This is a genomic window from Dactylosporangium sp. NPDC051541, from assembly GCF_044454505.1.
Lineage (GTDB): Bacteria > Actinomycetota > Actinomycetes > Mycobacteriales > Micromonosporaceae > Dactylosporangium.
The window spans coordinates 816554-874224 of record NZ_JBITDU010000003.1; the positions used below are offsets into that span (position 1 = coordinate 816554).

The window sequence follows — 57671 nt, forward strand, 5'->3', positions numbered from 1 at the left end:
GGTCTGGGGGGAGCCGCTGCACGCCGGCAACTTCCACCGCAAGGTGCTGTCGGTGCCCGGCTTCGTCGAGGGTACCGGCGCGACCACGGAGCGGGGCGGGGCTCGAGGGGGGCCCCGCGCCAAGCTCTACCGCGCCGGCGACGCGCAGCTGCTGCACCCCGCACTGCTGATGCCGAGCCGGGAGGAGACGGTGCGGTGAACGTCGACGACGCGATCGCGCTCGTGGAAAGGGCCTCCGCGGAGGAGCTGTTCGGCGGGGGCGATCCGCACCAGCGGTACCGGAACCTGGCCAAGCTCGTGCACCCGGACGCCGCCGGGCCGAAGGGTACGAAAGCGTTCGCCCGGCTGTCGGATCTCTGGCGCAACCGGGGCGTCATCCGCACGGCCCGCGGCAGCTACTCGACGGCGACCCTCGAACACCGCGGCGACCTGGCCAACCTGTACAAGGTGCCGGAGGGGCACCTGAAGCTGGCCCGCGACCCGTCCTGCAACGACCTTCTGGCCCGGGAGGCCGTGGCGCTGCGGCAGATCGCGGAGCAGGGGGACCCGCGATACCTGCCGTACGTGCCCCGGCTCGTCGACTCGTTCCGGCACAAGTCGGAGACGGGGCCGACGCGGCGGGCGAACGTCATCGGGGTGTCGGCGGCGCGGCTGCACTCCCTTGAGGAAGTACACGCGAAACGTCCCCATGGCCTCGATCCGCGGGACGCCGCCTGGATGTGGCGGCGGCTCCTGGTGGCCCTCGGCCTGGCGCACCGGGCCGGCGTCGTGCACGGTGCGGTCGTCGCCCGGCACGTGCTCATCGAGCCCGACGAGCACGGCGTGGTGCTCGTCGACTGGTGCTACAGCGCGTCCGATCCACACGAACACATTCCGGCACTGGTACCTGCGCATCGTGACGCCTATCCGCCGGAAGTACTCGCTCGCAGTACCCCCGGAGCCTGCACTGACATCTATATGTCGGCCGGTCTCATGGCCGGTCTGATGGGTGATCGCGCGCCGAAGGCGCTGCGGCGCTTCGCCGACGGCTGCCGGCTGGCCTCGCCGCGCCGGCGCCCCGACGACGCCTGGCAGCTGCTGGCCGAGCTCGACGAGCTGCTCCTGCGCCTCTACGGGCCGCGCAAATTCCGTCCATTCGTTCTGTGAAGGAGTTCCATCATGGGAAGTGGAGCCTGGTCGACCGACGTCTACGACGCCGCCGACCGCTACCGCCGGGCCGCCGGCAAGAGCGCGTTCGCCTACAGCGACTCCGGCGCCCGTACCGTCCACACGGCCCTGAACCCGAAAGGCGTCGACGTCCGGGAGAGCCGCGACTCCGACGAGCACCCCGACTCCGTCGCCATCGCCGTGCTGTTCGACGTCACCGGCTCGATGGGCTCGGTCCCGCGGGTCCTGCAGCAGAAGCTCCCGCAGCTGCTCGGCCTGCTGCTGCGCAAGGGTTACGTCACCGACCCGCAGATCCTCTTCGGCGCGATCGGCGACGCCACCTGCGACCGCGTCCCGCTGCAGGTCGGCCAGTTCGAGTCGGACAACCGCCTCGACGAGGACCTCGGCCGCTTCGTCCTGGAGGGCGGCGGTGGCGGGCAGATGACCGAGTCCTACGAGCTCGCGATGTACTTCATGGCCCGCCACACCGCCATCGACTGCCACGAGAAGCGCGGCAAGCGGGGGTACCTCTTCATCATCGGCGACGAGCAGGCGTACTCCCGGGTCAAGGTCTCCGAGGTCCGCGACGTCATCGGCGACGAGCTCACCGAGCCGATCAAGCTGCGCGCCATCGTCGACGAGGTCCGCACCAAGTACGACACCTACTACATCCTCCCGGCCGGCTCCTCGTATGCGGGCAACACCGCGATCCTCGACTTCTGGCGCGACCTGCTCGGCCAGAACGTCATCGCGCTGGACGACCTGGACGCGGTCTGCGAGACGATCGCGCTGACCGTCGGCCTCGGCGAGGACAGCATCGACCTCGACGAGGGCCTGGCCGACCTGGGCGAGGTCGGCTCGGCCGCGGCCGGCACCGTCGGCAAGGCCCTCGCCCGCATCGGCGGCGGCCGCGCCCCGGTCGCACACGGCGCGGTCCCGGCCGACCTCTCCGCCCCGGTCAGCGTGGAAAGGCTGTAAGTGCACTACATCGTCGTGGACCTCGGGTTCGGCGACTGCGGCAAGGGCACGACCGTGGACTACCTGTGCGCGACCCGCGACATCGAGACTGTCGTGCGGTTCAACGGGGGCGCGCAGGCGGCGCACACGGTCGTGCTCGCCGACGGGCGCAAGCACACATTCGCGCAGTTCGGCTCCGGCTCTCTGCGCCCCGGCGTGCGCACCCACCTGTCCCGGTTCATGGTCGTCGACCCGCTCGCCCTGGTCACCGAGGCCGAACACCTGATCTCGCTGGGCGCGGCCGACATCTGGGACCGGCTCACGGTCGACGCTTCGGCGCTGATCGCCACGCCGTACCACCGGCTGGCGAACCGCTCGGCCGAGCTGGCCCGGGGTGCCGATCGGCACGGCTCGTGCGGGATGGGCGTGGGCGCGACGATGGAGTACGCGCTGGCATACCCGGACGACGCACTCCGCGCGGGCGATTGTGTCAATGTGCCGGTGTTGCGTCGCAAGCTCGCGCAGACTCGAGCACGCTTGGGCGTCGGTGGCCCGTCGGTGGAAGCCTGCATATCGGCATTTATCGGGTTTGCGTCGACTGTCCGGCTCGTGGAGCGCTTGCCGGCTGGTGGGGCGTGCATTTTTGAAGGCGCTCAGGGGGTACTGCTTGACGAGTGGCATGGCTTCCACCCGTACACGACGTGGAGCACTGCGACCTTCTCCAATGCGCTCTCACTGCTGGATGAGGGGATTTTTCTCGACACATCGGTCACGCGGCTGGGGGTGCTCCGCACCGTGACGACCCGCCACGGCGCCGGCCCCCTCCCGACCGAGGACCCGTCGCTGGGCATCACCGACCCGAACAACCCGTCGAACCCCTGGCAGGGCCCGTTCCGGGTCGGCACGTTCGACGCCCCGCTGCACCGCTACGCCCTGGAGGCCGCCGGCGGCGTGGACGGCCTGGTCCTGACCCACCTGGATCTCCCCGTGGACCGCATCTGCCACTCCTACCGCAGCAACCCCCTGCGGGCCGGCGCCCCGGGCGACCTGCAACGCCAGTCGGCGATGACGAGGGCGCTGGAGACGGTCGAGCCGCAGTACGCCACCGTCACCGACTGGGTCGCGACCGTGGAGTCCGAGTTGGGCGCCGAGGTGGTCCTGGAGTCCTGGGGCCCGACGTCCGAGGACAAGAAACCCTCCGGCCGCCTGACGTCCTGAACCGGCAACTCAGCCGCACCACACCCGAACCTCAGCCCGCCGTGCGACGCTAGGTCCCGAAACGATCACTGGGCCGAACGGCCGGGTGACCGCTCAGGCGAACGGGGGACAGGTCGATGGGGCTGGCACGCGACGCGATCCGAACGGTGTCGACGGCGGCCGCGGCCGGCCTCGCGCTCGGCGGCCTGTTCGGCCTCGTGGCCCCCGCGTCAGCCGAGGCGGGCAGCACCACACCGCACCGGCCCACCGTCCCGGCCGCGGTGGTCCCGGCCGTGGTCACCAGCGTCGACCTCCTCGGCTCCGAACGCCTCGAAGTCACCGTGCGCTTCACCAACACGGGCCGCACCGTCGAACACCTCACGGGCTTCGACGTCCTCGCGGACGACCAGCCCCTGGCCCGCGCGGCCGGGGACCAGCCGGCCGCCGTCGACCTGCACCCGGGCGCGACCACCGACGAAACCATGACGTTCGCGGCCCCACCGGCGACCGCCGTGCTGACCCTCACCCTGACCGGCGGCGAACGGCTCCCGCTGGAGCTCTGAACGTTACTGGTGATCGGGTGAGGGTATGGTCCGCCCATGCGGCTGACCGTCAATGGCGTCGAGCACGAACTCACCCTCGATCCCCGGACCACCCTGCTGGACGCACTGCGTGAGCACCTCGACCTGACCGGGGCCAAGAAGGGCTGCGACCACGGCCAGTGCGGGGCCTGCACCGTCCTGCTCGACGGGCGGCGCGTCAACAGCTGCCTGGTGCTGCTGATCGCGCAGGCGGGCGCCGAGGTGACCACGATCGAGGGCCTCGGCACCGCCGCCGAGCCGCACCCGGTGCAGCGCGCCTTCCTCGAGCACGACGGGTTGCAGTGCGGGTACTGCACCCCGGGGCAGATCTGCTCGGCGGTGGGCGTGCTCGACGAGGCCGGCCGCGGCTGGCCCAGCGCCGTCACCACCGGCGACGGCGAGGACCTGCTGAGCGACGCCGAGATCCGCGAGCGCATGAGCGGCAACCTCTGCCGCTGCGGCGCCTACCCGAACATCGTCCCGGCGATCCGCGAGGCGGCCGGGCGGTGAAGACGTTCGACTACCGGGCCGCGGCCGCCACCGCCGACGGCCTCGAGCCCAACGCGGTGTTCCTGGCCGGCGGCACCAACCTGGTGGACCTCATGAAACTGGGCGTGGCCACCCCGGACGTGCTCGTGGACGTCTCCCGGCTGCCGCTGGGCGACGTCGCCGAGGGGCCGGACGGCGGCCTGCGCATCGGCGCCACCGTCCGCAACAGCGACCTGGCCGCCGACCCGCGCGTCCGCGACCGCTACCCGGTGCTCAGCCAGGCGCTGCTGGCGGGGGCCTCCGGCCAGCTGCGCAACATGGCCACGACGGGCGGCAACCTGCTGCAGCGGACCCGCTGCCGATACTTCATGGACCCGACCATGCCGTGCAACAAGCACGAGCCCGGCTCCGGGTGCCCGGCCCGCGCCGGCGACCACCGCAACCTCGCCATCCTCGGCGGCTCCGAGGCGTGCATCGCCACCCATCCGTCGGACATGGCGGTGGCCCTCGCGGCGCTGGACGCGGTCGTGCGTGTCGACGGGGCCACCGGCGAACGCACGATCCCGGTCACCGAGCTCCACCGGCTCCCCGGGGACCAGCCCGAGCGGGACACCGTGCTCGAGCACGGCGAACTCATCACCGCGGTCGACGTGCCGGCACTGCCGTTCGGGGCCCGGTCGGCCTATCGCAAGGCCCGGGACCGAGCCTCCTACGCGTTCGCGGCCGGGTCGGTCGCCGCCGCGCTCGACGTGGCCGACGGTGTGGTGCGCGACGTCCGGCTGGCGTTCGGCGCGGTGGCGCACCGGCCGTGGCGGGCGTTCACCGCCGAGGAGGCGCTGCGCGGCCGCCCGGCGACCCCGGAGTCGTTCCTGGCCGCCGCCGACGCCGAACTGCGCGCGGCCCGGCCGCTGCGCGACAACGCCTACAAGATCAGCCTGGTGCGCAACCTGACCGCGGCGGTGCTCACGCGGCTGTCCGGTCCGGCCGAGCCGGTGGGGGGACACCGATGACCACGACACTGCCCGGCGCGGTCGGCACGCCGCTCGCGCGCCTGGAGGGCCCGGAGAAGGTCACCGGCGCCGCCCGCTACGCCGCCGAGTATCGGCAGGACGGCATCGCGTACGCCTGGGTCGTGCAGTCCCCGGTGCCGCGCGGCCGCCTCAACGCCGTCCTGGCCGACCCGACCGCCGACGCGCTCGCCGTCCTGTGGCACGGCAACGCCCCGCGGCTGGAGCCGGCCGACGACCCCGAGCTGGCCGTCCTGCAGTCGGACCGGATCAGCTACCGCGGCCAGCCGGTCGCGCTGGTCGTCGCCGACACCCTCGAAGCGGCCCGGCGCGCGGCCCAGGTCCTGCGGCTCGACATCACCCCCGAGGACCACGACGCGCGGCTGCGGGCCGACCACCCCGGGCTTTACACGCCGGAGACGGTGAACCCCGGCTTCCCGGCCGAGTCGGCGGCCGGGGACGTCGAGCGGGCCCTCGCCGCCGCGCCGGTCACGGTCGACGTCACCTACTCCACGCCGGCCCTGCACAACAACCCGATGGAGCCGCACGCCACGATCGCCCGGTGGAACGGCGACGACCTCGTGCTCTACGACTCCAACCAGCACCCGTCCGGCGTCGCCGAGACGGTCGCGGCCGTGTTCGGCCTGGAGCCGGCCCAGGTCCACGTGGTGACCGAGCACGTCGGCGGCGGGTTCGGCTCGAAGGGCACGGCCCGCCCGAACGCGGTCCTCGCGGCGCTCGCGGCCCGGGTCGTCGGCCGCCCGGTCAAGCTGGCCCTGCCGCGCCAGGCGATGTTCAGCGTCGTCGGCCACCGCACGCCGACCATCCAGCGGGTCCGGCTCGGCGCCGAACGCGACGGCACGCTCACCGCCATCGACCACCAGGCGATCGGGCACACCAGCCGGCTCTTCGAGTTCGCGGAGCAGACCGCGGTCGTGACCCGGCACATGTACGCCGCCCCGAATCGCCGCACCGGCCACCGCCTGGTCCGCCTGGACATGCCGACGCCGCGCTGGATGCGCGCCCCCGGCGAGGCCCCCGGCATGGTGGCCCTGGAATGCGCCCTCGACGAGCTGGCCGAGGCGCTCGGCCTCGACCCCATCGAGCTGCGGGTGCGCAACGAGCCCGGCGCCGAGCCGGAGGGCGGCACCCCGTTCACCAGCCGCCACTACGTCGAGTGCCTGCGCGCCGGCGCCGAGCGGTTCGGCTGGGCCGGCCGCGACCCCCGGCCCCGGCAGCGGCGCGAAGGCGACTGGTGGATCGGCACCGGTGTGGCCGGCGCGACCTACCCGACGATGGCGCAGCCGTCGACGGCCCGCGCCCGGGCCCGCGCCGACGGCGGCTTCGAGGTGGCGATCGGCGCGGCCGACCTCGGCACCGGCGCCCGGACGATCCTCACCCAGATCGCCGCCGACGCGCTCGGCGTGCCGGTTGAGCGGGTCCGCATCCGCATCGGCGACAGCACGCTGCCCAAGGCCTCGGTCGCCGGCGGCTCGTCGGGCAGCGCGTCGTGGGGCTGGGCGGTGACCGGCGCCTGCCGCCGGCTGCGGGAGACGGGCGGCGACGAGGCCACCTTCGACACCACCGAGCTGGTCGAGCGGCAGGAGAAGGAGGGCCGGCACGCGTTCGGCGCCCACTTCGCGGAGGTCCGCGTCGACGCGGTCACCGGCGAGGTCCGCGTCTCCCGCCTGTTCGGCATGTACGCCGCCGGCCGCATCCTCAACCCGCGCACGGCCCGCAGCCAGTTCCTCGGCGGCATGATCATGGGGATGGGCATGGCCCTGCACGAGGAGGGCGTGCTGGACGAGGCGATAGGCGCCTGGGTCAACCACGACCTCGCCGAGTATCACATCCCGGCCCACGCCGACGTCGAGTCGATCGACGCCGCGTGGCTCGACGAGCGCGACGAGCAGATCAACCCGATGGGCAGCAAGGGCATCGGCGAGATCGGCATCGTCGGCTCACCCGCCGCGATCGTCAACGCGGTCTGGCACGCCACCGGGGTCCGCGTCCGTGACCTGCCCGTCCGGCTCGACAAACTGTTGACGGCCTGGTCGCAGTAATCCCGTGCTACGCGGTCTGGTGGCGTTCGCGGCGGACCACTGGGCGGCGGCCTTTCAGGGTGGTGCGGCGCAGGGTGTCGATGACCTCGTCGACGGCGCCGTCCGGGACCTCGACCAGGGCGAACCGGTCGGCGATCTCGATGGCGCCGATGTCGCGGCCGGTCAGTGACGACTCGCCCGTGATGGCGCCGACCAGGTCCTGGGGGCGGATGCCGGCGGCGCGGCCCGCGCCGACGAACAGGCGGGTCATGCCGCCGGTGGGGGCGCGGCGGGCGCCGCCCGTGTCACGGCCCCGGCCGCGGCCATCGGCGTCGCGGACGGCCACGCGGCGGTTCGGGTTGGGGCCGCCCTGGCCCTGGCGGTCGTCGCGGTCGCGGGGCTGGCGGAGGGTGACGTCGGGGATCTCCTCCTCGTCGTTCTCGCCGACGGCGGTCGCCTCGTGCGCGAACTTGACCGCGGCCAGGGCGATCTCCATCGGGTCGAACTCGTCGCCGAGGGACTCGACAATGGCGCGGAAGCGTTCCGTGCCGTCCTCGGCCACCAGGATCTCGTGGAGCTTCGCGCGGGTGAGCTCCATGCGGCGGGCGCGCAGGTCGGCGACGGACGGGACCTTCTCGATGATGATGCGCTGCTTGGTGACGCGCTCGATGGTCTTGAGCATGCGGTGTTCGCGAGGCTCGGCCAGGGTGATGGCGACACCTTCGCGGCCGGCCCGGCCGACGCGGCCGATGCGGTGCACGTATGACTCCGGGGCCGAGGGGACGTCGTAGTTCACCACGTGGGTGAGGTGCTCGACGTCCAGGCCGCGGGCGGCGACGTCGGTGGCGACGAGCAGGTCGGCGGTGCCGTTGCGCAGGCGGGCCATGACCCGGTCGCGCTGTTCCTGACCCATGCCGCCGTGCAGGGCCTCGGCCCGGTACCCCCGGCCGTTCAACGTCTCGGTGAGCTGGTCGACCTCGTCACGGGTGCGGCAGAAGACGATCGCCGCGCCCGGCGCCTCGACGTCCAGGACGCGTCCGAGGGCGGCCGGTTTGTGTGCGCGCGGTACCACATAAGCCATCTGACGGACCAGGGGCGCCTCACCGGCGGGGGTGGGCGTGCGGCCGATCTGGATGCGGACCGGGTCGTTGAGGTGGCTGCTGGCCAGGCCGTCGATGCGGGGCGGCATGGTCGCGGAGAACAGGACGGTCTGGCGGTCCTCGGGGGTCGCGGCCAGGATCGCCTCGATGTCCTCGGCGAAGCCCATGTCGAGCATCTCGTCGGCCTCGTCGAGGACCACGATGTGCAGGTCGTGCAGGCGCAGCGTGCCCCGGCCCAGGTGGTCGAGGGCCCGGCCGGGGGTGGCGACGACGACGTCGACGCCGAACTCCAGCGAGCGCAGCTGGCGGCCGATGGGCTGCCCGCCGTAGATCGGCAGGACGCGGACGCCCAGGTCGCGACCGTACCGATGAATCGCCTCGGAAACCTGCACCGCGAGTTCTCTGGTGGGGACGAGCACCAGCGCGGACGGGTTTTCACCCCCTGGTGCGGGGAGTCGTTGCAAGAGCGGCAAAGCGAAAGCAGCGGTTTTTCCGGTACCGGTTGCTGCCTGGCCGAGCAGATCCCGGCCCTCGAGCATGGGTGGGATGGCCTCGCGCTGGATCGGCGTCGGCTCCTCATACCCCAGGCCGGCCAGGGCTTTCAGGAGTTCGTCGCGCAACCCGAGCTCGCCGAAGCCGGTCACGTCCCCATCATCGAAGCTGGCGGTCACGGGGTGCTCCTCACTCGGGCAATGCAGGCGGCGCTACTAGCATCCCAAACGCCTCGGAGGTACCCCGTGGCGCGGTCGCTGAGTGTGATCTGTGACCGGTTACAGTTTCGAACGTGAGCGACGACTGGCACGACCAGAGGGCTCGGGCGGTGGCCCATCACGGGGCCGAGCTCAACCGGCGCCGCGAGGCCGAGGCCGCCCAGGCGCAGGAGCTGATCGCCGACTTCATCAAGGCCGCGCACGAGGCCGGTCTCGCGCCGGAGTCGCTGCGGGCGCGCTCCTACAGCGGGCGGTCATACCGGACCCCGCTGCGTGGATGGTACCTGAACCCGGCCCGCACGATCGCGATCTCCGACGAGGGCGAGTACTACTCGCTGCTCGTCCCCTCATCGGCGAAAGCCCTGATCACGGGGGCCGACCCGAGCCCGGCCCCGCCCCGGCTCATCGTGGGCGAGGGCGCGCGCGACGGCGAGTCGATGCCCCTGGCCGAGCTGCTGCAGCGCCTGCTCAACCGTTCTTGATGAACTCGGGGGGCACCTCGTCGGTGAGCCACACCCCGTTGTCCGACCGGTAGAATGTGTGCCCACCGCGGGCCATCTCACCCGCGAGCACGGTGAGGATCACGGTCGCGCCTCCGCGTCGAGCGCCGACACGCCGGGCGGTCCCGGTGTCGGGGGACAGGTGCACGTGGTGGCGCCCGCCCCGGTTGATGCCCGTGGCTCGGATCGAAGACAAGGACGCGGCGGCGGTACCGTGAAACAGGAGCTCTGGCGGTGCGGCCTCGGCGAGCCCCAGCTCAACCGGCACCGAGTGCCCCTGGTTGGCCCGGATGCGCTCGACCCCGTCCACGCCCACCGCGACCGCGAACCGCTGCTTGTCGTTCCCGGCGACGACCTCGTCGAGCGTGGCCCGATCGATCCGCATCGCGGCGAGAAACTCAGCGACCGGCACCCATCCACCCGAGTCGAGCACAAGCCCGACCCGCGCAGGCTCATGGCGGAGTGCTTTCGACATCCGCTTACTGATCTTGACTAACTGTGCATGTTCCATATCGACCCCGATTGTGCGCCCTGACCGCGCCCCGGTCACCCCATTTTCCGCGGCCCCGTGTTGCCGCCGCCCGGTCTTACCGGAGTCCGTCCTTTCGCGGCCCGCCCGGCCGCAGCCCGTCGAGGATGACCCCGACGGCGGTCGACCGGGTCTTGGCATCCGGCGCCCACATGGCCGCATGCGAGGCCCCGACCAGCACGGCGATCACCTCAGCCGCCCCGACGTCACGCCGCAGGGCCCCGGCCGCCTGAGCCCGCGAGGCGAGCACGTCGATGGCCGCCAGCAACTCCCCGCGCACGTCCCCCACCACCTGCGTGACATCCACGCCGGCCCCCGACAGCGCATCGGCGAACGCGTTCTTCGTGGCACTCTGCTCGATCACATGCTCGAGGAACCCGAACAGCGCCACCCCCGCATCCCCGTCCTGCGAGGCGCTCCGCGCGTGCTCGACCAGCGCCCGCATCCGCTCGACGAGCACGGCCTCGAGCAGCGCCTCCTTGGTCGGAAAATGCCGGAAGACGGTCCCGATGCCGACTCCCGCCCGCTTGGCCACCGCCTCGGTCGACGCCCCAACCCCCTCAGCCGCGAACACCGCCTCGGCCGCTGCGAGCACCCGGGCCCGATTCCGCCGGGCATCAGCCCGCAACGGCTTGTTGACTTCCGGAGTTTCCACTCCGTATCGTTCAATCGGAGTCACGAGTCCGATTGTACGTTCCGGAGGTCCGCCTTGTTCATCACCGTCCTCCTGGCCCTGGTGGCGGGCTTCTTCGCCGGCAACGGCCTGCCGTACTACGTGCAGGGCAGCCTCGGCGAGGGCCGCAACCCGTCCCCGTTCCCTGACCGCCCGTACGTGAACGTCCTGGTTGGCCTACTGGCCTTCATCATCGCCGGCACGGCCTGGTCATTCGCCAACGTCCAGGCCCACCCGGCCCCCGCCTGGCTCTCAGCCGCGGCCGGCCTACTTGTGGTCGCCTTGATCCACACCCGAACCTGGCGCGACGAAAACCCTTGGGGCAAACGCACAGCCCGCTCGTAGCCGGTCTAGGCGAGGCGAGCCCGCAGGTGCTGTCCGCGCGCCGCCGAGACCTGGGCCGCGACCGCCGCCCGCACCAGTTCACTGCGATGCCGGACATGCCCGCCCGGCCCCGAACTTGGCGCGACGAAAACCCCTGGGGCAAACGCACAGCCCGCTCGTAGCCGGTCTAGGCGAGGCGAGCCCGCAGGTGCTGTCCGCGCGCCGCCGAGACCTGAGCCGCGACCGCCGCCCGCACCAGCTCACTGCGATGCCGGACATGCCCGCCCGGCCCCTCGACCAGCAGATGCGCATGCACCAACTGGTCGACGGCCCCGAGCACGTCATCGAGCTCCAGCCCCCCGGCCGCGGCGACCTGCTCGACCCGCAACGACCCGAGCGCACCCGTCAGCCGAAGGATCTCCCAGGCCGCGGGCGGCATCCACCGCGTACGCTGCCGAGCCAGATGCATGGCCACCTCCTGCGCCAGTTCGGGCGAGAGCTCCCGCGCGGCGGTCACCAAGGCCGGAACCCCGCCACTGGCCTCGAGCAGTTCACCCGGAAGCTCACCCGCCGAGAGCGGCCCGAGCCGCAGGACGAGCCCGGCATCCAGCGCCCCCAACGGCCGGGCCGCGATCGCGGACGGATACCGGTACGACACAGCGACCCGAACCCCCCGCTCCTGCAACCACCGCAGCTCGGCCACCGAGTCGGCGTCAAGATGCTCGGCGTCGTCGATGGCGACAACGGGCCGCACCCCGTCCCGCCCCGGCCGCAGCCGCTCCGCGATCCCGTCGAGCTCACCGGGCAGCAGATGCCGCCGCTCCCGCATGGCCGCGTCGAGCACATCATCGGCCGGCACCCCGAGCTGATGCAGCACCGTACGCAGCCACCCCAGCCGCAACGCCCCACCCGGCCCCGGCCCTCGCCCGACCCCGACCTCGCCTGCGTACAACTCCCGCAACCGCCCCAGCAGCGCCGACTTCCCAGCCCCGGCCGGCCCCGCGACGTGCACGACCCCCGGCCCGTACGCGAGCGCCTCGAGCTCCGCCCCCCGCCCGACGAACGCACTCTCCCCACCCGGCGCGCCCGCCGCAGCGACGACCGGACGGTTCAGCTCGGTAACGGTGGCCATGCTCTCTGCCACGTCCCGGACGACCACCAGGTTCGGTTTCTGCCCCGCCGCCAACTGTCCCCCAGCCGACTCTCCCCCCGCGTCCTCTCCCGCCGCCCCGTCCACCAGATCCCGAACCGCGGCATCCCGCACCGCACCGGCGTACGCAGCTGAACCCCGCGCCGCGAAACCCCGCACGGCGAAACCCTGCGCCGCGCGATCCTGTGCGGCCGGGCCCTGTCCTGCGGATGTCAGTGCGGCCGGAGCTTGCGCCGTGGAAGCCTGCGTCGCGGGACCCTGTGCGGCCGGGCCCTGTCCTGTGGATGTCGGTGCGGCCGGAGCTTGTGCCGCGGGACTCTGCGTCGCGGGACCCTGTGCGGCCGGGCCCTGTCCTGCGGATGTCAGTGCGGCCGGACCCTGCGGCGCGGGATCCTGTGCGGCCGGAGCCTGGCCTGCGGATGTCAGTGCGGCCGGAGCTTGCGCCGTGGGACTCTGCGCCGCGGGATCCTGTGCGGCCGGAGCTTGCCCTGCGGATGTCGGTGCGGCCGGAGCTTGCGCCGTGGAAGCCGTCGCCGCCGGTGTCTGCGGGTCGCGGACAGCCTTCCGCCGATCCCCGCGCCGCCGATCGAACGCCGGCGGCCCGCCCTCCAGCGAGGCGAGCAGCGCATCCCGCAGCGCCGTGGTCGCGCCGGCGGGCGTGATGCCGAGCTGGTCGGTGAGGGCGCGCAGGCACAACTCGTACCACCGCAGCACCTCCTCCTTCCGCCCCTGCCCCGCCGAAGCGCGCATGGCCACCCGGTATCCGCGCTCGGCGAACGGCTCGAGCTCGACCGCCTCCCGCCCCAACCGCAGCGCCCGCCCCGGATCGCCGTCGACGGCCTGCTCGGCCAGGTCGAGCAGCGCCCCGACGAGCACGGCCTTCACCTCGGCCCGGACCGGCAGCGCCCAGTCGGCGTACTCATCCTCGGTGAACGGCAGGTCCCGTGTGAGCCTCACGATCTGCTCGCGGACGTCCGCCCGCCCCGGCTCGTCCTCGGCCACCCGCGCCGCTGCCCGCAGCTCGGCCAGGTCCAGCCGCGCCCGGTCGGTGGCGAACACGTAGCCACCCGCCCGTGTCACGAGGAACGACCTCGATGTCGGCACCCCCGGCTGCAGGGCCCGGCGCAGCACGGACACGTAGTGCTCCAGTGCCGCCGCGTGGTTGCCCGGCAGGTCCTCGCCCCACACCGCGTCCGCGAGCGCGTCCTTGGACTGCACCCGGTCGTGCCGGGCCGCGAGCACGCCCAGCACCTGCCGGGCCCGCCGGGGCAGGTCGTCCCCGGTCAGCCGCCGCCCACCCGCATCGGCGGGGTCGATGATCTCGATACTGCCGAGCACCCGAACGTCCACGCCGCCGCCATCGGCCGCCGCCCAGTGGATATGAGCGCTCCCCCTGGTGCACTTCAGTTATCCCAAAGCCCGACGTCAGCCCGTGGTGCTTCCCTGCGCAGATGAAGCACATCGCCGCGCACGCCGCCCCGACCGCACCCGGCGTCCGTCTCACCTGGCGCATCGTTCTGGCCGCCGCCATGGTCGCCGCGCTGGCCGCCGGTCTGATCACCATCATCGTGTCCGCCTTCGCCTGAAGCCTTGCCGCCGCCTGATTCCGGCGCACCCGGCGTCCGTCTCACCTGGCGCATCGTCCTGGCCGCCGCCATGGTCGCCGCGCTGGCCGTCGGTCTGATCACCACCATCGTGTCCGCCTTCGCCTGAAGCCTTGCCGCCGCCTGATTCCGGCCCGTCATTCCCTCATCGGATCGAGTGCCCGATTCGGTTCACGAATCCGAGGACGAATTTCGGCGCCCACTCCGGGACAATGCTTCAGCAGGCGCGGCAAATCAGCAGAGCGGCGCCAGGCGGGCCGAGCAACGCCAGGCGGGCCGAGCAGCGCCACGCGAGCAGAGCAGCGCCACGCGAGCAGAGCAGCGCCGGGCGAGCCGAGCGGCGCCAGGCGGGCCGAGCGGCGCCACGCGAGCAGAGCAGCGCCACGCGAGCAGAGCAGCGCCGGGCGAGCCGAGCGGCGCCAGGCGGGCCGAGCAGCGCCACGCGAGCAGCGCCACGCGAGCAGAGCGGCGCCAGATCAGCAGAGCGGCAGATCGGCCCGCGCCACGATCAGCGGCGGCGCCGTCATCCGCCACGCCTCGGTGATCAGGTCGCCCAGCTCGTCCTCGTGCGCCTTGCGCAGCCGCACCTGGACCCACCCGATCCGCCCCGACGCGCGCGCCTTCTTGTACGCCCGCGGGTCGTCCTCGACCAGCGCCGCCGTATCCTCCCGCGACGCCTTCACGAGCATGGTCAAGTCCGGCGCGCAGAGGTACGCGAAAGCCTTGTCCCGCACCCGGAACCCGATGTCCTTGCCGTGCTGGCGCTGGTCGACCTCGGGCAGCAGGAGAACCATCCGGAGCGCCTCGTCGACGCTCACCCCGCGTACGGTCCGCAATCCCATGACTCTGGTGTAACAGGACCCTGCGACACTTTTCCTGGGAACCGATTTTCCCCATTTGCCGAGTTTGTCGATCTTTCCCGGCCGAATCCGCATCCCCGCAGCTCGCGGGCCTCGTCGCGAAAAAATGTCGGTGGGGCTCGCTAGTCTGTCGCCCGTCGGGACCGATCACGAGGGGACGACAGCGCGATGACCGAGGACCAGTACGTCACACCGGCCGAGTGGCAGCGGCATCTCCTGCCGCGCCGGGGCGGGCGGCCCGTTCCCTACGTGCCGGAGCCGGGCGCCGCGAAGGTCGTGGCCGCGGCCGTCCAGGCCGACGCCGGCCTCCGGGCGACGCTCACCCACGCGAAGACTCCGCCCGACGTCTCCGCGGCCGGACTGGCCCACCTCGGCGGCGATCCCGGCAGCACCCCGCTCGGCGCCGCCGCCGTGGCCGTGTTCGTGGTCGGGCCGCAGCAGCACACCGACGCCAAAACCAGTAGGGCCATCGCCGACGAGTGGGTCCGCACCCGCGGGCTGGCGTTCGCGGTCAGCGCGGCCGTGGAGCTGGCCGACCTGCGCTGCACCAGCCGGCAGGAGCAGCGTTACGGCGACGTGGTCCCGGCGCCGATCACGCGGTTCGGCCCCGATCGGCCCCCGCAGCACCTCCAGGGCGACGGCGTGTCGCTGCTGCTGCACCGGCTGCGGGTCGCGACCGCGGCGGCGCCGGAAGAGGACTATGCGGCGGCGATCGCGGCCCTCGGTGAGCTGCGGGCGGCGAAACCGGCTCTGCATCAGGCGGTCGTCGCCAGCTTCCTCGCGCCGACCGAGGAGGCCTGGGTCAACCAGGACGTGGGAGCCGTTGTGGGGCGCCAGGGGCATGAGTGGCTGGAGCTGCTGCTCACCACCTGCATCACCCGGCCCGCGGGTCTCCGTGCGCTGTTCACCGGCTACGTGCCCAATTACCTCACGAGCTCGTCCGACTATCTCTACACCGTCGCCGAAGGGCTCGGCGCCGACGGTCTCGACGTGTTCCTGGAGCTGCTGTCGTCCAACGCGGCTTGGGGCGACGGAGTGCGTCTGCTGTTGTCGGTGATGGCGGCGGTACCCTCGGATCCGGCTTTTCTCGCGCTTCTCGAACGGTCGGATTCCAAAGCGGGCTCCCTCGCACTCGGTGAGGCGGCGGATCGCTTCCCGCGCCGGGCCATCCGTCTCCTCGCGACGGCGTCCGGCTCCGGGACCCGCGCTGTAGTGCTCGGCGAGCTGCTCCGCACGCAGGTGATCCGGCATCGGGCCGAGGCCGACGAGGTGGTGGCGACGCTCCCGGAGGCCGCGGCCCGGCGGGTGCAGGCGATCACGGCGCGGCTCGACGCGGTGCGTGAGGCCCCGGCCGAGGCGGTGCCGGCGCTGCTGGCCGCGCCGCCGTGGACCGCCGGTGGCAAACCTCGCAAGCCCATCGTCGTCGCCGGGCTGGAGTGCACAGACCCTCTCGAGGTGCGCTGGGCCGAGGGCGAGCGGGAGGCGTGGCTCAAGTCCCGTCAGGGGTACCGGTCATACGGCCGCCGCGACTTCGACAAGCTCGCACAGGAGATCCGCGCCGGGCGTGGGCGCACCTACGAGGAGATCGGGTTCTTCGAGGCCGCGCCCGAGGCGTTGGCAGTACCACTGCTGGAACACTGGCAGCCGAAGGAGTTCTACAACGCCGAGCACTGGCTGCCGGCGCTCGTGGCGCGCTACGGGCTGCTCGCGGTGCCGGTCGCGCTCGCCGGGGCCTCGTCCGCGGCGGGAGCCGTCGCGCAGGCCCTGCAGCCGGTCACTGGTGCGCCGGTCGCGCCGCTGATGGCGGAGTGGTTCGGGCGGCTCAAGTCGGTGCGGCCGACGGCGGCGGCGTGGCTGCGGCGGCACCCTGAGGCGGCCGCGCGCGGGCTGGTCCCGGTGGCGCTGGGCAAGGCCGGGGCGGCGCGGCGATACGCGGAGCGGGCGCTGTACTTCCTCGCGGGTGAAGGGCATGCCGACGTGATCCGGGCCGCGGCCCGGTGGTACGGGCCGGAGCCGGCCGCCGGGATCGCGGCGCTGCTGGACGCCGACCCGGTGCGGCTGCTGCCGGCGAAGATGCCGGTGGTGCCGGACTGGGCCGACCCGGCGCTGCTGGCGCCGATCGAGCTCGCCGGCGGCGCCGGAAGCCTGCCGGAGCCGGCGGTCGGCTCGGTCCTGACCATCCTGGCGATGTCGCGGCTCGGGGAGCCGTATGCGGGGCTGGCGGTCGTCACGGAGACGTGCACGGCCGGCTCCCTCGCCGAGTTCGCGTGGTCGCTGTTCCAGCGGTGGCAGGTCGCCGGGTTCCCGTCGAAGGAGTCGTGGGTCCTCGACGCGCTCGGGTTCCTCGGCGACGACGACACCGTGCGGCGGCTGGCCCCGCTGATCCGGGCCTGGCCGGGCGAGGGCGGGCACGCGCGGGCCGTCGCCGGGCTGGACGTGCTGGCCGAGATCGGCAGCGACGTGGCGCTGATGCACCTGCACGGCATCGCGGAGAAGGTGAAGTTCCGCGGCCTGAAGGAGAAGGCGCAGGAGAAGATCGCCGAGGTCGCCGACGCCCTCGGGCTGGCGCCCGAGCAGCTCGCGGACCGCCTCGTGCCCGACTTCGGCCTGGAGGCGGACGGGACGCTCGTGCTCGACTACGGGCCGCGCCGGTTCGTGGTGGGCTTCGACGAGCAGCTCAAGCCGTATGTGGCGGACGAGGACGGGAAGCGGCGCAAGGACCTGCCGAAGCCTGGGGCGAAGGACGACCCGGAGCTCGCCCCGGCCGCCGCGGCCCGGTTCGCCGGGCTCAAGAAGGACGTGCGGACGGTCGCGGCCGACCAGATCCGCCGGTTCGAGCGGGCGATGGTGTGGCAGCGGCGATGGACGCCCGAGGAGTTCCGGCGGTTCATCGTCGAGCACCCACTCGTCTGGCACGTGGCCCGGCGCCTGGTCTGGGCGGCATTCGCGGACGGCGGCACCGGGGCCGCGGACGTGCCGCTGGTGAGCCTGCGGATGGCCGAGGACCGCACGCTCGCCGGAGCCGACGACGAGCCCGCGGCGATCCCGGCCGGGGCGCTGATCGGCGTCGCGCATCCGCTGCAGCTCGGGGCCGACCTCGCGGCCTGGGCCGAGGTGTTCGCCGACTACGAGATCCTGCAGCCGTTCGAGCAGCTGTCCCGCGACGCGCAGGCGCTGACCGCGGCGGAGCTGACGGCGACCGAACTGACCCGGCCGGCCGGGGTGAAGGTGCCGACGACGAAGGTCCTCGGCCTGGAGCGGCGCGGCTGGCGGCGGGCGGCGCCGCAGGACGCCGGGGTCCAGCCGGCGATGGAGCGTGACCTGCCCGGCGGCGACGTGCTGATGCTCGACCTGGACCCGGGGATCATCGTCGGGCTCGTCACCGAGTTCGAGCACCAGACACTCGGCACCGCGTTCATCCTGCCCGCGGGCAGTTTCAGCTGGGACCGGCGGCGCGGCAAGCCCTTCAGCACGCTCGATCCGGTGACGGCGTCGGAGATCCTGCGAGACCTGGCGGAGGTGACGGCATGAGCGGGATAGAAGTGGTGGAGGTCGACGGGGCCGAGTCGGTGCAGCGGCCGCCGGCCGAGGTGCGCTACGCGGACGAGCTGCGGAAGCTGGCCGCGGCCGACGACGGGGCGCGGCCGCCGGGGTGGGTGCTCAGCCTCACCGCGGCGCGGCGGTTCGTCGTCGGCGACCCGGGCGCCGGGATCAGCCGCAAGTTCGTCGGCGACCCGTCGCTCATCGACCGGGCGCTGGTCTCCCTGGCCACGAGCCGCGGGCTGATGCTGGTCGGCGAGCCCGGCACCGCCAAGTCGCTGCTGTCGGAGCTGCTCGCCGCGGCCGTGAGCGGCGTGTCGACGCTGACCATCCAGGGCGGCGCTGCGACGACCGAGGACCAGATCAAGTACAGCTGGAACTATGCCCTGCTCGTCGCCGAAGGGCCGTCGACCCGGTCCCTGGTGCGGGCGCCGCTGCTGCGGGGCATGGCCGAGGGGCGCACGGTGCGGTTCGAGGAGATCACCCGCTGCCCGCTCGAGGTCCAGGACAGTCTGCTGTCGCCGCTGTCCGACCGGGTCCTCGCCATCCCGGAGCTGACCGGGCCGGATGCGATGGTGTTCGCCCGGGACGGGTTCAACGTCATCGCCACCGCCAACACCCGCGACCGTGGCGTCAACGAGATGAGCGCCGCCCTCAAGCGCCGGTTCAACTTCGAGACCGTGTTCCCGATCCCCGACCTGCAGACCGAGCTCGCGCTCGTCGAGGCCGAGGCGGGTGCGCTGCTGCGGCGCTCCGGGGTGACCGCGCCGCCGCGGCGGGACGTCCTCGAGGTGCTGGTCACCACGTTCCGGGAGCTGCGGACCGGGCGCACCTCGCGGGGCGACGCGATGGACCGGCTGACGGCGGTGATGAGCACGGCCGAGGCGGTGTCGGTCGCGCACGCGGTGGGGCTGCGCGGGTGGTTCCTGCGCGGCGAGCCGGGGACCGCGGCCGACCTGGTGTCGTGCCTCGCCGGCACGGCCGCCAAGGACAGCCCGGAGGATCTGGCGAAGCTGCGGCGATACCTCGAGCAGCAGGTGAGCTGGCGCCCCGGTGAGCAGTGGCGGGCCTTGCACGCCGCCCGGCACCAGCTGCCGGGCTGAGGTGCGCGATGCCGGCGACGTTCATCGGGGTACGCCATCACAGCCCCGCCTGCGCCCGCCTGGTCGGCGACACGATCGCCGCCCTGCGGCCCGCGTTCGTGCTCATCGAGGGGCCCGCGGACATGAACGACCGCATCGGCGAGCTGCTGCTCGGCCATGACCTGCCGGTCGCGGTGTTCAGCAGCTACCGCGACGACGAGCGGCACGCCGGGTCGTGGGCGCCGTTCTGCGAGTACTCCCCGGAGTGGGTCGCGCTCAACGCGGGCCGCGACGCCGGGGCCGACGTCCGCTTCATCGACCTGCCGGCGTGGCACGAGGCACTGGTCGGGCGCGAGAACCGATACTCCGACGCCGAGGAGCGCTACGCCGAGGCGATCGACCGGCTGTGCACGGCGTTCGCGGTCGACAACGTGGACGCGCTGTGGGACCACCTGTTCGAGATCGAGCCCGCGGCCGGCATCGAGGAGCGGCTCGCGGCCTACTTCGACCTGCTGCGCGGCGAATCCGAGGCGAGCGACGGGGACCGGGCCCGCGAGGAGTACATGGCGCGGTGGGTGCGGGCCGCGGTCCGCGACGCCGGTGAGCGGCCCGTCGTCGTGGTCACCGGCGGCTTCCACCGGCCGGCGCTGATCCGGCTGGCCGCGAGCGAAACGGTGCGCCAGGCCGGCGGCGAAGGCGCGGCCGGCGGCGGGAGCTGGCCGGAGACACCGATGCTGCCGGCTGGGGCGGTCGGCGGGAGCTACCTGGTGCCCTACTCGTTCCGGCGGCTCGACGCCTTCGCCGGATACCAGTCGGGGATGCCGTCACCGGAGTACTACCAGCGGCTGTGGGAGTCGGGGCCGGACCGGGCGGCCGAGGGCCTCGTCGCCGCCGTCGTCGAACGGCTGCGGGCCAAGCGGCAGCGGGCCTCCACCGCGGACCTCATCGCCGCGAGGGCGTCCGCGGCCGGGCTCGCCATGGTGCGCGGGCACCGGTCCCCGGCGAGGACCGACATCCTCGACGGGCTCGCGGCGGCGCTGGTGCAGGACGCGCTCGACGAGCCGCTGCCGTGGGCGACCCGGGGCCGGCTGCGGGCCGGCACGCACCCCGTGGTCGTGGAGATGGTGGCGGCGCTCAGCGGGGATCGGGTCGGGCGGCTGCACCCCGGCACGCCGCTGCCGCCGCTCGTGCACGACGTGACGGCCGCGATCGAGCGGGAGGGCCTCGCCGCCAACGGCACTGTCGCGGTGGCCCTGATGAGCGCGGACGGGCTGCGGCGCAGCCGGATGCTGCATCAGCTGCGGGTGCTGGCGATCCCCGGGTTCGTGCGGCGGCGCGGGCCGGCGACCGGAATCGATCCGGTGCTCGACGAGCAGTGGACGGTGGCCGAGCACGAGCACCGGCTGCCGGCACTGATCGAGGCCGGGGCATACGGTGCGACGCTCGAACAGGCGGCCGGGGCCCGGATCGCCGAACGGGTCGCCGATGCGGGCGGCAACGTGGGGACCCTCGCCGGGGCGCTGTTCGACGCGGCGCTGTGCGGGACGACGCAGCTGTCCGATCGGGTGCTGCGGGACCTGCGGCTCGGTATCGCGGCGGCGCAGGACCTGGGGGAGCTGGGGCGGCTGCTCGGGGTACTGCTGGCGCTGTGGCGGCACGACCGGCTCCTCGGCACCGCCGGGTCCGCGGCCCTGTCCACGGTCATCGTCGCCTCCCACGACCGGGTCCTCTGGCTTGCGGAAGGGGCCCGGGGCGCCACCCTGCCCGCGGACCCGGCCCGCATCGACGCGATCGTCGCGCTGCGGGACACGGCGCGGCACGGCGGGCCCGGCGTCGACCGGGCGGCGGCGGTGGACACGATGGCCCGGGTCGCGGGGGCGGCCGACGCGCCACCCGATCTGCGGGGTGCGGCGTTCGGGTTCGGGTGGGCGCTCGGGGTGCAGGGCGATCCGCTGCGGGCGGTGCGGGGCGCGGGCGGGCCGGTCGCGCTCGGGGACTGGCTGGCGGGCGTGTTCGCGGTCGCCCGCGAGGAGGTATTGCACGCCGACGGGGTGCTCGACCTGCTCGACGACATCGTGGCCGGGCTCGGGCCGGACGACTTCCTGATCGCGTTGCCGGCGCTGCGGCAGGCGTTCGCGTACTTCCCGCCGCGGGAACGGGAAACCATCGCCGGGCATGTCCTGGAGCGTCGCGGCCGGCCGGGTTCGGGGCGGGCCCTGCTGCGCAGCCCGGCGGCCGATCCGCGGCTGCTGGCCCGCGCGGCCGCGCTGGAGGCCCGCGTCGACACCGCCCTCGCCCGCCAAGGACTCCTCCCATGACCCCCGAACCGATCCCGCCCGCCGCGCTCGCCCAGCCCGCCGTGCCCGTCGCTCCCCCTTCGGCCGCTGTGGCCGACACGGCCGCGTCTGGTGCTCCGGCGGGCCGGCGCGCGCCGGACGGGCCGGTTGCCGACAACGACGCGGCCGAGGGAGTGGCCACTCAGCCGGATGGCGTGGGTGCTCGGTCGGGCCCGCTCGAGGCGGAGGCGGGGCTGCAGCGGTGGCGGCTGGTGCTCGGGGCGGCGGCGGACGGGGCGTTCGGGGCGGGTGGCGCGGCGGCCGGGCACGGTGGGGTGCCCGGCGGTGGGGTGCTGGACAGCGTCGGGGCGGGGCAGGACGCGGCGCTGGAGTGGTTGTACGGGCGGGACGAGGAGCTCGAGCGGCGGGGGGTGCGGCGGCCGAGCGGGCGGCACGGCGGGGACGGGCCGTCGATCGTGACGACCGTGGACTGGCTGGACCAGATCACGAAGCTGTTCCCGAAGGAGACCATCGAGCGGCTCGAACGGGATGCCGTGGAGCGGTACGAGATCCATGATGTGGTGACCGATCCGGCCGTGCTGGCCCGGATCGAGCCCAACGAGACGCTGCTGCGGGCGGTGCTGCGCACCAAACATCTCATGCATCCGGAGGTACTGCGGCAGGCCCGTCGGATCGTCGAAGCGGTCGTGCGCCAGCTCCTGGAGCGGCTGGCGACGGAGGTGCGGCGGGCGTTCACGGGGGTGCGGTCGCGGACGCCGAGCCGGTTCAAGCTGGCCCGCGACTTCGACGTGCGCCGCACGATCCGCGCCAACCTCGGCCACTACCGGGCGGAGGAGCGCAAGGTGTACGTCGAGCAGGCGTACTTCTTCTCGCGGACCCGCCGGCACGTCGAACGGTGGCAGCTGATCCTGCTCGTCGACCAGTCCGGGTCGATGGCCGGCTCCGTCATCCACGCCGCGGTGACGGCCGCGTGCCTGTGGGGACTGCCGGGCGTGAAAACGCACCTGGTCACCTTCGACACCGCCGTCGCCGACCTGACCGACGACATCGACGACCCGGTCGAGATTCTCATGAAAGTGCAACTTGGCGGGGGTACTGACATCGCCCGCGCCGTCACATACGGCACCCAGCTGATCGAGCAGCCCCGCCGGACCATCGTGGCGATCATCAGTGACTTCTACGAGGGCGGCGACCCGAACCTGCTCGTGCACCAGGTGAAAGCGCTCGTCGAGCAGGGTTCGAAGGTGCTGTGCCTGGCCGCGCTGGATGAGGCCGCGGACCCCGCGTACGACCCGGTGATGGCCCAGCGGCTCGCCGACGTCGGCGCGGCCGTCGGGGCGATGACACCGGGCGAGCTGGCGAACTTCGTGGCCGAGCAGGTGGGGCGATGAGAGCCGACGTGCTCGCGCTCACCCCGGACGCGCTGGCTGCGTTGACCAATCGGGGGCTGGTGAAGCGGGCCGCCCGTGAGGTCGAGGCCGCGCCGCCGGTGGTGGCCGAGGACGCGGACGGGACGCTGCGGGGCACGTTCGCCGACGGGGCCGCGCCGGTGCTGCCGAAGGGTGGCCTGGAGAGGGCGGCGTGCACGTGCGGCGCGGTGGGCGTGTGCCGGCACGTGCTGGGGTTGGTCCTCGGATATCAGGCCCAGGCGCGATCCGCGGTGGGGCCGGGGGAGACCGAGCCGGACGATCGAGCCGAGGCCTGGTCACCCGGCGAGTTCACCGACGAGCAGCTGGCCGCGCGGATCGGAGCCCGGATGCTGGCCACGGCCCGGCGGGCGCGCCGGGCCGGCTACACGGCGCGGGTGTACCGGCCGGGCGGGGCCGAGGCCGCACCGCGCGTCGACCTCGGCTCGGCGACCGTGCGGTTCCTGGTGCCGCACGACCTCGGGTTCGTCCACACCGACGCCGTCGCCGGGAGCCGCGACGACGTGATCGCGCTCGCCGTGTGGGCGTTCCGGGTCGCCGACGAGCAGGACCCGGAGCAGCCCGACCTCCAGGTCGACGTGGGCGAGAACCCGATAAAACAGAACCCCGAGAACCAGAACTGCGAAAACCAGAACCAAGAGAACCAGGACCGCGAAAAACAAGACCGTGAACAACAGGACCAGCGAGACCAGCACCGGGAAGGACAGCGCGGAGAAGGACAGGACCAGGGAGAGCCGCAGCAGCCGGAGAGGCAGCACCGGGCAAGACGGCGCAAAGCCGAGCAGGCGGGCGACGGGCTGGCGGCGGCCGTTGAGCTGGCGAGCGAGGTGCTGCTCAGTGGGGCCGTACACCTCGGCGGCGGGATCGTGGGTGGGCTCGCCGACGTGCGGCGGCGGCTCGACAAGGACGGGCTGCGCTGGCCGCTGCTGGCGGTGGAGGAGCTGGCCGGGCAGCTGGAGGCGTACCGGGGGCGGGGGAGCGGGTACGACCCGGAGCAGCTCGCGGCGCTCGTCGGGGAGCTCCACGCGCGGGCGCGGGCCGCACGGGGGCTCGGCGGCGGGGCGCGGGCGCGGGTCCTCGGCAGCGAGGAGGCGGCCGAGACGCCGCTGCGGCGGGCGCGGCTCGACGGGCTCGGGTGCCGGGTCGTGGCGGCCGGGAGCGCGGCGGCGGGGGATGAGCGGCGGGTGGCCGCGGTGTACCTCGCGCACGCCGACAGTGCGACCGTGCTCGTGCTGCGCCGGGCGTGGGCCGGGGCCGAGACCGGGGCGCAGGTCGGGCGGCGGCGGCTGGCCGGGGTCAGCGTCGGGCAGCTCGCGGCGGGCAACCTGGTGACGGAGTCCGCGGTGCGCAGCGCCAGCCGGGCGGTCCGGCTGACGACGAGCCGGGTCGCGCAGACCACGGTGACCGCGTCGCGCGGGGCCTGGGACCGGCTCCCGGACGCGCTGCTGGTCCGCGACCTCGCCGCGCTCGCCGCGGAGCTCGACCGGCTTCCGCCGCGGGTCGTCCGGGCCCGGGTCGAGGCCGAGCTGGTCCGGGTCCTCGCCGTCGGGGAGGTGCGGGAGGTGTCGTACTCGCCGGGCGCCCAGCGCATCGACGCCGTCCTCACCGACGCGCGGGGCAATGCGGCCACGTTGACCGCGACGCACACCGCCGCCGCGCCCGGCCGCCTCGACGCGATCGCCGCCGCGCTCGGCAACGGGCCCGGCAATGGGCTCGGTGAGGGGCCGGCGTTCGTCAGCGGCGTCGTCCGGCGGGCCGGGGGCGGGATCGAGATCGAACCCCTCGCCATCGTCGTCGGGGAGCGGGTCGTGGTGCCGGACCTGGCCGAGGCGGGCGGCGGGGAGCTCGGGCCGCACTGGAGCGACGGGCGGGACGCGCTCCGGGCCGCGCTCGATCATGCGATCGGGGTCGTGGCGGAGGTACCACATCGGGGGCTTCGGCATCTGCCGCCGAGCTTCGGTGACCGGCTGCGTGCCGTCGGTGACGGGCTGACGAAGGTGGGGCTGTATCAAGCGGCCGCGTCGGTCGTGGGGCTCGCGGACCGCCTCGGGCCAGAACCGGATAGGGCCCTCGTGGACGTGTGGGTGGACGCCCACGTTCGGCTGACAGTGATGGCCGAGATGCAGTAGCCAGAACCCGATAGGGCCGCCGCGAAACGCCAGGTCATCGACTGAACGTAGCCGCGTCATGCCATGTGCGAATTGGATCGGCGACACAGGCGGCGAGAGTTCTCAGCGAGGCCCGCGAGGCGGTAGGTTCACGGCCGGACCTGTCAGACCGAGCCCCGGGGGGTTGAGCATGGCCGACTCGTTCGTGCATCTCCACGTGCACACCGAGTACTCCATGCTCGACGGGGCCGCGCGCCTCAAGGAGATGTTCGCGGAGGCGAACCGGCTCGGCATGCCGGCCGTGGCGATCACCGACCACGGCAACATGCACGGTGCCTACGACTTCTACAAGCAGGCCAAAGGGGCGGGCGTCACGCCGATCCTCGGGGTCGAGGCGTACGTGGCGCCGGAGTCGCGGCTGCACAAGCAGCGCGTCAAGTGGGGGCGGCCGGACCAGAAGAACGACGACGTGTCCGGCTCCGGTGGCTATACGCACAAGACCATCTGGGCGCGGAACAAGACGGGGCTGCACAACCTCTTCCGGCTGAACTCGCGGGCGTCGATCGAGGGGCACTTCGTGAAGTGGCCGCGGATGGACGCCGAGATCATCGCCGAGCACGCCGAGGGCCTGATGGCCACGACCGGCTGCCCGTCGGGGGAGGTGCAGACCCGGCTGCGGCTCGACCAGTTCGACGAGGCGTTGAAGGCGGCCGCGAAGTACCAGGAGATCTTCGGCAAGGAGCACTACTTCCTGGAGGTCATGGACCACGGGCTGGACATCGAGCGGCGGGTCCGCGAGGGCCTGACCGAGATCTCGAAGCGGCTCAACATCCCGCCCGTCGTCACCAACGACTCGCATTACACGCACCAGGCCCAGGCCGAGGCCCACGACGTGCTGCTGTGCGTGCAGACGGCGGCGAACATCAACGACCCCAACCGGTTCCGGTTCGGCGGGTCGGGCTACTACCTCAAGTCGGCCGACGAGATGCGGGCCGTCGACACGTCCGAGCTGTGGCAGGCCGGCTGCAAGAACACGCTGCTGGTGGCCGAGAAGGTCGACACCGACGGCATGTTCCAGTTCCACAACCTGATGCCGCGGTTCCCGGTGCCCGAGGGGCACACCGAGGAGTCGTTCTTCCGGGCCGAGGTCGCCCGCGGCATGGCTCGGCGGTTCCCGGGCGGGGTGGACGAGGTACACCAGAAGCAGGCCGACTATGAGACCGACATCATCCTGTCGATGGGCTTCCCGGCCTACTTCCTGGTCGTCTCCGACTTCATCATGTGGGCCAAGAACGAGGGTATCGCGGTCGGTCCGGGGCGTGGTTCGGCGGCCGGGAGCCTGGTCGCATACGCCATGGGTATCACCGACCTCGATCCGCTCCCGCACGGCCTGATCTTCGAGCGGTTCCTCAACCCGGACCGTGTGTCGATGCCCGATATCGACATCGACTTCGACGAGCGCCGGCGCGGCGACGTCATCCGGTATGTGACGGAGAAGTGGGGCGACGACCGGGTCGCGCAGATCGCCACGTTCGGCACGATCAAGGCCAAGGCCGCGATCAAGGACTCGGCCCGGGTCCTGGGCTACCCGTTCGCGGTCGGCGACAAGATCACGAAGGCGATGCCGCCCGCGGTGATGGGCAAGGACATCCCGCTGTCCGGGATCTTCGACCCCAACCATCCGCGATACTCCGAGGCCGTCGAGTTCCGCGCCCTGTACGACAGCGACCCCGACGTCAAGAAGGTCGTCGAGACCGCGAAGGGCCTCGAGGGCCTGATCCGCCAGACCGGTGTGCACGCCGCCGGCGTCATCATGTCCGCCGAGCCGCTCATCGACCACGTGCCGCTCATGCGCCGCGACGCCGACGGGGCCATCATCACGCAGTTCGACTACCCGACCTGCGAGACGCTCGGCCTGCTGAAGATGGACTTCCTGGGCCTGCGCAACCTGACGATCATCGATGACGCGCTGAAGAACATCAAACGCCGCGGCGTCGACCTCGACCTGCTCTCCCTCGAACTGGACGACAAGCCCGCCTACGAGCTGCTGTCCCGGGGCGACACCCTCGGCGTGTTCCAGCTCGACGGCGGCCCGATGCGCTCGCTGCTGCGGCTGATGAAGCCCGACAACTTCGAGGACATCTCCGCGGTGCTGGCCCTCTACCGGCCCGGCCCGATGGGTGCCAACTCGCACACGAACTACGCCCTGCGCAAGAACGGCCAGCAGGACATCATCCCGATCCACCCGGAGCTGGAGGAGCCGCTCAAGGAGATCCTCGGCCCCACCTACGGCCTGATCGTCTACCAGGAGCAGGTGCAGCGGGCCGCGCAGAAGCTGGCCGGATACACGCTCGGCCAGGCCGACCTGCTGCGCCGGGCCATGGGCAAGAAGAAGAAAGAGGTCCTGGAGAAGGAGTACATCCCGTTCCGCGACGGCATGCGCGGCAACGGCTACAGCGACGAGGCCATCAAGGCCCTCTGGGACGTCCTCGTCCCGTTCGCCGACTACGCCTTCAACAAGGCCCACACCGCCGGTTACGGCCTGGTCTCCTACTGGACCGCGTACCTCAAGGCCAACTACCCGGCCGAGTACATGGCCGGCCTGCTCACGAGCGTCGGCGACGACAAGGACAAGATGGCGATGTACCTGGCCGAGTGCCGGCGCATGGGCATCGAGGTCCTCCCGCCCGACGTCAACGAGTCCATCGGCCCCTTCGCCCCGGTCGGCACCAACATCCGGTTCGGCCTGGCCGCGGTGCGCAACGTCGGGCACAACGTCGTCGACGCGATCGTCCGGTGCCGGCAGACCGCGAACGGCCCGTACAAGGACTTCGACGACTTCCTGTCCAAGGTCGACGCGGTCGCCTGCAACAAGAAGACGATTGAATCCCTGATCAAGGCGGGCTCGTTCGACTCGATGAAGCACCCGCGGCGCGGCCTGCTGGCTATCCACGCGGACGCCATCGACAACTATGCCGACCTCAAGAAGAACGAGGCCATCGGGCAGTTCGACCTCTTCGGCGACCTGCTCGGCGGCGACGACACGTCCACCGGCGGCGGCACGGCGATGGCGGTGCCGATCCCCGACATCGAGTGGGACAAGCGCGAGCTGCTCACGTTCGAGCGGGAGATGCTCGGCCTCTACGTGTCCGACCACCCGCTGTTCGGCCTGGAGTCGGTGCTGTCCAAGGCGGCCGACACCGAGATCAGCCGGCTGTCGGAAGAAGGAGCGATCGCCGACGGTACCGTCGTGACCCTCGCCGGGATGCTCACCGGTGTGCAGCGGCGCATCACCAAGCAGGGCAAGCCGTGGGCCTCCGCCTCTCTGGAGGACCTCGGCGGCGCGGTCGAGGCGCTGTTCTTCCCCAACACCTACGAGCTGGTCGGGCAGTACATCGCCGAGGACGCGATCGTCGTCGTCAAGGGCCGCGTCGACCGCCGCGACGAGACCCCGCGCCTGATGGCGATGGACCTGTCGATCCCGGACGTCAGCACCGCCGACGAGAACCGGCCGGTCGTCCTGTCCCTGCCCGCCACTCGCTGCACGCCGCCGCTGGTCGACCGGCTCAAGGAGATCCTGGTCAACCATCCGGGCAAGGCCGAGGTCCACGTCAAGCTGATGAACGGCTCGAAGGTGACGCTGCTGCGCCTCGGCCCGTATCACGTGAACAACACGACGGCCCTGAAGGGCGACCTGAAGGCGCTGCTCGGGCCCAACAGCTTCAGCTGAGCGCCGGGCGGGGTAACCTCGGCGGGTGCATACGCACGTCAGGTCCCTGTGGCTGTCGCGGCGGGCGCGGTGGTCGGCGTCCGCCGTCGCCGTGCTCGCCGTCGTGCTGCTCGTCGCCGGCGTCGTGTACCGGGTCAACCAGCGGCCGTACGGCTTCAAGACCTTCGACCGGATCGGCGGCGTCGCCCTCCCCGCCGGCAGCGAACGGGCCCGGGCCTTCCTCGACGGCGGCCGCGCGTTCCTGGGCCGCGCGACCGGTGCCGGCGGCTATGAGCTGCGCTCCGTCGACTCCGACCGCCCGGCCACCGCGATCTGGACCAACGATTCGCTGCGCGACGTCGACACGTTCCGCTACGCCCGCGGCATGGTCCAGGTCACCGGCCTCCCCGACGCGGGGGGCGGCCGCCGGATCACGCTGCTCAACGCCAACAACGGCCTGGCGTTCCGGACGTTCGACGTGGCCGCCGGCGACCGCTGGGCCCTGATCGGCAAGTACTTCGTCCGCTACGCCGCGGCCGAGCACCGCCTGACCGTCACCGACGTCGGCAGCGGCAGGGTGAACGCCGACCTGGACCAGCCCGGAGGCCCGGCGAGCTGGTGGCTGATCGACAACTGGAGCGGCCAGCAGGTGCCCACGTCGACCACCGGTGAGCAGCTCGACGAGGCGCTCACCGTCGACGCGCACATCATCCGCGCCAACCCGGACGGCGGCCTGGAGGTCGTCGGCCTCGCCGGTGGCCGGCCCGTCGGCGGCGGCCAGGCTCTCGTCTCCGCCGATTCGCTGGTGTACCCGTACGAGGAGCAGGTGTTCACCGCGCAACGGGCGGCGGGTTTCGAGCTCAGGGCGTACCCCCGCGAGCATCTCGGCAAATCGCAGTGGACCTGGACGACGCCCGACCCGCAGGCTCGGCCCCTGTTCGTGAGCGCCTGCGGCGAGCAGCGCATCTGCGTCGGCGAGGACCACGCCGTGACCGAGCTCGACACCGACACCGGCGAGGTCGTGTGGCGCATCGCCGCCGAACGCCCGTCCCAGGCCCTCCCGGTCGGCGACCGCATCATGCTCCGCACCGCGTCGGCCGCTGCCGGTTCCGTCGAGACCCTCCTGGACGCACAGGGCCACACGGTGGACAGCTGGCCCGGCAAGCGCGCGGCCCGCCTGGACGAGGGCAGCTACCTGCTGCTGCCGGCGGTACCCCCCGCGGGTGCTTTCGCCTGGATCGGCGTCGACGCACAGCACGGCACGGCCCGCGACCTGGGCTCGGTGGACGCCCGCCCGGAATCCTGCACGTGGAGCCACACCTACTTGGCCTGCGCAACGGCGAGCGAGTTCACTTTTTACCGCATCCGGGCGCCTTGGTACTCCCTCTGAGCGCTCTTCGCCCTGGCGTTCCTGGCAATCTTGAACATCGCCACGGCCCCGATCCCGACCCAGATCACGTTGAGCCCGGTCGAGGGCCACGCATGGTTGACGCCGGAGTTCCACCCGAGCGCGGCCGCCCCCACGATGTTCATGGCCTGGAAGACGAACCCGTCCCCGGCGAGCCGCTTCGCGGACACGAGCCCGTAGGCCACAAGCACGAACCCCGCCCCGACCCAACCCACGATGTCGATCACCATGGCACCGATCCTCGCATCAAGCTGCGCTAACGTGTGAACGAGAATTCCTACAGCCACACTTCAGCCGGACTGAACATGGACCTGGACCCCCGCCGCCTCGCCGTCCTGGCCGCGATAGCCCGCCGCGGCACCCTGGCCGGCGCCGCGGCCGCGCTGCACGTCACCCCTTCGGCGGTCTCGCAGCAGCTGGCCGCGTTGGAACACTCCGTCGGCCGCCCCCTGGTCGACCGCACCGGCCGCCGAGCTGTGCTCACCGCCGCGGGCCGCATCCTGGCCTACCGCGTCGAAGCCATCGCGCGCGAGCTCGCCGAGGCCGAGCAGGAACTGGCCGCCATGTCCGGCCGCGCCGCCGGCCAGGTCCGGGTGGCCGCGTTCTCGACGGTGATCCGGCACCTCCTGGTCCCGGCCATGGCGCTGCTGTCGTCCTCCTACCCGGACGTGGTCTGCTCGATCACGGAGCTGGAGGGCGCCCCCGCGTTGCGGGAACTGCGCCTGGGCGGCATCGACGTGACGATCACGGAGCGGGACGCGGTCCTGCGCTCGACCGCCTCGCGCTCGGTGACGGTGGTACCGCTGTGCGACGACCCGTACCGCGTGGTCGTCCCCGTCGCCTGGCCCCCGATCCACTCCTACGCCGACCTGGCCGACCGCCCCTGGGTAGCCGGCTCCTCCCACTCGACGACGGGCCAGATCCTGGACCGGGTCTGCCGCGAACGCGGCCTGACCCCGCGCCGGGTCCACGAATGCCTGGACTACCCGACCGTGCTCACGCTGGTGGCCGCCGGCCATGGCGCGACGATCGTGCCGGACCTGGCGTTGCGTGACGTGAACCGCGACGAGATCACCGTGACCGCGTTACCGGTGGCCGGCGCCCGCCGGCTGGACGCCCACGTGACCGCCGGCCGGGCCCAGCTCCCGGCGGTGGACGCCCTGCTCGCCTGCCTGAAGGCCGTCGTGCCGCAGTAATTGGCGACCCGGTCGATGACCTCGTCGCCGCGGCCGCTGTATTGACGTATCCGGATGGCATTGCAAGAAATACACGGAACAGGCCGTTCGCCCGGACGGGCCGCACAACCGAGGCGGCCTCGGCTCATCAGCCGATCGGCCGGAACCGGTGCGACTGCGGTCGACAAAGTTTGCGGGCGGGCGCCACACTGACGGGCACAGATCAGGGGGCGCGGTGCAGATATGGAATCTTCACGACACCTACCTTTAGTCCGATTCGCTTTCCTCATTGTGTTCAGCGTCGCCGCTCTCGTTTTGATGTTCATCTTCATGCCCACGGTTTGGGCGCAGGTCGTCATGGCGGTGGCGCTCGGCGTCGCCACCGGGCTCTCGTTCGTCTCGGCCCGCCGGGCGGCGGTCCGGTCGCGTCCTGATCGGTCCCGTCGCCCCGCCCGCGACCAGCCACAAGATCCGGAGCCGGGCGGTGCGCCGGGGCCGGCGAACGCGACCCGCCCGGTCGACGGCGACGGTCCTCCGACCCGCGCCTATCTCGTTCCGGTCAATGTGCCGCCGCCGCCGGAACTGTTCCTCGGACGGGCGGAGCAGTTGGGCGCCATGATCCGGCAGGCACACGCCGGTGACCGTGATCGCGCCACCGTCATCGTCGTGCAAGGCGCCGCCGGAATCGGTAAGACGACGCTCGCCGTACAGTTCGCCCATTCCGTCGCCGGATCATTTCCGGACGGCGTGATATTCGGTCGCGGCGGCTCGGCCGCAGACTGGGCCGGAGTGCTGGCGAGCTTCGACGACGCGCTGCTCGGCCCCAACGACAAGCGCCCCGTCGAGCCCGAAAAGATCCGCCGGACATACCGCACGCTCACGAGTGAGAAACGCGTTCTCGTCATCCTCGACGACGTCGACGAGCATGCCGACCTGCACGCTTTACTGCCGTCCGGACCCGGATGCCTGGCGATCGTCACCACGCGTGAGCCCGCGCTGGAAATTGATGCCGACCTCACCATCGAACTGCCGGAGCTGTCGCCGGACGACTCAATCTCCCTGCTCGGATCGATGGTCGGCCCGGACCGGGTCACCAGCGCCGAGGGCGAGCGGGCGGCCCGCACCATCGTCGCCACCTCGCAGTCGAATCCGCTCGCGGTGACGCTGGCCGGCGCCACCCTGGCCAGCCGCCCGCATTGGGATCTCCGGCGGGCGGTCGAACGGCTCCGCGAGATCCGCTCACAGGGGGCCACCGGCGCGCTCGACGTGACCTTCACGCTCCTCGGTGACGACGAACGCACGACGCTGCTGCTGCTGGGGCTGCTCGACAGTCCGGTGTTCGCGCCGTGGATGCTGGCCGCGCTGCTCGGCCCGGAGCACGACGAGGACAAGGCGTGGAACCTCGCCGACCGGCTCGTGCACGCCGGCCTGGTCGAACGCACGACCAACGACGCGACCGGCGTGTCGACGTTTCGAGTCCTCGACCGCGTGCACGAATACGTCCGAGCCTGCGTCGACGGCGGGGATCTCGATGCGCACGAGGCCGCGGCCGCCCGCGATCGGCTCGCCGAAGCCGGCCGCCGGCGCACGGCCGGGGATGCGAAGGTCCCGCTGATGGAGGAGACCTACCTGCTCAAGGAGAAGGGCGAGCTGAACCGCGCGCTTGACGTTGTCCTCAATGCGCTGGCGCTGGCCCGCGAGAATCGCGATGCGGAGGCCGAGAACCTGGCCGTGGCCACGCTCGCCGAGCTCAACACCGAGCTCGGCATCGCGGCCGACGGGGTGCGGCTCGCGGAGGACTGCGGCGATCCGCATGCCATCGCCCGCATGCTGCGCTGTCAGGCCATCATGTATCGCCGCGATCACCGTATCGATCTGGCCATCACCGCCCTCGACGAGGCATTGGAGCAGCTGGCGCGCGCGCAGTTGCCGGCCCCGTTGGACCGCGCGGAGCGGATCCGGACGCTGGGCTCGCGGGCCGTGGCCCACGCCATGGGCCCGCAGCCGCGCGACGGACTGGCCGACATCGATCGGATCGAGGCGTTGATCGGCGACGACGCGGACCTGGAGGCCAGACATCGGGCCAGCGTCAGCTGGGCGCTCGGCACGGTGCTCGACTATCAGGACCGGCACGAGCCGGCCATGCAGACGCTCGCCTCGGGCTCGACCGCGGCCGAAGACGCCAAGCAGCGCCTCTGGCAGGCCTGGCTGCTGCACGCGAGGGCCAGGGTGCACCTGGAGGACGGCGACGCGGTCACCGGCCGGGAACACGCCGGCGAAGCACTGCGACTGTTCGCCGACATGCAGCATCGATACGGCACGGCCCACTGCCGCCTCCTGATCGGCGTGGCGGCCATGCGCCAGCAGCGTTTCGGCACGGCCGCCGCGATGCTCGAGGAGACGCTGGGGTCCCTGGGCAGCTGCGGTGACCGGCACATGGAGGCCGTGACACTCAACCGGCTCGCGGAGGTCCGGCTCGCGCAGGGGGAGACGGCGGACGCGCGCCGGCTGCTGCAGCGGGCCGAAATCCTGTTCGCGGCGCTGGGGGACGAGGGCGAGCGGGTGCTGATCCAGTCGCAGCTGCAGGCCCTGGACGAGCCGGCCGATCACCTCGTCCCCGCGCCCGGACCGGTGGGGTGAGGGCCCGGTATGCCGAAGTGGCGCACGTGGCGGAAGTCGCGACAAGGGCGGATCACGACGCGGACGCGAATCACGGTGGCCGCGGTCATGACCGCCTTGGCCGCCGGGATCAGCCCGCTCGCCGGTCTCGATGTCCTGCCGGCGTGGGCCAATGTTCCGATCATCATCGCGGTCTTCGCGCTCACCGGGGTCGGCACCGTGATCGCCGTCTCGAAGTCGGAGCCGGCGGAGCAGCTCCCGGCCGGCGAAGGTGCTCCGGTCCAACCGGCCGAACCGGAGGCACCGCCCGGCCCGCCGCCGGCCGCCGGCGCCGGCGTCTACGGGCCGGTCGGGCGGACGGCCGTCCCGGCACCGAGCGCGACCGTTCCGGAGGAGATCGTGGCGGGCAAGACGTCCTTCCGCGGCCGGGAGAAGGAGCTCGCCTGGCTCCGGCAGCGCCACGCGGAGGGGCGGCGCGAACGGGCCGAGGGCGATACGACGGTCCGGTCGGGGGCGCTGCTGATACTGCTGCACGGCCGGCCCGGGGTGGGCAAGAGCGCACTGGCCCGCACGTTCGCGCGGGAGATCGCCGATCAATACGAGGACGGTCAGGTCTACGCGAACCTGGGCAGCGCCGGTAACCGGCGGCCGCCGGGCGAGGTGCTGGAGGAGCTGATCCGTGCGTTCGGCTGGACCGAGGAGTTGCCGGCCAGCACGGAGTGGCGCACGACGCGGCTGCGGTCCCTGCTGACCGGACGCAAGGTCCTGCTGGTGCTCGACGCGGCCCGCGACGCCGACCAGGTGCTGCCGGTCCTGCCGGCCGAGCCGGGCTGCACGGTTATCGTGACCAGTCGCCGCAACCTCAAGCCGGCGCTGCGCGCGTCGGCGCCTTCCCTGCTGGTGGATGTCCCGTCGCGGCTGGACGCGGTGGCGATCCTGCGGGCCGCGGCGGATCGCACCGATGCGTTCGAGGAGCCGGTCTGCGCCGCGGAGACGGTGCAGCACTGCGGCCGGCTCCCGATCGCACTGGTCTGCGCCGGCGAGCGTGTGGCCGCGATGAGCCAGCCGCAGGCGCTGTGCGCGGTCGCCGACCGGCTGGAGCGGGCGGGTGCGGCGCGGCTGCGGTACCTGCGGTTCGGCAACTGGAATCTCGAGAAACGCCTGGACTCCGAGTTCGGCCGGCTGACCCCGGCCGAGCGGAGGGCGCTGCGGCTGCTGGCGTTGGTGCAGAGCGAGACGTTCGTGCCGTGGGTGCTCGAACCGCTGCTGGAGACCAGCCCGGCCGAGGCGGAGGCGCTGGCCGCGCGGCTGTATGAGGCGCAGTTCATCGATGTCGCCGGAGCTGACCGGCGCGTGGGCCTGCCCCGGTATCAGTTCCATCCGCTGCTGCGCTTGTATGCCCGCGAACGGTTCAACGAGCTCGACGTCGAAGACCGGGACCGGGCGCGGAGCCGCCTCGAGGACGCCTACCTGCAGGCTATCGACGATGTCCTGACCGAGCTGCACAAGCACGAGGGTTTCGTGCGGCGGCACCGGCCAGCGCAACGCCTGCCGTACTTCCAGACCTCCTACGCCCCGTCGCTCGCCGAAAGCATCGAACGGTCGCCGGCGGAGTGGGTGCGGGCCGAATACGCGAACCTGGTCGCGGCCGTCGACGCCGCCGCCGACCGCGACGAGCCGGGCATGTGCTGGCGGGTCGCCGTGCGGCTCGGCGACGGTGTGCCGTTCGGCGTCGACTCGGCCCGGGTGTTGCGGGCCTTCGACCGCGCGCTGCACGCCGCGGCCGCCGAGCCCGGCCGCTACGCGGTCGCGGCGGTGACGCTCGCGAAGGGCACGTTCCTGGCCGGCATCGAACATTACGACGAGGGGCTCCAGCTCCTGGCGGCCGCGGCGCGGGCCGACGACAACGACGACCCGGCCCTGGCGATCGTGCGGCTCACGGCCCAACGGCGCATCGGCGAGGCGTTCCTGCGCATCGGCCTGTACAGCGAGGCGGCCACTGCACTCGAGGTCGCCAAGCAACTGGCCGTGACGGCGAGCCCGGACGCGACGGCCGGCCCGGAAGCCGAGGCGTGGGAGTCGGAACGGACGCTGATCGAGTTGCTCGACGCCGAGGCCTCCGGCTGCCGCAACGCCGCCGAATGGCCGGCCCGGGCCCGATACGACGAGATCCGCCACAGCTGGGAGACCGACACCGACTCGCCCGCCGGCTACCTGGTCCATCTCGGCCTGTCCGAGGCCGCCCGGCGGCGTGGCGATTGGGGCACGGCCGAGGGGCACCTCAAGGCCGCGCTGTTGCAGCACACCGATTCCCGGCGAGCCGCGCTGGCCGATTACCGCCGCGCCCGGCTGGCGCTGTCCCGGGCCCGGCATGCTCCCGCCGGCGAAGAACAACGACAACTGACCCGGGCCGCGATCGACCGCGCCGCCGCGGCGGTGCTCGCGTTCCGGCTCATGGACAGCCGGGTCGGAGCGATCCGTTCGCGCTGCCTGCTCGCCGAGGCTCTGGTGCTCGCCGACCGGCTCGATGAGGCCTCGGGTCAGCTGCGTAGCGCGGACGAGGAACTGCTGCGCGTGCGGGCGGTCGCCGAGTGCGCCGCCGATGTCGTCGGGGCCCGGATCAGACGAGCCAAGGGTGCACTGCATCTGGCCGGCGGGGACTTCGCCCAGGCCGAGATGCAGCTGGATCGGGCCCGGGAGATCTTCAAGCGGCACGACGACTGGGCCATGACCGCCGAGGTCGGCCAGATGCTCGGCCGCGCCGCGCACCGCAGCGGCAAGTCGGAGGCGGCGGTGACGGTGCTGCTCGATGTCGCCGCCGAGTATGACCGGGCCGGAGACCAGATCGCCGTCGAGGCATCGATCGCGGAGCTGGCCGTGATATTTCGGCTCAACGGCAACGGCCACCACGGGGCGGCCCCGCCGGCCTGATCGCATAGGCCGTGTCCGCCATCGATCCCGATCCCGGCGAGCCGGCGGGATCGGGATCGATGGCGGCGGTCGGCTCTACGCCGTGACGATCGTGCCGTCCGGTTGGCGGGAGCAGGTGACGGCCCGGGCGGCCGTGGTGGTCGCGCCCGTGAGACATTTCGCCAGGACGGCCTGGCCGGCGGCGGTCGGGTGCCAGCTTTCCTGGCAGGTCTGGAAGTACGTCACGCAGGTGTTGGCGATCTTCTGGATGGCGATCTTGTCCTTGCCCGACAGGCTGGTCACGAACGTGCCGCTCGGGCCGTCCTGCAGGCGGATCGGGGTGGCCAGGGCGTTGGCCGGGCTGCCGGGGTGCTCGCAGAGGCGGGCGCCGTCGAAGGCATGTTGCACGTCGAGGAAGACCAGGTCGTCGTTCGGGAACTCGGCGGCGACGGTGTTGCGGACGTTCTGGACCAGGGTGCCCAGGCCCTGCGAGAACAGGTGGCCGGCGGAGAGGCTCGCGCGGTGGATCGGGCAGCCGGCGGCGTAGCGGACGGCGCCCAGGTCGCGGAACTTGTCGCGGTCGTCCTGGCGGCCGTCGGCCTCCCAGTACGACGGGTCCAGGTCGAACGGGAGCGGGTTCGTGTAGTCCTGGAAGACGATCCGGTGCTGGTGGTCGGCGTCGACCTGGTTGAGGACGGTGAGCAGCTGGCGGATCGCGCCCACCGTCTCGGCCGTGGCCGCGGTGAACTGGGCCTGCGTCGCCAGGTCGGCGGCGGCGCACGGGGCCTGCTCGACCGGGCCGTTCAGGTAGGCCCAGAACTCCCACCAACCGGTCCACGCGTCGGCGATGAAGCGGTTCGCGCACTTCTCGGCCACATCGCCGAACGTGAACTGGCTGTTGTTCGAGCCGAGTCCGACCAGTACCAAATCGATGTCGTGGGTTTGGGCCACAGCCCTGAGCTGGTCCAGCTGAGCGGCGACCGTCCGGCCTTTGTCGCGGGCCGAACTGGGCTGTGTGAAGTCGGCGGGGCGGCCGCCGGAGCAGGCGAGGTTGTACCGGTCCTGGATGCCCGGCAGCGTGGCCTGCTGCAGGGACGCGTTGGCGGAGCGGTGGCAGAAGAAGGCGTTGGTGTTCGGCGCCGACCAGCCGGGGAAGGCCTGCGCCACCCCGTTGACGTCGACGACGGGCTGATAGTTGCCGGCGCCCTCGCCGCTGATGAAGCTGTCGCCCAGGGCGATGGCGGCCGTGGGTAACGCGGCGTTGGCCGGTGTGGTGGTGGCGACCAGTGCGCTCCCGGCGACGACCGCCAGCAGGAGGGCAGATCGGAGGAACTTGTTCAAGTCGGTCTCCTCGATCCCAGAACGTGAAGAGTTCTCGGATCAGATCACGGGAGACGCACAGTCGTCAATGTCCTACCTAGTAGATGGACATATGCACGTGGTTCGTGTGGTCGCTGCTCGGGTCGCCCTGGCCGCTGCGATAGGGGTGCCAGCCGGCGGCCGGGGTCCAGATCTGGCGGTACCAGATCACGTACATGACACCGAGCGCCTGCGCGTTGCGGACCAGCCAGGTCGCCAGCTCCGTCCCGTACTCCTTCGCCTCGCCGGTCGCCACCCCGCCGAAACCCTTCACGTCCGCGGCGAAGTCGCAGGCCCGGCCCTTCGGATGCTCATACGGCCCGCCCGGGCGATAGCACGACACGTAATGCGCGAAGCCGGCCAGTTTGACCTGCTCCAGGGCGTGCACCGTGCGCGGCGTCAGGCACCCGCTGGTCGTCGGGTCGTGCAGGCCGCAACTTTCCTCCGGCCACTGCCCGTCGGCCCGCCGCGGCGCCGGCTGGGCCGAGACGAGCGGCGTCTTCATGCTGTTCGTGGTGGCGGGGTCGAGGATCGGCTGCGACTCGCGGTTCAGCGCCGCGGCCAGGGCCTGCTCGACAGCGGTCTTCTGCCGCGCCATGACGTCGAGCTGCTGCTGCTGGCGGGCGACCTCGGCGGCGATGGTCGCGCGGTTGGCCTCCAGCGTGGCCCGGATGCCCGCCAGCTGCCGCAGCTCCGCGGACTGCCGCCGGGCCACGAGCTCCAGGAGGCTCACCCGGTCGGCGAAGACACCGGGGCTCGGCGAGTCGAGCAGCGTCGCCGCATCCCGCAGACCGCCACCATATTGGTACGCCTTCACGGTCACCATTTCTGTAGCCGCGACCAGCCGCTGGTACTGCGGCTCCAGCTCCGCCTGCTGCCCCTGCACGAGCGCCTGCCGGGTCTGCGACGCGGTCAACGAGTTCTGCGCGTCGATGAAGGCCCGGTTGGCCGTTTCGAGGCGCTCGGACAGCTCGATGGAGCCGGGCCCCTCGTCGACGGTGACGCCCGACTCCTTGCCGGCGGTGGCGCTGGGTCCTTTGCCGGCGGTAGCGCTGGGCGACGGCTTTGGGGACGCGGCCGCGAGGCCGGGCGTCACCAGGACCGCCAGGGCGCAGAGAGCGGCCAGAAGCCACGGTGATCTGGACATACCGCTCGGAGAATCGGCCATCACCCGCCCAACCTGCAGAAAATCCAGACTTTTCCCCCGTCAGGCGAAATGTCCGATATGTCGAGCGCAGCGCGGCGCGGAGCGCCCGACATATCGGTAAGCGCCAAAGACCGAAGAGCTTCGATAGGTTGTACCGCATGTGGCGTATCACGATCAGCGACGCGTGCATAGGCTCCGGCAGTTGCGTCGGTGTGGCTCCCCGGCACTTCGAGCTGGACGACGTCGAGGGGCGCGCGCACCCGGTCGGCGCCGAGTCCGAGCCCGACGAAGCCGTTCTCGATGCGGTGGCGAACTGTCCCATGGAGGCGATCACCGTCGTCGACCTCGAGACCGGTCAGGATGTGGAATTCTGACATGAACCCCATTGCGCGGTTTCAACTCTGGTCGCTGCGCGCGAATCTGGACCTGGCTCAGCAGAGCCTGGACCGCGGCGACGTCGCGGAGTCCATCCGGCGCTTCGAGGTCGATCTCAAGATGCGGCGGAAAGTGCTGGCGAAGGTCCACGATCCGCAGCTGCGGGCGCTGGGTGAGCTCGACGCGGCCCGGGCGGCGCTGGCCCTGGCCTGGCTGTACCAGCGGGAGGAGGTGCACGACCGGCTCGCGGCGGTCGCTCGATATGCGTATGACACGTATCGCGCCAACGGCCGGCTCGAGCAGGCCGGGCTCGCGGCCATCCTGTTCGCCGGTGCGAGCGGGGCCCTGGGGCGACGGGACGAGTCCGGCTCGATGCTGCGGGAGAACTATGACGAGCTGGTCGCGGCGTGCCCCGATGCGGAGATCACCGTCACGATCGGTCAGTCGTTCGCGAACAATCTTCTGGCTCGCCAGGAGTACGACGCCGCCGAGCCCGTGATCGCTGCGAGCCGGAAACGTGCGGCCCGTGTGCACGGTCCCGAGTCATACCAGGTCAGGCAGCACGACCGGCTGGCGGACCGGGTGCGGGCCGGGCGGGATCAGGCGTCCGAGCGGTAGGCGGCCAGCAGTTGCTCGGCGGCCTGGACCGGGGTCAGGGTGCCGTCCAGCACCGCCTGCTCCACCTGCGGGGTCAGGGCGCGGACGGCGGGCGAGGTGCGCAGGCCGTCCAGCAGGGCGTCGCGGGTCATCGCCCAGACCCAGCCGATCTGCTGCCGTTCCCGTCGTGCCCGCAGTTCCCCGCTCGCCGCGAGCTCGTCGTGGTGGCGCCGCAGCCGATCCCAGAGTTCCGCCAGGCCGGCGCCGGTGAGGCCGCTGCACGTCAGCACCGACGTGCCCGAGTGCAGCAAGCGCAGGGCGCCGGAGAGTTCGCGGGCGGCGGCTCGGGCGTCCTGTTCGTGCGGGCCGTCGGCCTTGTTGACGGCGATCACGTCGGCCAGCTCCAGGACGCCCTTCTTGATGCCCTGGAGCTGGTCGCCGGTCCGGGCCAGGGCCAGGAGCAGGAACGTGTCGACCATGTCGGCGACCGCCGTCTCGGACTGGCCCACGCCGACCGTCTCCACCAGGACCACGTCGTAGCCGGCGGCCTCCACGATCACCATCGCCTCACGGGTCGCCCGGGCCACGCCGCCCAGCGTGCCGGACGTGGGGGAGGGGCGCACGAACGCGGCCGGGGCCGCGGCCAGGCGGGTCATCCGGGTCTTGTCGCCCAGGATGCTGCCGCCGGTGCGGGTCGAGGACGGGTCGATGGCGAGGACGGCCACCCGGTGGCCCGCCTCGATCAGGAACATGCCGAGGGCGTCGATGAAGGTGGACTTGCCGACGCCGGGGACGCCCGTGATGCCGATGCGCCGGGCCTCACCCCGCGCATCGGCCAGGGCGTGCAGCAGCTCCTGTGCGCGGGCCCGGTGGTCGGGCCGGGTGGACTCCACGAGCGTGATGGCCCGGGCGATCCAGGCGCGGTGGCCGCCGCGGACGCCGTCGACGAGGTCGTTCAGTGCTGCAACCGGGATCGCAGCACCTCCAGCAGACTCGCGGCGGCGTCGGCGATGACGGTGCCGGGGCCGAAGATCGCGGCGGCGCCCGCGGCGCGGAGCTCGTCGTGGTCGCCGGGCGGGATGACGCCGCCGACGACGATGAGGATGTCGTCGCGGCCGAGTTCGGCGAGTTCGTGGCGCAGCGCCGGTACCAGGGTGAGGTGGCCGGCGGCGAGGGAGTTGACGCCGACGATGTGCACGTCGGCCTCGACGGCCTGGCGGGCCACCTCGGCGGGGGTGGAGAACAGCGGGCCCACGTCGACGTCGAAGCCGAGGTCGGCGAAGGCGGTGGCGATGACTTTCTGGCCGCGGTCGTGCCCGTCCTGGCCCATCTTCGCGACCAGGATGCGCGGGCGGCGGCCCTCGTCCTCGGCGAACGCGTCGGTCAGGGCCCGGACCCGCTCCACACCACCGTCCCCGGCGGCCTCATCCCGGTACACCCCGGAAATGGTACGGATCTGTGCCGTGTGCCGCCCGAAGACCTTTTCGAGCGCGTCGGAGATCTCGCCGACGGTCGCGTGCGCGCGGGCCGCCGCCACCGACAGCTCCAGCAGGTTGCCGTCGCCGGCCGCACCGGACGTCAGCGCGGCCAGGGCGGCGTCACAGGCCGCCTGATCGCGGGAGGCCCGCAGTGCGGCCAGTTTCGCGATCTGCGCCGACCGCACCGCCGAGTTGTCGACCTTGAGGACGTCGATCGGTTCGTCGGTGTCGGGCCGGTACTTGTTCACCCCGATCACCGGCTGCCGGCCCGAGTCGATCCGGGCCTGTGTCCGGGCGGCCGCCTCCTCGATGCGCATCTTCGGGATGCCCTCGCTGATCGCCCGGGCCATCCCGCCGGCCCGCTCGACCTCCTCGATGTGGGCCCAGGCGCGGGCGGCCAGATCGTGGGTGAGCCGCTCGACGTACGCGCTGCCGCCCCACGGGTCGATGACGCGGGTCGTGCCCGACTCCTGCTGTAGCAGCAGCTGCGTGTTGCGGGCGATGCGGGCCGAGAAGTCGGTCGGCAGGGCCAGGGCCTCGTCCAGGGCGTTGGTGTGCAGCGACTGCGTGTGTCCCTGGGTCGCGGCCATCGCCTCGATACAGGTGCGGACCACGTTGTTGAACACGTCCTGGGCGGTCAGCGACCAGCCCGACGTCTGGCAGTGCGTGCGCAGGCTCAGCGACTTGGGGTTCTTCGCGCCGAACTGCTCGACCAGCCGCGACCACAGCAGCCGCCCGGCGCGCAGCTTCGCGACCTCCATGTAGAAGTTCATGCCGATCGCCCAGAAGAACGACAGCCGCGGCGCGAACACGTCCACGTCGAGCCCGGCGTCCCGGCCGGCCCGCAGGTACTCCACGCCGTCGGCGAGGGTGTAGGCGAGCTCCAGGTCGGCCGTCGCCCCGGCCTCCTGGATGTGATACCCGGAGATCGAGATGGAGTTGAACTTCGGCATGTGCTTCGAGGTGTACCCGAAGATGTCGCTGATGATCCGCATCGACGGGCCGGGCGGGTAGATGTAGGTGTTGCGGACCATGAACTCCTTGAGGATGTCGTTCTGGATCGTGCCCGCCAGCTGCTCGGGCGCGACCCCCTGCTCCTCGGCGGCGACGATGTACAGCGCCAGGATCGGCAGCACCGCGCCGTTCATGGTCATCGACACGCTCATCTTGTCCAGCGGGATGCCGTCGAAGAGCTGCCGCATGTCCAGGATCGAGTCGATGGCGACCCCGGCCATGCCCACGTCGCCGGCGACCCGCGGGTGGTCGGAGTCGTAGCCGCGGTGGGTCGCCAGGTCGAACGCGACGGAGAGGCCTTTCTGCCCGCCGGCCAGGTTGCGGCGGTAGAACGCGTTGGACGCCTCGGCGGTGGAGAAGCCGGCGTACTGCCGGACCGTCCACGGCTGCGTGGTGTACATGGTCGGGTAGGGCCCGCGCACGTACGGCGCGATCCCCGGCAGGCTGTCCAGGTGCGACACGCCGGCGAGGTCGTCGGCCCCGTAGAACCCCTTGACGTCGATGCCCTCCGGCGTAGCCCAGACGTCATCCGACAAGTCGGACATATCCGAAATATCGGAGCGGGGCGTCCCGAGTGCGATCTCGGAGAAGTCGGGAATCACGGCGCCACCACTCCCAGGTCGAGATGCGTCTGCCGCAGCACGTCCAGCGCATCGCAGCCGGTGAACAAGTATGAGTCGACGCCCTCGAAAGAACCCTGACCCGCCAGCCAGATCCGCGTGACACCCTCGGCGCGAAGGCGCGGCACCAGCTCCGCGACGTCGGAGGCGTAGGAGCGGTCCGACCCGCAGATGCAGGCGACCGGCGAGGTGCTGTCGGGCGCGAGGCGGACGCCGCCGGCCGCGAACAGGTTGGTGGCGAACGAGACGCGGCCCGAGTTGGCCGCCGCCGGACCCAGCGCGACCAGGCGGACGGTCGGCGGCTCGGCCTGAGCGTCGGCGGCGTCGCGGAGCCGTTCGAAGCTCTGGGAGTACCAATGCCGCGGTAATCCGCCCGAAGGCGGCAACGGTGCCGGCGGGCGCACCGGTCGTCGTTCGGCCAGGTCCGGGAATTCCGACACGCCGGTGATCGGCTGGCGGCGATGGGCCAGGTCGGTGTGGCGCCGCTCCCAGGTCGCGCCGATGCGGTCGGCGACCAGCCCCGAGCGCAGTGCCGTGTGCATCCCGCCGGCCCGTTCGACCTCGGTGAAGACGTCCCAGGCGGCGTGCGCGAGGGCGTCGGTGAGCGACTCGACATACCAGGAGCCGCCGGCCGGGTCGAGGACGCGGGCGACGCCGGACTCCTCGATGAGCAGCGACTGGGTGTTGCGGGCGATCCGCCGCGAGAAGGCGTCGGGCAGGCCGAGCCGGGTGTCGAACGGCTGGACGGTGACCGCGTCGGCGCCGCCCGCCCCGGCCGCGAAGCACGCGACGGTGGTGCGCAACAGGTTGGTCCACGGGTCGCGGGCGGTCATCATCGCGTCGCTGGTGACGGCGTGCTGCCGCTGCGCGCCGAGGTGCGCGACCTCGCAGACCTGCGCGATCCGGGCCCAGATCCGGCGGGCCGCGCGCAGTTTGGCGATGGTGGCGAACTGGTCGGCGGTGGCCGCGAACCGGAACTCGAGCTGCTTGAGCGCCATCCCGGCGCTGAGCCCGCCGCCGACGAGCTGGCGCAGGTAGGCCAGGCCGGTGGCGGTCGCGTAGCCGAGCTCCTGGGCGTCGCTCGCGCCCGCGTCGTGGTAGATCGTGGCATCGACGGTGGCCACCGGCACGGACGACTCGCCCGCTAGAACCGACAAAAGCGACAAATCAGCATTTGTACGGGTACGCGCGTGCAACCCCAGCGGGTCCGCGCCGAGATTGCCCGATTTGTCAGCACCGGGCAACGCCAGAAACGCGCGCGCCGCGGCAAGGGTGTCCGGACCGTTGTCCAGCACCACCGAGGCCAGATCGAGCAGCACCCCGTCCAGGGCCTCGGCCAGATCACCGGGTGCGATGCCGGCGAGCCACAGCGACGTCGCGCCGTTCTCGAGGTCGGCCAGGACCGCGGCCCGGGTCACCTTCGGGTCGGGGTCGGCGTGCCGGGCCCGGACGTCCCACGGCCGCGCCGCCGCCCGCCCGCCGCGCACGAACGGCACGTGCCCGGGCGTCCCGGCCGGTGGCGCCGGGTCGGCCGCGGTGTACAGCGGCGCGATCCGGATGCCGTCGTAGGTGTCGGTGGCCAGCAGCTCGGCCACCGCCTCGGGGGGCGTGTCCTCGCCGGCCCGCCCGGACTTGCGCAGCACGCCCAGGGCGAGCCGCTGCCAGTCCAGAAGATCACTCATGCTGGACACGTTAGAGCCGTGCTTCCGCGGACGAACCCGCCTGTGACAACCTCCACCAGCCCACTTTGTCACTTTCCGGGGCGTCCCGCTGGACGGCTTCAGCGCCGCTGAAGCACCTGCAGGCCCACCGCGACGCCGAGCGGCGAGCCGGTGATGGCCGTGATCGTGCGCCGCCCCTCGGCGTGCGCGGCGAGGACCAGCTGGGTGACGAGGACACGGTCGGCGTGGCAGTCCATGTCGACGTACGTCTCGTCGGCGCCGATCCGGAACAGCGCCCAGATCTGGCCGTCGCCGAGGCAGACGATCTGCAGGCGGTACTCACCGGCCGGGTAGGTCCGGGCGTCGTCGAACCGGGCCGTGTTGCCCCGCAGCGCGGTCATGAACCGCACGTCGAGCGCCTCGACGGTGCCGGCGTCGACGGTGTTGTACACGCTGACCTTGCGCACCATCTCAGCCCGCTCCTCAGCCGTGAGGTCGGGGTCGAGCGCGGCCGACGGGGCCGGGGCGGCGGCGACACCGATCGATGTCCGGGGCGCGGGCCGGGTGACGGCGAGCGCGAACCCGAAGGCGATCCCGACCGCGACGGCGACCGCGATCGCGAAGGGACCGCTGGCCTTCGACGCCCGCGGCCGCTCCGGCACGGGCTGGGCCCCGATCACCTCGATGTCCACCATGACGCACCTTTCAGGCGACACAGGCCTCGTCGGGCGAGACCTGATCGGCCGGCGACGGCTTCGGAGCCAAGGCCACGGCGAGCCAGATCGAAGCGCTGACGGTGGCCAGCATCGCCAGCACGATCGTAACGCGATCAACCGACGTGGCCAGGTGCCAGATGATCGGGTACGGCGAGATCAGGTAAATCAATGTGATGGCCACCCAGTACCCGCCGAGCACCGCCCACAACCACCCGTCGCCGCCCAGCCCCAGCGCCCGCCGCCGGCCGCGCAGGAAGACGGCCCCGAGCAGCGCCGTGACCAGGGCGGCACCGACCACGAACCGGACCTGCCCGAGCATCGCGTCCTGGACCGGCGGCAGCCGCCCCCACCGCTCGGCGTCCCCGCGCAGCAGCGCCCCGAACCGCCCGCCGGACATGAGGTCGTTCCGGGCGCCGAACGCACGGGCGGTCGATGACCAGGCGACTCCGGCGGCGAGCGGCAGCCAGCACCAGGCGGCGGCCCGGCTCCGGAACCGTACCGTCGCGACAACGGCCAGAATCAGAGCCAGCGGCAGGCCCTCGTTCTTCGTGAGGATCGCAGCAGCCACCAGAAAAAGCGAAAGCGGCAGCAGAGGATTCCGGAGCCGCTTCGCTCCCGCCCCGGGCAGGGGACTCTTCGCCCCCTGCACCCCCTGCGACGTACCCAGCAGCAGCACAGCGCCGGCCACGAACGCCGAGGCACACAACGTGTCGCTGTAACCCTCAGTGGGCGCCCGGAAGTCAGGCAGCCACGCCCCGCACGCGGCGAGCAGCGCGACCGGGATCGACAGCCACCGCGGCAGCCCCGCCGTCGCCCGGCGCACCGCGTAGGCGACGAGCACGACGGCCGAGAACGTGACCGCGACGTTGACGGAGAGCGCCGGCCGGAACGTGTAGGAGTCGAGCAGCTGCCACGCGACCGCGACCGGGGCCGACGACAGCGGCGGGTAGTCGGTGTGGTTGAGCACCAGCGCCTCGTTGCCGATCGCGGCCCGGGCGAAGCCGCCCCCGTGCGCGAAGTACCCGGCGTGCAGCCACCAGATCGCGTGCGCGTCCCACCCCAGCGGGTCCTTGAACACCAGCAGGAACAGCGGCAGCAGCGGTACCCCCAGCCACCCGGCCTCCCGCCACGAGCCCCCCGGCAGCGGCGCGGCCCGGCGCACCGACCACGCCACCGCGATCGACCCGAGGAACGCCGCGCCGAACCACGGCAGCAGCGGCCCGCCCAGCCACAGCGACAGGAGCACGCCGACGGTCGCGACGGCCGCACCGGCGAGCGGGGCCAGGAGCGTCGCCAGCGGCACCGCCCGGGTCAGCGCCCACGCGAGGGGCAGGCCGGAGACGACCAGCGCGAAGACGGCGACGAGGCTGGTCACCGGGCGGCCGCGGTGACCTCGAGCGCCACCCCGGCGGGCGAGCCCGGGTCGGGGCGGAGGCGCAGGACCAGGTCGGCCCCGGCCTCGTCCGGCGTCACGACCAGCGCGTGCATGACGGCGACCTCCTGGAGCCGGAAACGCCAGGTCTCGTTGGGCTCGTGGAGGTACACCCGCGAACCCTTCGGCACCAGTCGGTCCATCTCGGTGCCGAGGAACTCCATTGCCGCGATGATCCGGTGCTCCGGGCGGACCCTGTTGTCGCGGATCGCGACGAAGAATCCGGAGTCGGCCGCGTGCCCGGCGGCCCGGACGGCCGGGGCGAGCGCCCCGGCCGCGACGACCGCGATGATCAGGCGAATCGCGAGCCGTGGACCCGGCTCAGCCGCGCCCGGGCCGGGCGCCATCGGGAACGCCGACCGGCTCGGCCCGGTCATGGTCGGGTGGCGGGAGCGTCTGCGCGTCCATGGCCGCGGCCGTCGGTTCGGAATGCGCTTCCGCGGCCGCGGGTTTGGGCTGCGCTTCCGCGGCCGCGGTCCGCTCGACCCGCTCGGTGCGCTCCCCGCGCGGCACGATCTTCGACGGCGTGTCGAAGTTCATGCTGGCCTTGAGCAGCTTCTTCAGCCTGGGCGCGAACGGCTTCTCGACCAGCCGGTGGCCGAGGTAGGCCAGGATCAGCATCCCCACGATCATCATGGGCAGCAGCGCCCACGGCTCGATCTGGCCCTTGAGCCGGCGGATGGTGATGACCCCGATGTCCTGGTGCATGAGGTACAGCGGGTAGGTCATCACACCCGCGACCGTCAGCCACTTCCAGTTGGCCCACTTCAGCCAGCCCAGCGCGGTCGCGGCCACGACGGCGACGAAGCCGCCGAACAGCACCATCGACAGGGTCCACTTCATGTGGACCCCGAGGAACTGGTTGAAGTGCCGCGTGTCCAGCAGCACCTGGTGCTGCGCGAGCAGGAACGTGACGCCGACGAGGCCCCAGAGCAGCGGGGTCGAGCCGAAACGGTGGATCAGGTACAGCAGGATGCCGAGGATGAAGTAGGGCGCGTAGATCGGCTGCACGACGGCGTCGACGAGGGCGATGTCGAGGTGGTTCGTGACGACCGCGGCGATGAGCCACAGGGAGGCGAACGCCAGGACCCGGCGATAGGTCAGCCCGAACGCGACGACGATCGCGAACAGCAGGTAGAAGCGGGCCTCGGCCCACAGCGTCCAGTAGACGGCGTCGACGCTGGGGACCCAGAGCGCGTCCTGGGCCATCGTGAAGTTGACGAGCAGGTCGGACAGCGTGGTGGGGGCCCGGATCACGCCGGTGCTGAGGGCGACGCCGCGGTTGAAGTACACGACCGTGAACGAGATGACGATCGCGACCCAGTACATCGGGTAGAGCCGGGTGACCCGCGAGACGAAGAAGTCCTTCAGGTTGCGGTCCCAGCAGCTCATGCAGATGACGAACCCGGAGATGACGAAGAACATCTGCACGCCGAGATAGCCGTAGTTCGCGAAGTCGAACAGCCGGCCGAAGACAGCGCGGTTCTCCCGCTCCCAGATGTGGGACTGGGGGGTGCCGACGTAGTGGAACAACACCACGAGCAGGGCCGCCAGCAGCCGCATGCCGTCGAGGGCGGCGAGGCGGCCTTCCCGCCGCACCGGGGTGCCGGAGGTGGAACGCGGTTCGGTTGGGGTAGGCGCGTTGAGCACCCGGCACTGTAACCCTTTCGGGCGGTCCATGTCGAAATAAGCGCTTGCCGATGTCCGCACCGAACCTCAGCGTTGGCAAGTGCTTACCGTTCGCCGATGCCGGCCACCGGTCCGTAGTCGACCGCCTCCGCAGCGGTAAGGACTTTCCCGGCCGGGCGGTCGTCCTCGACCGGGACCGCGGCGGCTTGCGGGCGCTTACCGCTTGACGATGCTCGCGATCAGCCCGTAGTCGACCGCCTCCGCGGCGGTGAGAACCTTGGCGGCCGAGAGGTCGTCCTCGACCCGGGACCGCGGCTGCCCGGTCGCCGCCGCGATGCGCAGGATCAGGTCCTCGAGGTCGCGCAGATAGCGCCCGGCCTCGGCCACCACCTGGTCGGCCGTCCCGCCGGGCGATGACACCTTGGGCTCGGCCAGCCGAAACCGGGCGTGCGCGAACGCGGCCCGCTCGGCGGCGGCACAGAACACCCCGAGCGCCGCACCGCTCACTTCCCCCACAGCGGTTGCGTGGACGGGCGCCTGCAGCGACTCGATGGCGTCGACGAGCGTCCAGACGGCGGCCAGGCTGCCCTGGTCGGCGCTCATGTGCACGCTGATCGGCTCCGGCCCGGCGGCGTCGAGCGCCAGCAGCGTGGCCGCGGCCCGGGCCGCCATCTCGATCTCGATCGGCCCGCGCAGGAACACCATCCGCCGGCCGAACAGCTGCTCGTCCAGCCAGGGCGCGTGCTGGGCCGGAGGCGCCAGGGGCTCCTCGTCGGGCCGCCGTTCGTAGTGTGGCCGCATGCGCTCGAACATAGGCGAGGAATCCGCTCCCGGCCGCCCCGGACCGCGGGTTTCCGCTGCGGGCTGAACCCCGGCCGGGGCGGCTCACGCGAAGCGGCGGCGTTCTTGAGGATTTTGGCAAAACTGGCAAATCGCTCGTGCTGAAACCTGGGACTGCCACCATGCGGTGAGGAGGCACCGAACGGCGGTGCCGTTGGTTCTATGCTCGGGAGCCGCCATGGCGGACGTTTCCACCGCAGAGTCCGGCCTGGTCGACCAGGACCTGATCGAGATCGTCCACGAGGTCTGGGACGCGTACCTCCAGCAACCCGACGCTCCCGAGGTCGACACCCCGACCGTCCAGGACGCGAAGACGATCACGGCCGCCGTCTCGATCACCGGCGCCTGGGAGGGCCACGTCCGCGTCATCGCCCCGCCCTCCGTGGCCGCCGACATCACCGCGATCATGCTGGCGATGGACAAGGAGGAGATCACGGACCAGGACGTCACGGACGCGATGGGCGAGCTCATCAACGTGGTCGGCGGCAACATCAAGAACCGCGGCGCCCAGCCGGCCAAACTGGGCCTCCCGGTGGTGGCCACGGGCAAGATGCTTTTCCCCGCGACGAAGGAGACCCACCGCCTGGCCCTGCGCTGGCCGGAGGGCGACCCGATCACGTTCAGCGTCCTGCACGTCAACCCGGACCGAGCCGTCCTACCGGCCGGAACCCTGCGCCCGCGCTGACCGCCGCCGCCCCGGTGCTCATGTGCTGGGTGGATCGCGCCACGCGAGCACCACCAGCGACCCACCCAGCGCGAGCCCGGCCGCACCCCGGTCCGCACCCCCGGTCAGCCGCGCCGGAGGCTGCCGTCGACCGGCGTGTCGAGGCGGAACGTCGTGCCGATGTCACCCTCGAAGCCGAAGTCGACGTTCTTCACCACGACCCGCTGCGGGCCGGCCTCGACGATCTGCACGGCGATCGGGTCGGTGCGGCCGGGCCGGCTCAGCGACCACCGGTCGGCGAGATAGCTCAGACCGATCGCCTCCAGCACCCGCCGCCCGTCGTCCTCGTCGCCGGGCCCGCCGAGCGCGTACCCGAACACGGTCACCGGCACGAAGCGCCCGATCTCGTCGTCAGCGGGCCGCAGGAAGCCGAGCAGTTCGCCGTCCTCGTCGCGCCGGGCCTCGATCCAGTTCTGGGGAATCACGGACGCCGACGATACCGTCTAGGGCATGCGCAGATGGACCGCGGCGATCTTCATACTCCTCGTCGGTGGCGTGCTGGTGGCGACGGAGGTGGCCCAGCGCGAAGCCGTGCCGGCGGTGTTCTTCAGCGTGGTGTTCCTGGTGCTCGCGGTAGCCGTGTCGCCACGCGGGTTCCCGAAGTCGCTCCCGGCCGAAGAAGCACAGCGCCGCAGCGCTGAGGACGGGCGGGGCATCGTCTACTGGCGACCCGGCTGCCCGTACTGCGTCCGCCTCCGCACGTCGCTGGGCCGGCGAGCAAGGCGCCTGCACTGGGTCGACATCTGGGCCGACCCGCAGGCCGCAGCCGCGGTACGAGCCCTGGCCGACGGCAACGAGACAGTGCCGACAGTCGTGTTCGGCGCCGAGTCCCGCGTCAACCCCGCGCCGGCGTGGGTCAAGGCTCAGCTGTGACGACACGCAGGGTGTCGAGGGACGGGTCGGCGGCGTAGGCGATCCGCACGCCCGCCTGGCGGGCCTGGTCGAGGGCGGCCAGGGCCGCGGTGCCGCCGTATCGATTCGGTCAGGGCCGTGGTCAGGGGCTCTTCGACCTCGCCACCGCCGGGCAGGACCGTCGTCAGCGCCACGGCCAGGGCGCCGACCTGGCGGACGTCGACCCACTCGTCGATCGCGTGGAGGCCGCCGCCGGAGGGGCCGCCGATGAGGGTGGGGCAGAGCGCTTGCCAGAGCGGCGCCTCCATCCAGTACCTGTGCTCGAGCGGGCTCAGGAATTGTGCTCGAGCAGGCTTAGGAGTTGCGCTTGAACAGGCATCAGGAGGTGTGGACGAACGGGGTCAAGAGGTGTGGACGAACGGTGAGCCGCTGCCTGGCGGCGGAAGGCTCGGTTGGGGGAAGGTCAGCGAAAGGTCCAGCCACTCCACGCCCGACTGGGACGCATCGGTGCCCGGGGACGGCAGTGCGCCCGGTCCGAGGTAGACCAGTTGGTAGTAGTGGCCGTCCACCGCCGCCGGAATGCCCGGCACCGAGAACGTGAACGGCGGCTTGAGGGCTTCGATGCCGCGCGCCGGCCACAGTTTCGCGGCGCCCGGATAGATTCGGCCGTTGCCCTCCGCCGTGTCCAGCACGTAGACCCGCTGGGCGTCGGACAGCGCGCAGGCGTAGCCGTTGCGGGCCGTCGCCGAGAACTGCCCGTTCGCGAACGTCAGCTTCCACGCGGCGATGCAGCTGGTCGCCAGCGCGATCGGCGAGCCGTCGCCGGCCGGGAGGTCGCTCGGCGCCACCGACGGCCTCGGCTGCACGCCGATCGGTGCACCCCCGCCGCCGATGCGCCCGGAGGACAGCCCGACCACCAGGATCAGCCCCACCACGCCCGCGAAGACCCCGGCCAGGGCCAGCCGCCGGCGCCGCCTCAGGTTGACCGGATGCCTTGCCTGTTCGACCGCGGCCAAAGGCCGTCCGGCCCGCCGCACCACCTCGTCCAGGTCCGGAACGGAGTCGTCGAGGAGCAGGTCCGCGTACGCGCGGCGCACCAGCTCCCGGGTCACGTCACGCTCGGCCATGCTCACTCGCCTCCATGATCTGCTGGAATCGGCGCACGTACGGCTGCAGCACCTTGCGCAGCTCGGCCACGTGCGAACGCACGGTCGACTCGCTCATCTCGAGGGCGGCCGCGATGTCCGCGTACGAGTCGTCGTGCAGGAAGTAGAGCAGCGCCACCTGCCGGCGCCGCGGCGGCAGCGAGTCGATCAGCTGCCGCACCGCCCCCTCCAGGCCGAGGCTGTCCTCGACCCGGCTCAGGGCCTCGTCGTCGGCGGCGGGCTCGGTCCACGGCCGGTCCTCCAGACCGATGTACCGCGACTCCGCCTCCGCCCGGCGCCGCGCATAGTTCTTGGCCGTCGTCAGCACGTACGCCCGCCGCTGGGGTGGCCCCAGCTCGCGCAGCCGCTCCCAGCGCTCCAGCATCCGCGCGAAGCCTTCCGCGGTCGCCTCCCGGCCGAGTTCCCGCCCCGCGAACGCGCACATGACGTGCTGCACCCGCGCCGCCTCGGACCGGTAGAACTCCGCGAAGTCCGCCGGTGCCGTACCAATCTCGTGCATCACGTCTATAGAGAGCCGACGGACCCCGAATCCGTCCAGTGGCCACACGGTACCCCGGCCGAGTGAACGATCAATCGCCCAGCGTCACCGTCCCGGGGTGCGTTCGTTACCGGGTCAACACCCCCTCAGGCGAGTGAACGGACCTCACATGCGACCAGGAGTAGGTGGAGCGCACCGATCCCGCGAACGCTGGCTCATGGCGTCCGCGCCGCTCACGCTGGCCGCCGCGGCCGCGGTCCTGGTCGGCGGCCCGTTCTTCGGCCTGTCCGTCCCGGCCGCGGTGCTGCTGGCCGCGGCCGCGTCGGGGCTGCTGCACGCGGCCTGGCTACTGCGGCTGTCCGTGCAGGGCTTCAGCCGGCCGAGCCTGGTGGCGTTGGGCGCCGGCCTGGCCGCCGCGGCCGCGTGCGCCGCCCTGCCGCCGGCCGCACCGTATCTCGGCCCCGCGGCCGGTGTGCTGCTCGTGGCCGGCCTGCTGAGCCTGCCCGGGGTCACCGCCGGGCCGGCGGCCGCGTTCCGCCGCGCGCTCGACGGCGTCTGCGTGGCCCTGTGGAAGTTCCTGGCGCTGCTCGTCCTCGTCCTGGACCTGCACGGCGTTCTCGACCTGCGGGCCGCCCCGGGCCGCACCGTCTTCGTCACGTGCCTGCTGGCCACGTTCGGCCTCACGATCGCCGTGGTCGGTGGTGTCCGCGCCCCGTTCCCGCGCGGGTCCGCGGTCACGGCCGCGGCCGGTGTCGCCGCGGTCGTCCTGGCCGTCGCGATCGTGCCGTTACTGCCGGCCGAGCCGGCCAGACATGACGCCTGGTTGCTCTCCGCGGGCGGCCTGCTCGTTCTGGGTTCGGTACTGGTCTGGGCCGGCGCCTGCCGCTCGGTCGACAAGCAGCCGCCGGCCCGCGTCGCCGACGGCACCCTGATCGGCGACCCGCTCCTGGTCGGCCCGGTCCTGGCGGGCGCCGCGGCGGTCCTCTACGCCCTGGTGAGCCGCGGCCGGATCGGCACGCCGGCGATGGTCATCGGTGCGGCCGCCGTTTTGGCGGTGGTACTGCGTGAAGCCGTCGAAGCGTTGAAGTCCCGCCGGTTCAGCGGTGAACTGGCCGCGGCCCGCAGCGCGTTCACGACGATCGTCGCCGGCTCCAGCGACGTGATCCTGGTCCTGGACAAGGATCTGTCGGTGCGCTGGCAGTCCCCGGCCGCGGCCCGCCAGTTCGGCCTCTCGGACCAGGAGGTGCTGGGCCGCCCCTTCGTCCGCTTGGTCCACGCGGGTGACGTGGCGGCGGTGCGGGAGTCCTTCACGGGCGCGTCGACGCCGGTGCGGACCCGGATCTGTGACGGCTTCGGGGTGTGGCGCCACGTCGAGTACACGGTCAGCGACCTGCGCGACGACCCCGCCGTCGCCGGTGTCGTCATCCACCTCCGCGACGCCGCGGACCGGGTCGCCTTCGAGCGCAGCGCCCGCGTGGACCCGTTGACGGGCCTGGCCAACCGCGGCTCCCTGCTGCGCTCGCTGGAGCCGGGCCACGGCTTCCTGGTGACCGTCGGGCTGGACGGCTTCGCCGGCGTCAACGACCTGCACGGCCCCGAGATCGGCGACGCGCTGCTGGTCGAGGTGGCGGCCCGGATCCGTGCCGCCATCGCCCCGACCGACGTCGCGGCCCGGCTCAACGGCGACGAGTTCGCGGTCTTCACCCCGGTCGACAAGGTCCACGCCTACACCCTGGCGACGCGGCTGATGGGTGAGCTCGGCGAGCCGTATCCGATGCCGGGCACGGTGCTGCAGCTGTCCGCCGGCATCGGTCTGGCCCCGGTCGGCGACGGCCCCGAGGACACCCTCCGCCGCGCCGACCTGGCCCTGCGCCGCGCGAAGCGCACCGGCCGCGGCCGCGTCGAGTGGCACGACGAGTCGGCCGAGGAGGCCTTCGTCCGCCGCGCGACGCTGGAGCAGCACCTGCCGCAGGCGGTCGAGCGCGGCGAGCTGGACCTGGCCTACCAGCCCGTGTACGACCTCGTGGAGGGCCACCCGATCGGCGTGGAGGCCCTGCTGCGCTGGCGGCACCCGCGGCTCGGCACGATCCCGCCCCGCGAGACCCTGGCCGTGGCGCAGGAGCTCGGCCTGAGCGGGCCGATCCACGACTGGGTCCTGTCGCGGGCGGCGCGCCAGCTCTCGCTGTGGCAGCACGAGGGGTACCGCCTCTGGATCTCGGTCAACGTGGGCTTCGACGACTTCACGGACCCGGGCTTCCCGGCCCGCCTGAGCCTGGCCCTGGACAGCCACCAGATCGACCCGCACGACTTCGTGATCGAGCTGGCCGAACGCGACCTCGGCGCCGACCTGGAACGCGTGGCGGAGCCGCTGGCCACCGTCCGCGCCATCGGCGTGCGCACCGCCCTGGACCGCTTCGGCACCGGCGCGACGTCCCTGGCCCACCTGCGCCGGCTCCCGACCGACCTGCTGAAGGTCGACCACACCCTGTTTACGTCCCCGCAGGCGGCCGGCGGCCAGGCCGCCCCGATCATTGACGTGGTCGTGAACCTGGGCCGCCGCCTGGGCGTCACCGTCGTCGCGCACGGCCTCGAGGCCGGCGAACACCTCGAGCTGGTCCGCAAGGCCGGCTGCCGCTACGGCCAGGGCCACTACTACGGCCAGCCCGCCCCCGCCGAACGCATCGAGGCCGCCCTGGTCCGCCAGCGCACCTGGTAGCCGCTCAGCCGACCGGGTGGCCGTCCTCCAGACAGGGAACATCCGCTCCGGCCGCCGCGGCGGAGGCGGCGGCCACCCGGCGGGCCAGCCGCGGTGCCAGTCGCTGTGCGGCCTCGGCGGGCGTGCACCAGGCCCAGCCGAGCAGCTCGTCGGCGGGCAGGGTCAGGGTCGCGGTGACGTCGGGGCCGAGCACGCCGCCGTCGAACACGAACATGACGCCCTCGGTGCGGTCCGGAGCCGGCGGCACCCAGTCGACGGCCAGCAGCCGCCCGGGCGCGAGGTCCAGGCCGAGCTCCTCCCTGACCTCGCGGCGGGCCGCCGCATACGGGGACTCGTCGGCCTCCACCGCACCGCCCGGCAGTTCCCATTCGGGCTTGTATGCCGGCTCGACCAGCAGCACCCGGCCGTCGGAGTCCCGGAACAGCACCGCCGCCGCCATCCGCTTCCGCGGCAGCGACGCCAGGTACTCACCGCGCGATAACGTCATGCACGCACGCTACTGCCCGGCCTAAGGTGTCCCGAATGGGGTTGGAAGCGCTCGGCACACCGACCGGCCCGATCGTCCGGGTGCACGGCGGATACGCGAACCGGATGTATCGGCTCGACACCGATCTGGGATCGTTCGCGGTGAAGGAGCTCAACGTCCTCGACCGGCGGGCGGCCTATCGCGCCGCGGATGTGTTCCGGTTCGAGCGGGCGGCGTTCGCGGCCGGAATCCCGATGCCGGAGCCGATCTCGGTCGGCGACGACCTGCTCGTGCACCGGTGGGTCGAGGGGGAGAAGGTGCCCGAGGAGCCGGTCGCGGCGGCGTTCGCGTTCGAGATCGGGGAGATCCTCGCCCGTATCCACGCGCTCGACGTCCCGTGGACCGACGGCCCGGACGAGGAGCCGGTGGCGCATGACTGGGCCGAGCTCGCCGCGCGGGCGGAGGCCACCGGGCAGCCGTGGGCCGGGGAGCTGAGCGCGCGGGTCGGCACGTTCATGGCGATCGCCGAGTTCGTCGACACCTGCGCGCGGCCCGGGCCGGTCGTGCTGACGCACCGGGACGTCCAGCCGTGGAACCTGCTCGCGCGCGGCGGGCGGCCGGTGCTGCTCGACTGGGAGCTCTCCGGGCGGCTCGACCTGTCGGGGGAGCTCGGCTCGACCGCGCTGAGCCTCGCCAAGGGGCGCGGCTTCGACGACGTCCGGCCCGCGATCTTCCACGCGGTCCTCGACGGGTACGTGGCCGGCGGCGGGACGCTGCCGCCGTGGGGGCCGAGCTGGTTCGTGTTCATGATCGGCGGCTGGCTGGGCCACACGCGGTGGAACATCCTTCGTTGCCTCGCCGGTGTCGAGGCCGGCAGTGGGCCTGACCTGGCGCTGTCGCAGGAATCGGCGGCCGGCGGGGTGCGCGGTCTGCCCGTCCTGTTCGACCGGCTCGAGGACCTTCTCGCGTTACAGCGGAGCTAAGGTTCACGACTCTTACATTTAATATTGTTAACTGATAGCCTTCCTCACCATCGAGTACATCGATGGTTGAGGAGTTCAATGAGATCTCGACGTCGTACATTCGCATTGGCTGCGGGGGCGGCACTGACCATCGTCACGGCCCTGGCGATCGTGCCCATGATCTCGGCGGAGGCCGCCAGCACCGCCGCGCTGGCCGCGTGCACCGCGCCGAACTGGGCCGAAGGCAACACCTACACCGTCGGTCAGCAGGTCACCTACCAGGGGCACACCTACC

Annotated in this window: 49 protein-coding genes (2 of these 49 running past the window's edge); 29 read left to right on the forward strand and 20 right to left on the reverse strand. The window is 72.3% G+C overall.

What is annotated here, in order from left to right:
* The 8 genes from ACIA8L_RS17960 to ACIA8L_RS17995 all read left to right on the forward strand — a co-directional run.
* On the forward strand, window positions 1-199 hold the 3' end of the coding sequence (locus ACIA8L_RS17960; protein WP_395905633.1) for an NUDIX domain-containing protein. 554 nt of this gene lie to the left of the window's left edge; 199 of the gene's 753 nt are visible here — the last part of the coding sequence; its start codon lies beyond the left edge, outside the window; its stop codon occupies window positions 197-199.
* Window positions 196-1146 carry a serine/threonine protein kinase gene (locus ACIA8L_RS17965; protein WP_395905635.1) on the forward strand — a complete coding sequence of 317 codons (951 nt, stop codon included), beginning with the start codon at window positions 196-198 and terminating at the stop codon, window positions 1144-1146. Before ACIA8L_RS17960 ends, ACIA8L_RS17965 begins: the two co-directional genes overlap by 4 nt.
* Window positions 1147-1158: 12 nt before the next feature.
* On the forward strand, window positions 1159-2124 hold the full coding sequence (locus ACIA8L_RS17970) for a hypothetical protein (RefSeq protein ID WP_395905637.1): 966 nt from the start codon (window positions 1159-1161) through the stop codon (window positions 2122-2124).
* Window positions 2125-3321 carry an adenylosuccinate synthetase gene (locus ACIA8L_RS17975; RefSeq protein WP_395905639.1) on the forward strand — a complete coding sequence of 399 codons (1197 nt, stop codon included), beginning with the start codon at window positions 2125-2127 and terminating at the stop codon, window positions 3319-3321.
* Window positions 3322-3437: 116 nt separating this feature from the next.
* Window positions 3438-3863 (forward strand): hypothetical protein, encoded by a 426-nt coding sequence (locus tag ACIA8L_RS17980; RefSeq protein ID WP_395905641.1) that lies wholly within the window; start codon window positions 3438-3440, stop codon window positions 3861-3863.
* Between the two features lie 36 nt (window positions 3864-3899).
* A complete protein-coding gene (locus ACIA8L_RS17985) occupies window positions 3900-4391 on the forward strand; it encodes a 2Fe-2S iron-sulfur cluster-binding protein (RefSeq protein ID WP_395905643.1) in 492 nt (163 codons plus the stop codon).
* Complete coding sequence (locus ACIA8L_RS17990) at window positions 4388-5380, forward strand: FAD binding domain-containing protein (RefSeq protein WP_395905645.1); 993 nt, start codon at window positions 4388-4390, stop codon at window positions 5378-5380. The genes ACIA8L_RS17985 and ACIA8L_RS17990 overlap by 4 nt, the downstream gene beginning before the upstream one ends.
* The gene (locus tag ACIA8L_RS17995; protein WP_395905647.1) at window positions 5377-7440 is read left to right on the forward strand and encodes a xanthine dehydrogenase family protein molybdopterin-binding subunit; all 2064 of its coding nucleotides are present in this window, start codon (window positions 5377-5379) and stop codon (window positions 7438-7440) included. Before ACIA8L_RS17990 ends, ACIA8L_RS17995 begins: the two co-directional genes overlap by 4 nt.
* A gap of 7 nt (window positions 7441-7447) precedes the next feature.
* On the opposite strand, the gene ACIA8L_RS18000 is transcribed toward ACIA8L_RS17995, so the two are convergent.
* The gene (locus tag ACIA8L_RS18000; protein WP_395905649.1) at window positions 7448-9190 is read right to left on the reverse strand and encodes a DEAD/DEAH box helicase; all 1743 of its coding nucleotides are present in this window, start codon (window positions 9188-9190) and stop codon (window positions 7448-7450) included.
* A gap of 113 nt (window positions 9191-9303) precedes the next feature.
* Between ACIA8L_RS18000 and ACIA8L_RS18005 the strand changes: the two genes are divergently transcribed.
* The gene (locus tag ACIA8L_RS18005) at window positions 9304-9711 is read left to right on the forward strand and encodes a hypothetical protein (RefSeq protein WP_395905651.1); all 408 of its coding nucleotides are present in this window, start codon (window positions 9304-9306) and stop codon (window positions 9709-9711) included.
* Here the strand turns inward: ACIA8L_RS18005 and ACIA8L_RS18010 are convergent.
* Together ACIA8L_RS18010 and ACIA8L_RS18015 are read right to left on the reverse strand one after the other, a co-directional pair.
* On the reverse strand, window positions 9698-10240 hold the full coding sequence (locus ACIA8L_RS18010; RefSeq protein WP_395906322.1) for an RNA 2'-phosphotransferase: 543 nt from the start codon (window positions 10238-10240) through the stop codon (window positions 9698-9700). The two genes, ACIA8L_RS18005 and ACIA8L_RS18010, sit on opposite strands and share 14 nt — an antisense overlap.
* Before the next feature lie 76 nt (window positions 10241-10316).
* Window positions 10317-10937, reverse strand: a complete 621-nt coding sequence (locus ACIA8L_RS18015; RefSeq protein WP_395905653.1) for a TetR/AcrR family transcriptional regulator — start codon at window positions 10935-10937, stop codon at window positions 10317-10319.
* Window positions 10938-10967: 30 nt separating this feature from the next.
* Between ACIA8L_RS18015 and ACIA8L_RS18020 the strand changes: the two genes are divergently transcribed.
* Complete coding sequence (locus ACIA8L_RS18020; RefSeq protein ID WP_395905655.1) at window positions 10968-11276, forward strand: hypothetical protein; 309 nt, start codon at window positions 10968-10970, stop codon at window positions 11274-11276.
* A 166-nt stretch (window positions 11277-11442) separates the two neighbouring features.
* Here ACIA8L_RS18020 and ACIA8L_RS18025 read toward each other — a convergent pair whose 3' ends face one another.
* Window positions 11443-13755 carry a BTAD domain-containing putative transcriptional regulator gene (locus ACIA8L_RS18025; protein WP_395905657.1) on the reverse strand — a complete coding sequence of 771 codons (2313 nt, stop codon included), beginning with the start codon at window positions 13753-13755 and terminating at the stop codon, window positions 11443-11445.
* A 101-nt stretch (window positions 13756-13856) separates the two neighbouring features.
* Here ACIA8L_RS18025 and ACIA8L_RS18030 point away from each other — a divergent pair, with 101 nt between their 5' ends.
* Window positions 13857-13991: a hypothetical protein gene (locus tag ACIA8L_RS18030; RefSeq protein WP_395905659.1), complete on the forward strand. Its 135-nt coding sequence runs from the start codon at window positions 13857-13859 to the stop codon at window positions 13989-13991.
* Between the two features lie 4 nt (window positions 13992-13995).
* A complete protein-coding gene (locus ACIA8L_RS18035) occupies window positions 13996-14118 on the forward strand; it encodes a hypothetical protein (protein WP_395905660.1) in 123 nt (40 codons plus the stop codon).
* Window positions 14119-14485: 367 nt separating this feature from the next.
* Here ACIA8L_RS18035 and ACIA8L_RS18040 read toward each other — a convergent pair whose 3' ends face one another.
* Window positions 14486-14827 carry an MmcQ/YjbR family DNA-binding protein gene (locus ACIA8L_RS18040; protein ID WP_395905662.1) on the reverse strand — a complete coding sequence of 114 codons (342 nt, stop codon included), beginning with the start codon at window positions 14825-14827 and terminating at the stop codon, window positions 14486-14488.
* A 210-nt stretch (window positions 14828-15037) separates the two neighbouring features.
* Here ACIA8L_RS18040 and ACIA8L_RS18045 point away from each other — a divergent pair, with 210 nt between their 5' ends.
* From ACIA8L_RS18045 to ACIA8L_RS18075, 7 genes are all read left to right on the forward strand, one after another.
* A complete protein-coding gene (locus ACIA8L_RS18045; protein WP_395905664.1) occupies window positions 15038-18400 on the forward strand; it encodes a DUF4132 domain-containing protein in 3363 nt (1120 codons plus the stop codon).
* Complete coding sequence (locus ACIA8L_RS18050; RefSeq protein ID WP_395905666.1) at window positions 18397-19512, forward strand: AAA family ATPase; 1116 nt, start codon at window positions 18397-18399, stop codon at window positions 19510-19512. The genes ACIA8L_RS18045 and ACIA8L_RS18050 overlap by 4 nt, the downstream gene beginning before the upstream one ends.
* A gap of 8 nt (window positions 19513-19520) precedes the next feature.
* Window positions 19521-21809, forward strand: a complete 2289-nt coding sequence (locus ACIA8L_RS18055) for a DUF5682 family protein (RefSeq protein WP_395905668.1) — start codon at window positions 19521-19523, stop codon at window positions 21807-21809.
* Window positions 21806-23179 carry a VWA domain-containing protein gene (locus ACIA8L_RS18060; protein ID WP_395905670.1) on the forward strand — a complete coding sequence of 458 codons (1374 nt, stop codon included), beginning with the start codon at window positions 21806-21808 and terminating at the stop codon, window positions 23177-23179. The genes ACIA8L_RS18055 and ACIA8L_RS18060 overlap by 4 nt, the downstream gene beginning before the upstream one ends.
* Window positions 23176-25344: a hypothetical protein gene (locus tag ACIA8L_RS18065; protein ID WP_395905672.1), complete on the forward strand. Its 2169-nt coding sequence runs from the start codon at window positions 23176-23178 to the stop codon at window positions 25342-25344. Before ACIA8L_RS18060 ends, ACIA8L_RS18065 begins: the two co-directional genes overlap by 4 nt.
* A gap of 169 nt (window positions 25345-25513) precedes the next feature.
* Window positions 25514-29053, forward strand: coding sequence for a DNA polymerase III subunit alpha (gene dnaE, locus ACIA8L_RS18070; RefSeq protein ID WP_395905674.1), 3540 nt, complete (start codon window positions 25514-25516; stop codon window positions 29051-29053).
* Window positions 29054-29078: 25 nt separating this feature from the next.
* Window positions 29079-30422, forward strand: a complete 1344-nt coding sequence (locus ACIA8L_RS18075; protein WP_395905676.1) for a hypothetical protein — start codon at window positions 29079-29081, stop codon at window positions 30420-30422.
* On the opposite strand, the gene ACIA8L_RS18080 is transcribed toward ACIA8L_RS18075, so the two are convergent.
* The gene (locus tag ACIA8L_RS18080; protein WP_395905678.1) at window positions 30389-30670 is read right to left on the reverse strand and encodes a hypothetical protein; all 282 of its coding nucleotides are present in this window, start codon (window positions 30668-30670) and stop codon (window positions 30389-30391) included. The genes ACIA8L_RS18075 and ACIA8L_RS18080 overlap by 34 nt on opposite strands.
* Window positions 30671-30703: 33 nt before the next feature.
* Between ACIA8L_RS18080 and ACIA8L_RS18085 the strand changes: the two genes are divergently transcribed.
* From ACIA8L_RS18085 to ACIA8L_RS18095, 3 genes are all read left to right on the forward strand, one after another.
* The gene (locus ACIA8L_RS18085) at window positions 30704-31636 is read left to right on the forward strand and encodes a LysR family transcriptional regulator (RefSeq protein WP_395905680.1); all 933 of its coding nucleotides are present in this window, start codon (window positions 30704-30706) and stop codon (window positions 31634-31636) included.
* A 309-nt stretch (window positions 31637-31945) separates the two neighbouring features.
* Window positions 31946-34255, forward strand: coding sequence for an NB-ARC domain-containing protein (locus tag ACIA8L_RS18090; RefSeq protein WP_395905682.1), 2310 nt, complete (start codon window positions 31946-31948; stop codon window positions 34253-34255).
* 87 nt (window positions 34256-34342) lie between these two features.
* Window positions 34343-37165, forward strand: a complete 2823-nt coding sequence (locus ACIA8L_RS18095) for an NB-ARC domain-containing protein (protein ID WP_395905684.1) — start codon at window positions 34343-34345, stop codon at window positions 37163-37165.
* A 75-nt stretch (window positions 37166-37240) separates the two neighbouring features.
* Here ACIA8L_RS18095 and ACIA8L_RS18100 read toward each other — a convergent pair whose 3' ends face one another.
* Complete coding sequence (locus ACIA8L_RS18100) at window positions 37241-38485, reverse strand: hypothetical protein (protein WP_395905686.1); 1245 nt, start codon at window positions 38483-38485, stop codon at window positions 37241-37243.
* A 76-nt stretch (window positions 38486-38561) separates the two neighbouring features.
* Complete coding sequence (locus ACIA8L_RS18105) at window positions 38562-39650, reverse strand: coiled-coil domain-containing protein (protein WP_395905688.1); 1089 nt, start codon at window positions 39648-39650, stop codon at window positions 38562-38564.
* Between the two features lie 158 nt (window positions 39651-39808).
* Here ACIA8L_RS18105 and ACIA8L_RS18110 point away from each other — a divergent pair, with 158 nt between their 5' ends.
* Together ACIA8L_RS18110 and ACIA8L_RS18115 are read left to right on the forward strand one after the other, a co-directional pair.
* Entirely contained in the window at window positions 39809-40024 is a 216-nt protein-coding gene (locus ACIA8L_RS18110) for a ferredoxin (protein ID WP_395905690.1), read from the forward strand.
* 1 nt (window position 40025) lies between these two features.
* Window positions 40026-40643 (forward strand): hypothetical protein, encoded by a 618-nt coding sequence (locus ACIA8L_RS18115; RefSeq protein WP_395905692.1) that lies wholly within the window; start codon window positions 40026-40028, stop codon window positions 40641-40643.
* On the opposite strand, the gene meaB is transcribed toward ACIA8L_RS18115, so the two are convergent.
* From meaB to ACIA8L_RS18155, 8 genes are all read right to left on the reverse strand, one after another.
* Window positions 40625-41596, reverse strand: a complete 972-nt coding sequence (meaB, locus tag ACIA8L_RS18120) for a methylmalonyl Co-A mutase-associated GTPase MeaB (protein ID WP_395906324.1) — start codon at window positions 41594-41596, stop codon at window positions 40625-40627. The two genes, ACIA8L_RS18115 and meaB, sit on opposite strands and share 19 nt — an antisense overlap.
* Window positions 41578-43659: a methylmalonyl-CoA mutase gene (scpA, locus tag ACIA8L_RS18125; protein WP_395905694.1), complete on the reverse strand. Its 2082-nt coding sequence runs from the start codon at window positions 43657-43659 to the stop codon at window positions 41578-41580. The genes meaB and scpA overlap by 19 nt, the downstream gene beginning before the upstream one ends.
* Before the next feature lie 53 nt (window positions 43660-43712).
* Entirely contained in the window at window positions 43713-45416 is a 1704-nt protein-coding gene (locus ACIA8L_RS18130) for a methylmalonyl-CoA mutase subunit beta (RefSeq protein ID WP_395905696.1), read from the reverse strand.
* A 98-nt stretch (window positions 45417-45514) separates the two neighbouring features.
* Complete coding sequence (locus ACIA8L_RS18135) at window positions 45515-46090, reverse strand: hypothetical protein (protein ID WP_395905698.1); 576 nt, start codon at window positions 46088-46090, stop codon at window positions 45515-45517.
* Window positions 46091-46100: 10 nt separating this feature from the next.
* On the reverse strand, window positions 46101-47486 hold the full coding sequence (locus tag ACIA8L_RS18140; RefSeq protein ID WP_395905700.1) for a hypothetical protein: 1386 nt from the start codon (window positions 47484-47486) through the stop codon (window positions 46101-46103).
* Window positions 47483-47890, reverse strand: coding sequence for a hypothetical protein (locus tag ACIA8L_RS18145; protein WP_395905702.1), 408 nt, complete (start codon window positions 47888-47890; stop codon window positions 47483-47485). The genes ACIA8L_RS18140 and ACIA8L_RS18145 overlap by 4 nt, the downstream gene beginning before the upstream one ends.
* Entirely contained in the window at window positions 47865-49193 is a 1329-nt protein-coding gene (locus tag ACIA8L_RS18150) for an acyltransferase family protein (RefSeq protein ID WP_395905704.1), read from the reverse strand. Before ACIA8L_RS18150 ends, ACIA8L_RS18145 begins: the two co-directional genes overlap by 26 nt.
* Window positions 49194-49388: 195 nt before the next feature.
* Entirely contained in the window at window positions 49389-49973 is a 585-nt protein-coding gene (locus ACIA8L_RS18155; protein WP_395905706.1) for an ATP-dependent Clp protease proteolytic subunit, read from the reverse strand.
* Between the two features lie 217 nt (window positions 49974-50190).
* Here ACIA8L_RS18155 and ACIA8L_RS18160 point away from each other — a divergent pair, with 217 nt between their 5' ends.
* Window positions 50191-50697 (forward strand): chemotaxis protein CheX, encoded by a 507-nt coding sequence (locus ACIA8L_RS18160; protein ID WP_395905708.1) that lies wholly within the window; start codon window positions 50191-50193, stop codon window positions 50695-50697.
* 104 nt (window positions 50698-50801) lie between these two features.
* Here ACIA8L_RS18160 and ACIA8L_RS18165 read toward each other — a convergent pair whose 3' ends face one another.
* Entirely contained in the window at window positions 50802-51161 is a 360-nt protein-coding gene (locus ACIA8L_RS18165) for a hypothetical protein (RefSeq protein WP_395905710.1), read from the reverse strand.
* 25 nt (window positions 51162-51186) lie between these two features.
* Here ACIA8L_RS18165 and ACIA8L_RS18170 point away from each other — a divergent pair, with 25 nt between their 5' ends.
* Entirely contained in the window at window positions 51187-51609 is a 423-nt protein-coding gene (locus ACIA8L_RS18170) for a glutaredoxin domain-containing protein (protein ID WP_395905712.1), read from the forward strand.
* A gap of 380 nt (window positions 51610-51989) precedes the next feature.
* On the opposite strand, the gene ACIA8L_RS18175 is transcribed toward ACIA8L_RS18170, so the two are convergent.
* Window positions 51990-52715, reverse strand: coding sequence for a hypothetical protein (locus ACIA8L_RS18175; protein WP_395905714.1), 726 nt, complete (start codon window positions 52713-52715; stop codon window positions 51990-51992).
* The gene (locus tag ACIA8L_RS18180; RefSeq protein WP_395905716.1) at window positions 52702-53253 is read right to left on the reverse strand and encodes an RNA polymerase sigma factor; all 552 of its coding nucleotides are present in this window, start codon (window positions 53251-53253) and stop codon (window positions 52702-52704) included. The genes ACIA8L_RS18175 and ACIA8L_RS18180 overlap by 14 nt, the downstream gene beginning before the upstream one ends.
* A 196-nt stretch (window positions 53254-53449) precedes the next feature.
* Between ACIA8L_RS18180 and ACIA8L_RS18185 the strand changes: the two genes are divergently transcribed.
* Window positions 53450-55948, forward strand: coding sequence for a putative bifunctional diguanylate cyclase/phosphodiesterase (locus ACIA8L_RS18185; RefSeq protein ID WP_395905718.1), 2499 nt, complete (start codon window positions 53450-53452; stop codon window positions 55946-55948).
* Between the two features lie 4 nt (window positions 55949-55952).
* On the opposite strand, the gene ACIA8L_RS18190 is transcribed toward ACIA8L_RS18185, so the two are convergent.
* Entirely contained in the window at window positions 55953-56435 is a 483-nt protein-coding gene (locus tag ACIA8L_RS18190; protein ID WP_395905720.1) for an NUDIX domain-containing protein, read from the reverse strand.
* 35 nt (window positions 56436-56470) lie between these two features.
* Here ACIA8L_RS18190 and ACIA8L_RS18195 point away from each other — a divergent pair, with 35 nt between their 5' ends.
* Entirely contained in the window at window positions 56471-57397 is a 927-nt protein-coding gene (locus ACIA8L_RS18195; RefSeq protein WP_395905722.1) for a phosphotransferase family protein, read from the forward strand.
* A gap of 78 nt (window positions 57398-57475) precedes the next feature.
* A protein-coding gene (locus tag ACIA8L_RS18200) for a carbohydrate-binding protein (protein WP_395905724.1) crosses the window boundary here: on the forward strand, window positions 57476-57671 show its beginning. 1283 nt of this gene lie beyond the right edge of the window; the window shows 196 of its 1479 coding nt (coding positions 1-196); its start codon is at window positions 57476-57478; its stop codon lies off the right edge, out of view.

Coding starts and splice junctions, on each gene's coding strand:
- ACIA8L_RS17970 (WP_395905637.1), top strand. CDS start 1,159: ATGGGAAGTGGAGCCTGGTCGACCGACGTCTACGACGCCGCCGACCGC.
- ACIA8L_RS17980 (WP_395905641.1), top strand. CDS start 3,438: ATGGGGCTGGCACGCGACGCGATCCGAACGGTGTCGACGGCGGCCGCG.
- ACIA8L_RS17985 (WP_395905643.1), top strand. CDS start 3,900: ATGCGGCTGACCGTCAATGGCGTCGAGCACGAACTCACCCTCGATCCC.
- ACIA8L_RS17995 (WP_395905647.1), top strand. CDS start 5,377: ATGACCACGACACTGCCCGGCGCGGTCGGCACGCCGCTCGCGCGCCTG.
- ACIA8L_RS18010 (WP_395906322.1), bottom strand. CDS start 10,240: ATGGAACATGCACAGTTAGTCAAGATCAGTAAGCGGATGTCGAAAGCA.
- ACIA8L_RS18030 (WP_395905659.1), top strand. CDS start 13,857: ATGAAGCACATCGCCGCGCACGCCGCCCCGACCGCACCCGGCGTCCGT.
- ACIA8L_RS18045 (WP_395905664.1), top strand. CDS start 15,038: ATGACCGAGGACCAGTACGTCACACCGGCCGAGTGGCAGCGGCATCTC.
- ACIA8L_RS18050 (WP_395905666.1), top strand. CDS start 18,397: ATGAGCGGGATAGAAGTGGTGGAGGTCGACGGGGCCGAGTCGGTGCAG.
- ACIA8L_RS18055 (WP_395905668.1), top strand. CDS start 19,521: ATGCCGGCGACGTTCATCGGGGTACGCCATCACAGCCCCGCCTGCGCC.
- ACIA8L_RS18060 (WP_395905670.1), top strand. CDS start 21,806: ATGACCCCCGAACCGATCCCGCCCGCCGCGCTCGCCCAGCCCGCCGTG.
- ACIA8L_RS18065 (WP_395905672.1), top strand. CDS start 23,176: ATGAGAGCCGACGTGCTCGCGCTCACCCCGGACGCGCTGGCTGCGTTG.
- dnaE (WP_395905674.1), top strand. CDS start 25,514: ATGGCCGACTCGTTCGTGCATCTCCACGTGCACACCGAGTACTCCATG.
- ACIA8L_RS18080 (WP_395905678.1), bottom strand. CDS start 30,670: ATGGTGATCGACATCGTGGGTTGGGTCGGGGCGGGGTTCGTGCTTGTG.
- ACIA8L_RS18090 (WP_395905682.1), top strand. CDS start 31,946: ATGCCCACGGTTTGGGCGCAGGTCGTCATGGCGGTGGCGCTCGGCGTC.
- ACIA8L_RS18095 (WP_395905684.1), top strand. CDS start 34,343: ATGACCGCCTTGGCCGCCGGGATCAGCCCGCTCGCCGGTCTCGATGTC.
- ACIA8L_RS18105 (WP_395905688.1), bottom strand. CDS start 39,650: ATGTCCAGATCACCGTGGCTTCTGGCCGCTCTCTGCGCCCTGGCGGTC.
- ACIA8L_RS18110 (WP_395905690.1), top strand. CDS start 39,809: ATGTGGCGTATCACGATCAGCGACGCGTGCATAGGCTCCGGCAGTTGC.
- ACIA8L_RS18115 (WP_395905692.1), top strand. CDS start 40,026: ATGAACCCCATTGCGCGGTTTCAACTCTGGTCGCTGCGCGCGAATCTG.
- scpA (WP_395905694.1), bottom strand. CDS start 43,659: ATGTCCGACTTGTCGGATGACGTCTGGGCTACGCCGGAGGGCATCGAC.
- ACIA8L_RS18130 (WP_395905696.1), bottom strand. CDS start 45,416: ATGAGTGATCTTCTGGACTGGCAGCGGCTCGCCCTGGGCGTGCTGCGC.
- ACIA8L_RS18135 (WP_395905698.1), bottom strand. CDS start 46,090: ATGGTGGACATCGAGGTGATCGGGGCCCAGCCCGTGCCGGAGCGGCCG.
- ACIA8L_RS18145 (WP_395905702.1), bottom strand. CDS start 47,890: ATGGCGCCCGGCCCGGGCGCGGCTGAGCCGGGTCCACGGCTCGCGATT.
- ACIA8L_RS18155 (WP_395905706.1), bottom strand. CDS start 49,973: ATGCGGCCACACTACGAACGGCGGCCCGACGAGGAGCCCCTGGCGCCT.
- ACIA8L_RS18160 (WP_395905708.1), top strand. CDS start 50,191: ATGGCGGACGTTTCCACCGCAGAGTCCGGCCTGGTCGACCAGGACCTG.
- ACIA8L_RS18170 (WP_395905712.1), top strand. CDS start 51,187: ATGCGCAGATGGACCGCGGCGATCTTCATACTCCTCGTCGGTGGCGTG.
- ACIA8L_RS18175 (WP_395905714.1), bottom strand. CDS start 52,715: ATGGCCGAGCGTGACGTGACCCGGGAGCTGGTGCGCCGCGCGTACGCG.
- ACIA8L_RS18180 (WP_395905716.1), bottom strand. CDS start 53,253: ATGCACGAGATTGGTACGGCACCGGCGGACTTCGCGGAGTTCTACCGG.
- ACIA8L_RS18185 (WP_395905718.1), top strand. CDS start 53,450: ATGGCGTCCGCGCCGCTCACGCTGGCCGCCGCGGCCGCGGTCCTGGTC.
- ACIA8L_RS18190 (WP_395905720.1), bottom strand. CDS start 56,435: ATGACGTTATCGCGCGGTGAGTACCTGGCGTCGCTGCCGCGGAAGCGG.
- ACIA8L_RS18195 (WP_395905722.1), top strand. CDS start 56,471: ATGGGGTTGGAAGCGCTCGGCACACCGACCGGCCCGATCGTCCGGGTG.